The following is a 55394-nucleotide window of genomic DNA, read 5'->3' on the forward strand; positions in this document are numbered from 1 at the left end:
CGAGATCGATCCGATGATCACCCACACCATGCCGCTCGACGACATCAACAAGGGCTTCGAACTGATGCATTCCGGCGAAAGCATCCGCAGCGTCGTCCTTTATTGAGCGCGAAGATGGAACTTGTAACGCAAAACCAATGTTTCGGCGGGACGCAGTCGGTCTACCGCCACATGTCCGATGTCTGCGGCGTCGAGATGACATTCGGCCTTTATATGCCGCCGCAGGCGCGGACGCGGTCCGTGCCGCTGCTCTGGTATCTCTCGGGACTGACCTGCACGCATGAGAACGCCATGATCAAGGCCGGCCTGCAGCGGCACGCGGCGCAGCATGGGCTGGGACTGGTTTTCCCCGACACGTCGCCGCGCGGCGAAGGCGTCGCCGACGATGAGGCCTACGATCTCGGCCAGGGCGCGGGGTTCTACGTCAATGCGACCCAGAAGCCCTGGGCACGACACTACCGGATGTACGATTACATCGTCACGGAATTGCCCGTCCTGCTGCAGGACCAATTGCCGATCAACGGTGTCAACGGCATTACCGGGCACTCGATGGGCGGCCATGGCGCGCTGACGATCGCCTTTCGCAATCCGGGAATGTACCGCTCGGTTTCGGCCTTTGCGCCGATTGTCAACCCGACCCGGTCCGACTGGGGCCGCAAGCAGTTTTCGGCTTATCTCGGCGACGACGAGGCCCATTGGGGCAACTACGACGCCTGCCTGCTGCTCAGCGAACACGGCTGGCAGGGCGATATCCTGATCGATCAAGGTGCGGCGGATCAGTTTCTGGAACAGCTACAGCCCGAGGCGATGGCTCGGCTGCTGGCGGAGCGGCGGCAGCCCGGCGTCCTCAGGATGCAGGCGGGATACGATCATAGCTATTTTTTCGTGGCGAGCTTTGGCGAAGACCACGTGCGCTGGCATGCAGAGCGGCTGAACGCCGCGTAAGGGAGAGGAAGGCATGGCTTCAAGACTTGGCATTATACTGGCGGCAACAGTCCTGTTCGGCGGCGTCATTGGAGGCACTGTTGCGCCGGCATTTGCCCTGGATCCCACAGCCGGTGATCCAGCGGCGGGCGAGAAAGTCTTTCGCAAGTGTCAGGCCTGTCACGCGGTCGGTGCAGATGCCAAATCGAAAACCGGCCCTGCGCTGACGGGCGTAATCGGCCGGCCAGCCGGCAATGTCGAAGGCTTCAGCTATTCCCCCGCGCTGACCAAAGAGGCCGAGGCCGGGTTGGTGTGGACGCCGGACAAGATCGGTGAGTTCTTGACCAACCCGAAAGGGTTCCTACCCGGCACCAAGATGAGCTTTGCGGGATTGCGCAAGGATCAGGAGCGCGCCGATCTGATCGCATACTTGGCGACCTTTCCTTGATGCATGGAGGAAGGGGCGAACACCAGCAGGAGGAATGTAGCCCCGGCAACGGGGATTAGTATCGCAAGCCGATCCCGGGAAAGAGGAGACCGCAAGGTTTTCCCGGGGCGAGCGGGGTGAATTGCCCTGATCGGCAGCACTCAAGAGGAGGATGAAATGAAACGACTTCTTACAATGCTTGCCTTGATGTCGATAGGCGGCGCGCAAGTCGCCCTCGCCAATCCGGAGCTGCAGAAACAGATCGACGATCCCAACCAATGGGCGATCCAAACCGGCGACTATGCCAACCAGCGTTACTCCAAGCTCGATCAGATCAACAAGGATAACGTTGGCAAACTGCAGGTGGCGTGGACTTTCTCGACCGGCGTTCTGCGCGGTCATGAAGGCTCGCCCCTGGTTATCGGCGACATGATGTATGTCCATACGCCGTTCCCAAACACGGTCTATGCGCTGGATCTCAGCAAAGAAGGCCAGATCGTCTGGAAATACGAGCCGAAACAGGATCCGGAAGTCATTCCCGTGATGTGTTGCGACACGGTCAACCGTGGCGTCGCCTATGCCGATAACAAGATCTTCCTGCATCAGGCCGATACGACCGTCGTGGCGCTCGACGCCAAGACCGGCAAGGTGATCTGGAGCGTCAAGAACGGCGATCCTTCGAAGGGCGAGACCAATACCGCCACCGTTTTGCCGGTGAAGGACAAGGTCATCGTCGGCATCTCCGGCGGGGAGTTCGGTGTTCGGGGTTCGGTGACGGCCTATTCGATGGCAGATGGGAAGCTGCTGTGGCGCGGTTATTCCATGGGCCCGGACAGCGATACGCTGATGGATCCCGAAAAAACCACCCACTTGGGCAAGCCCGTCGGCAAGGACTCCGGCACGGCCACCTGGGAAGGCGATCAGTGGAAGATCGGCGGCGGCACGACCTGGGGCTGGTATTCCTATGATCCCGAAGAGAACCTGATGTATTACGGATCGGGTAACCCTTCGACATGGAACCCGACCCAACGGCCCGGCGACAACCGCTGGTCGATGACCATCTGGGCCCGTGATGTCGATACTGGCATGGCCAAATGGGTCTACCAGATGACGCCCCATGACGAATGGGACTATGACGGCATCAATGAGATGATCCTGACGGAGCAGCAGGTTGACGGCAAGGACCGCAAGTTGCTGACCCATTTCGATCGTAACGGCTTCGGCTATACGCTGGATCGCGTTACCGGCGAACTGCTGGTCGCGGAGAAATACGATCCGACGGTCAACTGGGCGACCGAAGTGGTCATGGATCCGAACTCCGACCAGTACGGCCGGCCGCAGGTCGTGGCGCAGTACTCGACCGAAAAGAACGGCGAGGACACCAACTCCACAGGCATCTGCCCGGCCGCCCTCGGCACGAAGGACCAGCAACCCGCCGCCTTCTCGCCGAAGACCGAGCTTTTCTACGTTCCCACCAACCACGTCTGCATGGACTACGAGCCGTTCCGGGTAACCTACACCGCGGGCCAGCCCTATGTCGGCGCCACTCTGTCGATGTATCCGCCGAAGGACAGCCACGGAGGCATGGGTAACTTCATTGCCTGGGACAACAAGGAAGGCAAGATAAAGTGGTCCCTGCCGGAAGCGTTCTCCGTTTGGTCGGGTGCGCTGGCAACAGCGGGTGATGTGGTCTTCTACGGAACGCTCGAGGGCTATCTGAAGGCGGTCGATGCCGCGACAGGCAAGGAGCTCTATCGCTTCAAGACGCCTTCCGGGGTGATCGGCAACGTGATGACCTATTCCCATGGCGGCAAGCAGTACGTGGCCGTGCTCTCGGGTGTCGGGGGCTGGGCGGGTATCGGCCTGGCAGCCGGGCTCACCAACCCGAATGACGGTCTCGGAGCGGTCGGCGGCTATTCCGCCCTCAGCAACTACACCGCGCTGGGCGGCACGCTCACCGTGTTCTCGCTGCCGAACTAAAGGCAATCGTCGCCCACGGAATTGGCGCGGGTGGTGGAAGCCCGCGCCGGTTCGCTCTCTGCCTAAAAGGACGCAAGATGACTAGAACAAGACCAGCCCTGCCGATGATCCTCGCCGCGTGGACGCTTATGGCCGGCGCCGCAGGCGCACAGGACGCCCCGGCGGCAAAGGACAATATCACGGCTGCCCGCCACGAAAATGGACGCTACTACACTGCCGACGACGTTCCCACCTTCAATATCGCCAAGGATGGTACGGTCGACTGGATGACCTATTCGGGCTTCCGCCGCTATCACTCGGAATGCCATGTCTGCCATGGTCCGGAAGGCGAAGGTTCGAGCTATGCGCCTGCCTTGAAGAAGTCCGCCATAACGATGGACTACTACGATTTCGTCGAAGTCGTCACGAACGGGCGCAAGAAGGTGAACGTTGCCGAAAACTCGGTAATGCCCGCCTTTGGTCAGAACGCCAATGTCATGTGCTATCTCGACGACATCTACACTTATCTGAAGGCGCGCGGAGCCGATGCGCTGCCGCGGGGTCGCCCGGGCAAGAAGGAGCCGAAATCGGATGCGATCCGGGATACTGAAAGCGACTGTCTTGGCCACTAGCCGCTTTGCGGCAGCCGGCGTTCTGCTGGTAGGGGTTGCCGCCGCCGCACCGGCGGCGGCTCAGACTTCGGACCTGGTGTCGAAGAAGGCGTTTCGGGTCTGCGCCGATCCGGCCAATCTGCCCATGTCGGATCGCTCGGGTGCGGGGTTCGAGAACCAGATCGCCGAGCTGATGGCGGCGAAGCTCGGACTGCCGCTGGAATACACCTGGTTTCCCATGGCGACCGGCTTTATTCGCAAGACCCTGCAAGCCAACGCCTGCGATGTGGTCATTGGCTTCGCCCAGGGCGACGAAATGGTGTTGAACACGAACCATTACTATACCTCGGCCTATGTGCTGATCGTTGCGTCGAGCGGTCCGCTGGCCGCAGTCAAGACGCTGACTGACCCGCTTCTCAAGGACAAGCGGATCGGCATCATAGCGGGAACTCCGCCGGCGACGCATATGGCAAGAAACGGGCTCCTGCCAAAAGCGAAGGGTTACCATCTGATGGTCGATCGGCGCTATGAGGATCCAGCCGACGACATGCTTGCCGACCTGAAATCCGGTGCCATCGACGCAGCCATCCTCTGGGGCCCGATCGGGGCACCACTGGTCAAGGCAAGCCATCCGGACCTGAGGGCAACGCCGCTTTTGTCGGAGCCGACGCCGCCGAAGCTCTTCTACCGCATCACCATGGGCGTGCGGCAAGGCGAGAAGGTCTGGGAGCGCAAGTTGAATTCCCTGATCCGCCGAAACCAGTCCGAGATCAACGCCATTCTCGCAAAGACGGGTGTGCCGCTCCTGAACGATATGGGGACAGGTCCGCTCAAGCTGCCAAAATGACCCGCCTGCGGCTTCTTTCCCTGTTTCTGCTTATCGCGTTTCCAGTCGGGGCCGCCGAGGAGCCGACCGGCTATCGCGAGAGCGAATACCGCGCCGAGGTGCCGGCAACGCTTTCCGGTGCGACCGTGGTCTCGACCGAAACCGCCTATGCGTTGTGGAAGACTGGCAGGGTTGCCTTCATCGACGTCCTGCCGCGGGCGCCGAAGCCGGAGAAACTGCCGGCGGGAACGGTCTGGAACGAAAAGCCGCGACTGTCCGTTCCTGCCGCCCTGTGGCTGCCGAACGTCGGCTATGGCCGTCTGGCGGACATCATGCAGAGCTATTTTCGCGTCGGGCTGGAAAAGGCGACGGGCGGGGAAAAGGATCGGCCGGTGCTGTTCTTCTGCCTCGACGGCTGCTGGATGTCCTGGAACGCCGCCAAGCGTGCCCTGGAATATGGCTATACCCATGTCTTCTGGTATCCGCAGGGCACTGACGGCTGGACATCGGCCGGTTATCCGACTGAACGCCTCACACCGGAGCCGGGTGGGCAATGATGATCACTGCCCGGTAGGCTCCCGGAGCTGACCGGGCGCCGGTGCCGCGGACAGGAACCGTCCGAAAGCGCGCGGGCCGTCACCGGTTGCGATCTCGCCGATGATCTCCAGGCTTTCGGCGTCAATGACGGTGAGGCTGTTTGAAAACCAGTTCGCCACGACGACCCGTCGGCCATCCGTCGTTGTGTCGATGCCCTCCGGATATTCGCCGGTATCGATGACGGCGACCGCGGCCAGGCTTTGCGCGTCGAAGACGCTGACACTGTCATCATACTGGTTGGTGACGAAACCTCGACCTGAGGCAAAGGTCACCGCGTAGGGCCGTTCGCGGGTTGCCGCATGGCCGAGAACCCGACCGCTGAGCGGATCGACGGCCGTCACCGTATTGCTGCCGACATCTGCGGAGAACAGCCGGCCGTCCGGAGAAAACGTGACGCCGAACGGACGCAAGCCGACGGTCACGCGATGGCGCAGCGTCAGCGTCTCGGCGTCAAAAATGGAGACCTGGTTGGCGTCCCGGTCGGCGGTAGCGAGCCACTGTCCGTCGGGGGAAACGGCAAGGCCGGCTGGTGCGCTGCCGGTTGAAAGCATATTCAATGTCGCAAGGTCGTCAGCAGCGACGACCCAGATCCGCGCATTGTACCAGTCCGACACAAAAAGCCGACCACGCCGCTCATCGACGGCGATCCCAATCGGCCCGCCGTCAAGGCTGCGCTCCGCTTCCGGCGTAGAAGCCGGCATGCCGTAGCGGCGCAGCATCTTGCTTTCCGGGCTGACGGTGAAAACCGCACCAAACTCAGGGGCGACCGCGATGCCTGCCGGCTGGCCCGGCACTGCAATCCGTTCGACCTCGGCCATTCGGTCGAGATCGATCACGCTCAGATCGCTGGATGACTGATTGGTGACATAGGCATAGTCCGCGAAAGCGCTTCCTGGGTGCATCAGGCCGACGAGCACCGCGGCGAGGAGGAGGCGCCTATTTACCAAACTTCTTTTCGAGCGCATCGAGGCCGGCCTTGTATACCGCGCCGACCGCGGCAAGGGCTGCCTCGTCGTTCAGGTTGGCGGGGGGATCATTGTTCGGATAGCCGCGATAGAAGGCGCCCTTCCATTCGATATGCGAGCCGCCGCCAGCGTTCGGGGTCACCGTCAGGTGTCCGGAATAATTAGTAACGGGCAGCACCTCCACGTCGACTTTGGTGATGCGGTAGGAGTAGGACATTTTCGCTGCATCATACTTATAAAGGACTTCGGAGATTGTGGGCCCACTGGCCGCTTTCAGCGTCAGCACGCGCGTCGCCTCGAGGGCATTGCCACCCTCGCCAGTGGTCGAAGAAACGGCCGGGTGCCAGCTCATGTCCTGGAAATTGCCGATCACTGCCCAAACTGCTTCCGGTGCCGCTGCGACATCGACCGAGAGTGCCAGCTTCTGCCGTGTCGGGCCGTGTGCCAGGGCCAGGCTTGGCAACATCACCAGGAATGTCAGCAGGAAGTGACCGAGATATCGCATGATAGGCCTCACGATTTGAAGAAGTGGTTTCTCAGGATGTAACGGATGCCGCGCAGCCAGCTTTCGTCAGTGTTCGACCGGATATCGACCGCAAGGCCGCGCAGCGTCTCGCCAGAGCGCACGTCGCGCAGCACGAGGTTCACCGACAGGATGAGGTTGGATATCTTCTGTACCTCACCGACCAGCACATAGTCGGCGCCGAGCCGGGCGGCCATGCGCACGTCGCAGCCGTAGCAGTCGGCCGGGTTGACCGTACTGGCGAGCTCGGTCGCCACGAGATCATTCGAGAGGATGACGAAGCCTTCCTCGATGAAGCGGTCGCGTGTGGCGCCCTCCAGCAGTTTAAGCCGCGCTGTTTCGTCGGGACGCACACCGTTGTAGGCGCCCTCCGTCGACCAATCTGTGAAGGTCATGCCGAGGAACGCCACCTTGGCGCTCGGCATAAGCGGCTTGTCCAGCGCTGCCAAAGCAACCGTGGTCGAAAGGGCCAGTATAAGCGCGATCAAAATGCGTTGCATGGGCCGAGCGTAGCACACACATTTTGCTAAACCACGCTCCTTAAGTATCGGTTTTGCAACACAAACTGCGCTGTTAATCTTCCGAAGGCAGGAAGATTGGGAGGTCGTTCCGGCAATGTCTAGCCTTTCGCTTACGCTTGCCGTTTTTTGCGCCACGGTGCTCGTCGCGCTCCCTTTGCGGGCAATGGAGGTGAAGACGGCCGTGCTGCGGGTTGATCGTGTGGCCGGCCCGCCGATCTCTCGGCTCGATGCGCCGCCTGCCGACCTGGGTTTTGCCGGAGGGATGTTGGGGAATGAGGACAATCGGACGACCGGCCAATTCACGGGCATGGACTATACGCTGAAAACGCAGGCAGTTGCGCCGGAGCAGGCGGCGGCCGCGCTCGATGCGTTGAAAGCCGAAGGCATCGGCCTCATCGCGGTGATCGCCGAAGGTGACATCCTCAAGACTCTGTCCGACAAGGCCGGGCCCGAGGTGCTGCTTCTGAACGCCGGCGCTCGCGACGAGATGCTGCGCGACGGCGACTGCCGGGCCAATGTGCTGCACGTCTCTCCAAGCCGCTCCATGCTCAGCGACAGTGTCGTCCAGTTCCTTATGTGGAAGAGATGGTCGCGTATCCTGCTGATTCACGGCTCGCACCCCGAAGACAAGCTGCTCGCCGACAGCTATCGCAAATCGGCCGCCAAATTCGGTGCGGAGATCGTCGAAGAGCGCGAGTTCGTCGACACCGGCGGCGCTCGGCGGACAGATACCGGCCATGTCATGGTGCAAAGGCAGATCCCGGTATTTACCCAGGATGCCGAGGATTACGACGTGATCATCGCGGCCGACGAAGCCGGCGTCTTCGCGCCCTACCTGCCTTATCATACCTGGGACCCGAAGCCTGTTGCAGGCTCTGCGGGCCTGCGTGCGGCGTCCTGGCATGCCGCGCATGAAGCCTGGGGCGCGACACAGTTCCAGCGCCGCTTCGAGAAGCTGACCCGCCGAAACATGCGCGAGGAGGACTACCAAGCCTGGCTGGCGATGCGCGTGATCGGAGAGGCCGTGACGCAGTCCGGAAAGGCCGATCCGGCGTCCGTGCGGGCCTATGCCCTTTCGGAGGATTTCGAACTGGCGGCGTTCAAGGGGCAGAAGCTGACTTTCCGACCCTGGAACGGCCAAATGCGCCAGCCGATCCTTTTGACCGACGGCCGGGTGACGGTGTCCGTTTCGCCGCAGGACGGCTACCTGCATCAGCATTCGCCGCTCGACACGCTGGGCATCGATGCACCCGAAACCGCTTGCCATGCTTTTGGAGGATAGAATGCTGAGATCCGTACTGGTGCTTCTGCCAGCCGTTCTGATGTTTGCCGGTCCTGCCGAGGCCAACAAGGTGTTCGTCACCAATGAACGCAGCAACAACGTGACGGTGCTCGACAGCCAAAGCTGGGAGGTGATCGCCACTTTTCCGGCCGGCAACAGGCCGCGCGGCATCACGATCAGCCCGGATGGCAAGGAACTCTATGTCTGCGCGTCGGACGACGACACCGTCCGGGTATTCGATCCGGAGACCTACAAGGAATTGCACACGCTGCCGTCCGGCCCGGATCCGGAACTGTTTGCTCTCGATCCTTCAGGCAATCCGCTCTACGTCGCCAACGAGGATGACAATCTGGTGACGGTCGTGGACGTCAAGACGCGCCAGGTGCTGGCCGAGGTGCCCGTCGGCGTCGAACCGGAAGGTGTTGCCGTCAGTCCGGACGCCAAGACGATCATCAACACCTCCGAAACCACCAATATGGCGCATTTCATCAACGCCTCCACCTACGAGATCGTGCACAACGTGCGGGTGGACCAGCGCCCGCGCTATGCCGAATTCACGGCCGACGGCAAGAAGCTTTACGTCAGTTCTGAAATCGGCGGCACGGTTTCGGTGATCGATCTGAGCGCGGGCGAGCCGGCGATCGCCAAGAAGATCAGCTTTGCCGTGCCGGGCATTCAACCGGAATGGTTGCAGCCGGTTGGTATCAAGGCGACCAAGGACGGCTCGCGGATTTTCGTGGCGCTCGGCCCCGCCAACCGGGTCGCGGTGATCGACGCCGCGCGAGATGAAGTTATCGACTACCTGCTCGTCGGGCAGCGTGTCTGGCAGATGGCATTCACCCCGGGCGAGGAGTTCCTGATCACCACGAATGGAAACTCTAACGACGTTAGTATCATTGACGTCAAGGAGGAAACGGTGATCCGCTCGGTTCAGGTCGGCGAGCAGCCTTGGGGGGTTGTGGTAGCCCCGAATTAAGCGAGAGCATTAAGAGATATTGGGAGGATTTTCATCGTGCATAGATTGATTTTCGCGGCGCTTGCGGCGCTCTTTCTGGCAGGTCCGGCCGGTGCCGCACCGCTTTGCGGCGAGCTCGGCTTTTCCGGATTGCTTGCTAAATGCAACCGGGGCGAGCCGATCGAGATCACGCTCAGTTCCGGCAAGCCGCTGGGCAAGGGTGCCATTGCGCTGCAGTCCGGCGCCTATTACGAAATGCGCATCACGGCGGACGGGTCGGCGGAACTGGCACTCACCGGTGCGCCGTTCTTTCGCGCGATCTGGATGAACGAGATCGTCATCAACGGCATAGAAGTACGTCCCATGGCGATTGACAGCCTCGAATTCGACGAGGCGGGCACGGCGACGCTGTCGTTCATTGCGATAAAGCCGGGCAGCTACGAAGTGAAGATTCCGGACACCTCAAGCGACAGTCAGAAGGTGCAGATTTCTATTCAGTGAGCCGGCTGCACGAGGCGGCTGCTCGACGGCGAGTTCAAAGGCTTGGGGGGAAAGCAATGAACCTTTTCAAACGATTTCTGGCCGGATGTCTGTTCGCGTTCGGAGCGACGGCTGCCATGGCCGAGGATCTCCCGCAGTTACGGGCAGCGATGCTGGCGTCGGGTACCGTCAACTGGGAAATCTCGACCATCAAGGGCCATGAGCTCGACCGAAAGAACGGCTTCGAACTCAAGGTCCAGGATTATGCGGACAATGGTGCGACGCGCGTGGCCTTCGAGGGCGGCGAGGCCGACACCATGGTGGCCGACTGGATATGGGTGGCTAACCAGCGTGCCGCTGGCAAGGATTACGTCTTCATTCCCTATTCGCTGGCCGTCGGCGGGCTGGTGGTCAAGGATGACAGCGGCATCAAGGCGCTGCCCGATCTTGCCGGCAAGAAGATCGGCATCGCCGGCGGGCCGCTCGACAAGAGCTGGTTGATCCTGCGCGCCTATGCCAAGCAGCAATACGGCATGGACCTGGCCGCCGAGACCGAGCAGGTGTTCGGAGCGCCGCCGCTGATCTTCAAGTCGGCCCTTTCCGGCGAGACGGAGGGAGCGATCAATTTCTGGCACTTCCTTGCGAAGATGAAGGCCAAGGGCATGCACGAGCTGATCTCCGTCTCCGATGCCGCAGCGGCGCTCAAGCTCGATCCCGACACGCCGCTGCTCGGCTATGTGTTGAAGGGCGAGTATGCGGCGGCCCATCCAGACATCGTAAAGGGTCTCTATGCGGCGTCGCGCGCGGCCAAGGATCTGCTCAGCAGCGACGAGGAGGTATGGGAGGGCTTGCGCGACAAGATGAATGCCGGAGACGACGCTGAATTCGTTGCGCTGCGCGACGGCTACCGCGCCGGCATTCCCAGCGGCAGACCGATCGACGAGGCGGCCGCCGACCGGTTCTTGCGGCTGATGGTGGACCTCGGCGGCGCGGAGCTCGTCGGCAAGGCAACAAGCCTGCCTAACGGATTGTTCCTGCGCCTTGAATAAGACGCTGCAACACCCTGCGCTGGTGCGTGCATTGTCGTTCGGGCTTCTGCTCATGTTGTGGATAGCGGCGGCCGAACTGACGGCCGATGCGTCCGTCCTGCCTCCGCCGTGGGCGCTATGGGCGCCCTTTGCCAAGGCCGCGGCTTCCGGCGCTTTGCCCTATCACCTCGGAATGACGTTGTGGCGCGTGGTCTGCGCCTTCGTGCCGGCGATGGCCATCGGCGTGGCGCTCGGATTTCTGATGGGGCGCGTTCCCTCCGTTGACCAATGGCTCGATCCTTGGCTTGTCGTCTTTCTCAACCTCCCGGCTCTCGTGCTCATCGTGCTCTGCTATCTCTGGATCGGGCTCAACGAGACCGCGGCGATCATCGCCGTGGTGCTCAACAAGATTCCGAATGTCGCGACGATCCTGCGCGAGGGTGCGCGTGCGCTCGATCCGAACGTTGGCGCCATGGTCCAGGTCTATCGCATGCGGCCGCTGGCGCGGCTGCGCCACGTCGTCATGCCGCAGCTTGCACCTTTCATTGCCGCTGCCGCCCGCTCGGGCATCGCGGTCATATGGAAGATCGTGCTGGTGGTGGAGTTTCTTGGCCGCTCCAGCGGTATCGGCTTCCAGATCCATTTCTATTTTCAGCTTTTCGACGTTGCCATGGTGCTCGTCTACGCGCTTTCTTTCATCGGCGTAATGCTGCTGGTCGAGGCGCTAATCCTGCAGCCGTCCGAACGCCGCGTACGGCGCTGGAGGACGGCATGATCAAGGTTGACGTCAGGCGAAAGGCGTTCCGGGAGGAGGAGATCCTGCGGGATATCCGTTTCGAGATGGAGATTGGCGAGACCGTCGCCATCCTCGGGACGTCAGGGATTGGCAAATCGACGCTGCTGAGGCTCATCGCCGGCATCGATCCGGCTTTCGAGGGCGAGATCACCCGCCCCGACAAGATCGCCATGGTGTTTCAGGAACCCGTTCTCCTTCCGTGGCGGAGCGTCCTTGAGAATCTGACGCTGGTGCACCCGGAACTCGGGGCGGAAGCGGCGCATTCGGCGCTGGAGCGGGTCGGCATGGTCGACAAGGTCCAGCTCTTTCCCGGCCAGCTATCGCTCGGCCAGCAGCGGCGGCTGGCGCTGGCGCGCGCTTTTGCCGGACGCCCCCAACTTCTCGTAATGGACGAGCCCTATGTGTCGCTCGATCCGGCCACCGCCGAGGAGATGTTGGCGTTGACCGAGGCGCTGATCGCGGAAACCGGCCCTGCCGTCATGCTGGTGACCCACTCGGAGGTCGAGGCGCACCGGCTGGCCCGGCGCTGCCTGCGCCTTATCGGGAGACCGGCGACGATTGCGAGCGACTTGGCGACGAGATCGGCGTTGCTCTCCAGGGAGGTGCATCATGACCGGGCTTGAGATCAGCCACATCAGCTACAGCGACGGATCGCGCAAGGCGCGCGATGATGTCAGGCGGCCGACGCCGAAAACCGACACTTTCCGCTATATTGCCGACGACGGCATTTGCCTTGATCCTGCTTTCTCAGGAAGGACCTGAAGACGTTCAAGAGAGAGGAGGAACAAAATGCTCAAGCTACATCCGTCCATCGACAACGGTTTTCCGCCTGCGAGTCCGGACTTTCAGGGTGGCACGCTGAAATGCAAATGCGCTACCAACCCGGTGACCGTCGGGATCGGCGCACAGACGGCACACAACCATGCCTGCGGCTGCACCAAATGTTGGAAGCCGGACGGCGCCACCTTCGCGCAGATCGCGGTTGTCAGCCGCGACAAGGTGAATGTCGCCTCAGGTTCAGAAAAGCTGCAGATCGTCGATCCAAGCGCGACAATCCAGCGCTACGCCTGCAAGGATTGCGGCACGCATATGTATGGCCGGATCGAGAACACCAAGCATCCCTTCTATGGCCTCGATTTCGTGCATACAGAGCTCAGCGACGAGACGGGCTGGTCGCCGCCGGCCTTCGCAGCCTTTGTTTCTTCGGTGATCGAAAGCGGGGTCAATCCCGATAGGATGTCGGATATACGCGCTCGCCTGACAGAACTCGGGCTGCCGCCCTATGATTGCTTGTCGCCGGCGCTGATGGATGCAATCGCCACGCACATCGCCAAACAGTCCGGCGCGCTGCCGGCCTGACATGCCGCGCTCACCTTGGTGCCCTGCAACATCAGCGGGGCCGAACGCCTCCTCCCTCGGACCCCGCCCGTTGCCTCCTGTCGGGAGGCGCCAAACGGGCGGGGGCTGAGGCGTTTATGGCCAAGCCGGTTGAGCGGAACCCTTGATGCTCCCCTCTGCTCTGCCGGGCATATCCCCGACAAGGGGCAAGATCGGCAAGCAGTGATGCCCGCTCAACCACGGACCCTTGCGCAACTTCGGCATTTTGCGCGTTTGCTGTCGGATAGGGCTTTGCTTCTGGCCAATCTCCCTCCTTGTGGGGGAGATGCCCGGCAGGGCAGAGGGGGTAACTTGCGGGCGGAAAAAACGGGAACTGGACCCAGACTCAGGCCTGATAGGCAGATGCTTTCCACTTAATGGCACAGCCCATCGAAGGCTGTTGTTCCGACGGACCTTTGCCAAACAGTGTGACCATGACCATCGCCTCGTAGAGGTCGCGCCTCAGATCGCTAGGGCCGATCTCCTTGCGCGAAGCATCCAGTCGCCCGCGATATTGCAGCTTCATGTCCTTGTTAAAGCCGAAGAAGTCTGGCGTGCAGACGGCGCCATAGGCGTTGGCGACGGATTGGTCCTCGTCGTAGAGATAGGGAAAGGGCAGGGCGTTTTGCGAAGCGAAGCGCTTCATGTTTTCGAACGAATCCTGTGGATAGGCCTCGGCGTCATTGGCGCTGATCGCCACGAAACCGACGCCGTGATCTTTGAGGTCGATCGCGTCTCGCACGATGCGGGCGATGACCGCTTTCACATAGGGGCAGTGATTGCAGATGAAGGTAACGACCAGCCCCTTCGGGCCGGCCTGATCGAATATGGAGTGGGTGAGACCGTCTACGCCGCGAAGTCTCGCGTCGACCGCCGGCCAGCCGAACTCACAGACAGGAGGGGTAGCGGCCATGGTTCATGCTGCTTTCTTGATGGCGCCATCGGACGCCGCACGGATGGCCGCAATGTTTTTCGCATAGGCCTCCTCGTTGCCGCCTTTGAACACTGCGGAGCCGGCAACCAGCACATCCGCTCCGGCCGCGGCAACGAGCGGCGCCGTTTCCAGCGTCACGCCGCCGTCGATCTCGATGTGGATCGGTCGGCTGCCAATCATGGACTTCACGCGGCGCACCTTCTCGACGACGGACGGAATAAAGGCCTGGCCGCCGAAGCCGGGATTGACAGTCATCAGCAGGATGAGGTCAAGCCGGTCCAGCACATATTCGATGACGCTCTCCGGCGTCGACGGATTGAGCGAGACGCCGGCCTTGCAGCCGAGGTCGCGGATCGCCTGCAGCGATCGGTCGAGGTGGGTGGTGGCTTCGGCATGCACCGTGATGATGCCGCAGCCGGCATCAGCGAAGGCAGCGAGGAAGGGGTCGGCCGGCGCGATCATCAAGTGGCAGTCGAACATTTTGTCCGTTCGGTTCCGGATCGCTTTGATGACCGGTGGACCGAAGGTGATGTTCGGCACGAAATGGCCATCCATCACGTCAAGGTGGATCCAGTCGGCACCGGCCTGGCAGACGGCCTCGACCTCTTCGCCGAGCCGCGAGAAATCTGCCGACAGAACCGAGGGGGCTATGATGGTCTTTTGGCTCATGACGAGATCTCCAAAGGATTGGGCTGGTCCATGGCAAAAACGCGACTCGCGGAAATATCTCGAGCCGTGATGGTCGACAGTTGCTCCGCATTGACGGGGCCGACGCTTTCCTCGAACAGGCGGTTCGCCTGCCGCAACCGGGCGCGATCGAGCGCGTTGCGGATCGAGCGCGCATTGGCGAAATGCGGCTGGCGCCGACGACGGGCGATGTAGTCGCTCATCACGGCTGCCGCCTTGGCATCGAAGTGATAGCCCTGGCGGCTCAGCATGCTCTCGGCGATCGACAGGAGTTCCCCGTCGTCGTAGTCGGGGAAATCGATGTGGTGAGCAATGCGCGAGCGAAAGCCTGGATTGCTCTCGAAAAATCGATCCATGCGGGCGGCATAACCGGCGAGAATGACCACCAGGTCGTCGCGGTTGTTCTCCATCACTTGGAGCAGGATCTCGATAGCTTCCTGGCCGTAGTCGCGCTCGTTGTCCGGTCGGTAGAGATAATAGGCCTCGTCGATGAAGAGCACGCCGCCCATTGCCTTCTTCAGGATATCCTTGGTTTTGGGCGCGGTGTGGCCGATATATTGGCCGACCAGATCGTCACGCGTCACCGACACCAGATGCCCCTTGCGGATATAGCCGAGCCTGTGCAGCAGATTGGCCATGCGCAAGGCTACCGTTGTCTTGCCGGTACCGGGATTGCCGGTGAAGCTCATGTGCAGCGACGGCGCCTCGTGGGTGAGGCCCATGGCACGGCGGGCTCGCTCCACGAGCAACAGGGCTGCCGTCTCGCGGATCCGCTGCTTCACGGGCTTCAGCCCGACGAGTTCCCGGTCCAGTTCGTCGAGGATTTCGGCGACGCCGGAGGCGTGGTATTCCTCAGCGAGGTCGACCGACGTCGGCGGGCCGTCGACGCTTGATTGAGCTTCCGGCATTGCCATTTGTCTGCTCCTCTAGCGCCGCGTTTCCCAGGCATAATGCTGGCTGCGACCGCGGCTTTCCGTCCGGGTCATCCGCAGCTTCGGTTCAATGTCGGGACGGTTGACGATGAAGGACATCGTAACCGTCTCCAGGCCGCGGCTGGAATCGAAGGCATTCAGGCGGATGTAATCTTGCGGATGGGCTTTGCGGCAATCGTCCAGCTCCATCATCACGCCCTTGGCGTCCTTCAGGTCGAACATCGGATTGCCCCACATTTCCCAGTAGGTGTTGCGGGGGTGCGGGTCGTCGGTATGCTCGACGCCAATCGCCCATCCCTTGCCGAGGCAATACTCGACCTGTGCCGTTATCTGCTCGTCAGTCAGGTCCGGCAGGAACGAGAAGCATCCTTGGGTGATACGCATATCGTCTCTCCTTCTGTTACGCTCTCAGGCGACGCTTGCAGTGGGTACGAAATCCGAAGAGTCCGTCGGAGTGTAGTTGAAGCTGATATTGCCCCAGGTATCGAGGGCCGCTTCGAGCGGCTTGCACCACTTGGCCGCCGCTCGCAGGATTTCCGGACCTTCATGGGCGACGTCGCGGCCTTCGTTGCGGGCAAGCACCATGGCTTCCAGCGCGACGCGATTTGCGGTGGCTCCGGCCTGTATGCCCATGGGATGGCCGATCGTACCGCCACCGAACTGCAGCACGACGTCGTCGCCGAAAAGATCGAGCAACTGGTGCATCTGCCCGGCATGGATGCCGCCTGACGCCACCGGCATAACCTTCTTGATGTCGGCCCAGTCCTGCTCAAAGAAGAGCCCGCGCTGAAGGTCCACCTCGTTCTTCATTTCGCGGCAGACGTTGTAGTATCCCTGCACGGTCATGGGGTCGCCCTCGAGCTTGCCGACGGCAGTACCCGCATGCAGGTGGTCGACGCCGGCAAGCCGCAGCCATTTGGCAATGACGCGGAAGGAGATGCCGTGGTTCTTCTGCCGCGTGTAGGTGCCGTGACCGGCGCGGTGCATGTGGAGGATCATGTCGTTCTGGCGGCACCATTCGGAGATGGACTGGATTGCCGTCCAGCCGATGATGAGATCCACCATGACAATGACCGAGCCGAGTTCCTTGGCGAATTCCGCCCGGCGGTACATCTCCTCCATGGTTCCGGCGGTGATGTTGAGATAATGCCCCTTGACCTCGCCGGTGACCGCCGAGGCGTGGTTGACGGCTTCCATGCAGTAGAGGTAGCGGTCGCGCCAGTGCATGAAGGGCTGCGAGTTGATGTTCTCGTCGTCCTTCATGAAGTCAAGGCCGCCCTTCAGGCCCTCATAGACGACCCGGCCATAATTCTTGCCCGAGAGTCCGAGCTTCGGCTTGGTGGTGGCGCCAAGCAGCGGCTTGCCGAATTTGTCGAGCCGTTCGCGCTCGACGACAACCCCGGTCGGCGGACCCTTGAAGGTCTTCACGTAGGCGACGGGCAAGCGCATGTCCTCGAGCCTTGCCGCCTTCAGCGGCTTGAACGAGAAAACGTTGCCGATGATCGACGCCGTCAGGTTGGCGATCGATCCTTCCTCGAAGAGGATCAAGTCGTAGGCGACATAGCAGAAATACTGCCCGGGCGTTCCGGGCACCGGGTCGACCCGGTAGGCCTTGGCTCGGTATTGGTCACAGGCCGTCAGGCGGTCGGTCCAGACGACCGTCCAGGTCGCTGTCGAGCTTTCGCCCGCAACGGCCGCGGCCGCCTCGATCGGGTCGACCCCTTCCTGCGGCGTGATCCGGAAGAGCGCAATCAGATCAGTGTCCTTCGGCTCGTAGTCGCCGTTCCAATAGCCCATCTGCGCGTATTTGAGCACGCCGGCCTTATAGCGTTCCTTGCCCTTGATCTCTGTCTTTGCATCGGCGTTCATGACACAGTCCCTTTCTCTGGATGGATGGGTCAGGCGGCTTCAGACCGCGCCGTCTGGGGTTTGAGCGAGCCGCTTGCGTAGCGTCGAGCCATCTCCGACATCGGCGTGACCTTGATGCGGGATGCGTTGCCGGCGGTGCCGAAGGCCTCGAACCGGGCCTTGCCGACCGCCGACATGGCGTCCATGGCGGGTTTCAAGAACTTGCGCGGGTCGAATTCGGTGCGGCTCGTGTCGGCGACGCGGCGAAAGGCGGCGGCTGCCGCCAGGCGCAGATCGGTATCGATATTGATCTTGCGTACGCCGAAGCGGATGCCCCGGACGATCTCCTCAACGGGTACGCCGTAAGTTTCCCGCATTTCGCCGCCATGGGCGTTGAAGACATCCTGCCACTCCTGCGGCACCGAGGAGGAGCCGTGCATGACAATGTGTGTGTCCGGCAGCCGGTGATGGATCTTCTCGATCACGTCCATGGCGAGCACCTCGCCGGTGGGCTTGCGGGTGAACTTGTAGGCGCCATGCGAGGTGCCGATCGCCACAGCCAGCGCATCGACTTCGGTCTCGGCTACGAAGCGGGCGGCTTCGTCCGGATCGGTCAAAAGCTGCGAACGATCGAGCGCGCCTTCGAAACCGTGCCCGTCCTCGGCTTCACCATGGCCGGTCTCGAGCGATCCGAGGCAGCCGAGTTCCCCCTCGACCGAAGCGCCGACCATATGGGCGAGGCGGCTCACTTCCGCAGTGATCGCGACGTTATAGGCGTAGTCGGCGGGGATCTTTGCATCCTCCTTCAACGAGCCGTCCATCATCACCGAGGTGAAGCCGTGCTGTATCGCAGTAAGGCAGGTCGCGACATTGTTGCCGTGATCCTGGTGGATGCAGAGCGGAATGTCGGGATACATCTGCTCGAGCGCTTCCATCATCTTGGCGAGCATGATGTCGTTGGCATAGGAGCGGGCGCCGCGTGAAACCTGCAGGATCACAGGAGCGTCGCAGGCGCGCGCCGCCTCCATTATCGCCAGCCCCTGTTCCATGTTGTTGATGTTGAATGCCGGCACGCCGTAAGTGTGCTCGGCGGCATGATCGAGCAGCTGGCGGAGCGTGATACGGGCCATGGTGTCAAGCCTCCTTCGATGAACTGATGACGTCTTTGCTCGCCAGCGGACCGGTGCTCATGAGCGGCGCCTCGCGGAAGTCGCGGCGGACAAGCTCCAAGGCTTCGGTGACGACATGATCGGCGGTGATGCCGAAATGGCGGTAGAGGTCTCCGGCCGGTGCCGAGGCCCCGAAGCCGATCATACCGACGAAGGCACCGTCCGGTCCCATCCAGCGATCCCAACCGAGGCGGCCGGCGGCTTCGACGGCAATCCGCGGGGCATCTCCGAGAACCTGCTTCCGGTACGATGCATCCTGGATCTCGAACTTCTCCCAGCAAGGCATGGACACCACCGCCGCTTCCAAGCCCTCCTCGGCCTGCAGGCGTTCCGCTGCAGCAAGGGCGATCTCGACTTCGGACCCAGTGGCAAGGAGCGTGATGTCGCGGGGCCCGCGTGCTTCCTTCAGGACGTATGCTCCGCGCGCCGACAAATTCTCGTCCCGGTCCGTCTGGCGCAGCATCGGCAAAGCCTGTCGCGAAAGGGCAAGGACGCTCGGCCGGTTCTTCTCGCCAAGCGCGATCTCCCAGCATTCGGCCGTCTCGATGATGTCGGCCGGGCGGAAGACATTGAGGTTGGGAGTGGCACGCAGCATCGCCAGATGCTCGATCGGCTGGTGGGTTGGTCCATCCTCGCCGAGCCCGATGGAATCATGGGTCAGCACATAGACGACGGGCAGGCCCATCAGCGCCGAGAGACGCATCGCACCGCGAGCATAGTCGGAAAATACCAGGAAGGTGCCGCCGTAGGGAATGAAGCCGCCATGCAATGCGATGCCGTTCATGGCGGCCGCCATGCCGTGCTCGCGGATACCGTAATGCAGATAGCGCCCTTTGAAATTTCCCGGCGAAATGGGTTGGGTCTGCGACGTCATCGTCAGATTCGAGCCGGTCAGGTCGGCGGAGCCGCCAATAGTCAGCGCTGTCGCCCCATTGATGACCTCCAGCGCCATCTGCGAGGCCTGCCGTGTCGCGACCTTGGATGCTCTTTTGCGATGTGCGGCTCGGAATTTTGCCAGGAGATGAGCGACATCATCGTCCAGCTGTCGGCCGACAGTCTGTTGGTAGCGCTTCTTCGAGCGCGAGGCGTCGAGTCGGATTCCCCATGCCTCGCGGGCCAAGCGGCCCCGCACTGCCACGCGTTCCCAGGCGGATTTGATCTGAGGCGGCACGAAGAATGGCGGATGCGTCCAGGCGAGCTTTTCGCGTGTCGCGGCAATTTCCTTGTCGCCGAGTGCCGCCCCATGGGTCTTGTGCGAGCCCTCCATGCTAGCCGCCCCCCTGCCGATCTGGGTGCGGCAGGCAATCAGCGACGGTTTGCGGCTCCGGCGCGCCCGCTCGATCGCCTTCGCCACGGCCTCGGGGTCGTGGCCATCGACGCGTTGCGCATCCCAGCCGGCTGCACGAAAACGAGCAAGCTGGTTCATCGAGGTGGAGAGGTCGGTCGATCCGTCGATCGATATCCGGTTGTCGTCCCAGAGCACGACCAGCTTGCGCAGCTTCAGATGTCCGGCAAGATCGATCGCCTCGTGGCTGATGCCCTCCTGCAGGCAGCCGTCGCCGGCTACCACATAGGTGAAATGATTGCAGAGCGAACTCGAGAAGCGGGCAGCCATCATCTGTTCGGCAATCGCCATCCCGACGGCAGTGGCTATGCCCTGGCCGAGCGGGCCGGTGGTGGTCTCGATACCCAGGGCATGGCCGTATTCGGGATGGCCGGCCGTTTTTGAGCCAAGCTGGCGGAAGGCTGAGAGTTCGGCCATCGGCATGTCGGCAAAGCCCATCAGGTGGTGGATGGCATAGAGCAGCATCGAACCGTGGCCAGCCGAAAGTACGAAGCGATCGCGATCCGGCCAGTCGGGCAGGGAAGGGTCGATCTTGATGAAGCGCTTGAAGAGGACCGTGACTGCGTCGGCCATGCCCATCGGCATGCCGGGGTGGCCGGAATTTGCCTTCTGCACGGCATCCATGGCGAGAAACCGAATGGCGTCGGCCATGTTGCGTTCCGATGCGGCGGCACGGGGTTCGATCTGCTGCGAAACATTCATGGTGGTCTCCTCACGACATGCGGTGTTTGCGCTCGAGCAGTTTGTGGATGAGCGGCGTGAAAATCAGCTGCATGGCGAGGTCGAGCTTGTCGCCCGGTACCACAATGGAATTGGCACGCGACATGTAGCTGTTGTGCAGCATCGACAGCAGGTAGGGAAAATCAATGCTGCGCGGGTTGGCAAAGCGGATGACCAGGATCGATTCGGCCGGCGTCGGTATCCAGCGCGCGATAAACGGATTGGACGTATCGACGATCGGCACGCGCTGGAAATTGATGTCGGTCAGGGAAAACTGCGGGCAGATGTAGTGCACGTAGTCGGGCATGCGCCGCAGGATGGTGTCCGTCACCGCCTCGGCGGAGTAACCGCGCGTCGCCTTGTCTCGATGGATCTTCTGGATCCATTCGAGGTTGACCACCGGAACGACGCCGATCTTCAGGTCGCAATGCTGCGCAAGATTGACCGTGTCGGTGACGGCGCAGCCATGCAATCCCTCGTAAAACAGCAGATCGCTGTCGCCAAACTCCTCCCAGTTCGTGAATGTGCCGGGTTCCGCGCCGTATTTCGCAGCCTCGGCGTCGTCATGCACGTAGTGACGGGTGCGCCCGACGCCGCGCCTGCCATATTCGGCAAAGACGCTCTCGAGAATCTCCAGTTCGTTCGCCTCGGCGGAGAAATGGGTGAAGTCGACGCCTCTGGCCTTCTCGTCGGCGATCTTGCGGCGCATGGCTTCGCGGTCGTAGCGGTGGAAGGCATCGCCTTCGATGAACGATGCCGAAACGTTCTCGCGCTTGAAGATCTTCTCGAACGTGTCCTTGACGGTGGTCGTGCCGGCGCCGGACGAGCCGGTGATCGATATGATTGGGTGCCTCGCTGACATGCGGCTCTCCTCAGGCCCGAAACAGACCGCGCTTGCCGAAGAGCGGTGCGCGTTCGCCGATCATGTTGGGATCGACGTGGTAGCGAGCGATGCGCTCCACCTCGCGACGCGAACCGAAAATCAGCGGTACGCGCTGGTGCAGGTTTTCCGGGACGAGATCGAGAATGCGCGTGACCGACGTCGTGGCTGCGCCGCCGGCGTTCTCGACGATGAAGGCGATGGGGTTGGCCTCGTAGACCTGCCGCAACCGGCCCTGGCTGTAGCCTTTTCGGCCGTCGGCCGGATATAGGAAGATCCCGCCCCGAACGAGAATCCGATAGGTATCGGCGACCAGCGAGGCGATCCATCGCATGTTGAAGTCCCGTTCGCGCGGCCCCTCTGAACCGGCGAGGCAATCGTCGACATAGAGCCGGACCGCTTCTTCCCAGTGTCGGTAGTTCGACATGTTGATGGCGAATTCGCTGGTACGCTCGGCGATGTTGACCGACTTGTATCCCTGTACGAAGCAGCCCAGCCGACTGGAGAAGATGAAGATCTCCGTGCCCTTTCCGAGCGACAGCACCAGCGCGGGTTGCGGTCCGTAGAGGAAGAAGCCTGCCGCCAATTGTCGGTTTCCGGCTTGCAGAAAGGACTGCATGACGTCCGATTCCGGTCCCTTGACGGCGGGCAGCACGGAGAAGATCGTACCGAGGGAGACGTTGGTGTCGATGTTGGAAGAGCCGTCGAGCGGATCGATGGCAACCGCAAGGCGCGCATTCGGATCAAGCAGTACGGGGTTCTCCAGTTCTTCCGAGGCGTAGCATGCGACCGGCGCGCCCTGCAGGCACGACAAGAAGAGGCCGTCGCACACGACGTCGAGATCCTTCTGCAGGTCGCCGTCGCTATTGCTTCCGCCACGGGTGCCGTTGAACACCGTTCCGAGCGCGCCCTGGTTGACGAGTTTGCGGACGTCGAGGGCGGCCGTCGCCAGCCGTTGGACGACTGCGGCCACTTCCCGGGCGATATCGTCGCCAGTGGCCACGCGTGAGGCAAGATAGGCCTCGAGAGTTGCGCCGGACATGATGTCTCCTCCCAGATGTCCAGTGCAGGATGGCGCAATTCGGGAGTTTGTAAAATTTATTAGATTGACTTTAGAAGTTAGAATTTCTTACTTTTCGCCATGCGCAACGTGACGCTTCGCCAACTTCGCACCGTCCAGACCGTTTGCCGGCTTGGGAAGATCAATCTTGCTGCCGAGGCTTTGGGCCTGACAGGCCCGGCGCTCACGCTGCAGATCCAGCAACTGGAACGGGATGCCAATGCCCCGTTGTTCGACAGGACGCGCGGCGGCATGGTTCCGACGGCGTTCGGTCTTGCTTTCCTTGAGGCGGCGCGGGCGGTTGAGGAGAGCCTGGTCAGCCTCGAGGATTCGATCAGTGCCATCAAGGGGCTCAGAACCGGGCGATTGCGCCTCGGCGTGGTATCGACCGGAAAATATTTCGCGCCACAACTCATTGCCGCCTTCCGCGATCAGCTTCCCGCCATCGAGATCAATCTCTTTATCGGCAACCGAGCCGAAGTCATCGCCAAATTGAGGGACCATGAGATCGATGTCGCGCTGATGGGAAGGCCGCCGCGCGACTTCGAGGTGCGCGCAGAGGTGTTCGGCGACCATCCGCTGGTATTCATCGCCCCCGCCGGACACCCGCTCGCAGGTTTGCTGGAAATTTCGCGGGAGCGGATTGCGCAGGAACAGTTTCTCGTGCGGGAAAAGGGTTCGGGGACGCGTATCTCACTTGAGATCTTTCTGAGCGGCACGCCGCACAAGCTGGAGGAACTCGGCACCGAGATCGCTTCGAACGAGACGATCAAGCAGGCGGTCATCGCCGGTCTTGGGATTGCCTTCATCTCGGCCCATACCATCGAGCAGGAGGTGAAGCTCGGCCGCCTCGTCATTCTCGACGTCGTCGATACGCCGATCCGCCGGCAATGGTTCAGCGTGTCGCGCCTGGACCGCGCCACGACTCCGGCGATGCAGGCTTTCGAGCGGTTCCTGCTGGCAACCGGCGCGCGATATCTGCCGGTGGTCAGCAAGCCCTATCCCGCCAACGCGTTCGGTTAGGGCGAAGAAGCAATCTGCTACCGGGTTCGCCAAGAAGTTGCGGTTATTTGGCCCCGTGTCCGCATCCGCTCGGGTCGTTTCGAGCGGAAAGTGCGATGTCGATAGCCACCTAGGTCTTAATTGCGGGGCCTGAAGCGGTTTGCTACCCTTCAAGGGAGGCTGCGTAATGCCGTAGTCACGCGAACTCGATTTGCCACCCCCGGCGACGGCGCCGCCGGGTCTTGCCGGAGCGGGAGAAAGCCGTTCCGGCCTTTCACCCAAGCAGCGCTCTTTGCGAGCAAAGCTTGTTTCGTGTTCGATCCAGATGCAAGGGCGCCTGCAAACGCGGGAGCGAGCACATCAATCGGACGAATGGAGGAAACATGTCCTGGCATAAACCAAAATTCATTGAAGTCAGCTGCGCGATGGAAATCACCCGCTACGCTCCTGCGGACGGAGATGAGCCCATCCTCTTCTGACGCTCCGCCGCACGATGGTCGGCTCACAACGCGTCTCGGGATAGACCAGTGAATGAAGCGTCCGATCTTCGTATTATCGTTTTGGGGGCCGCCGCCGGCGGCGGTCTCCCGCAATGGAATTGCGGCTGCTTGAATTGCACGATGGCGCGCGATCCTGCCTCCGTCGTCAGGCCGCAGACCCAATCGTCACTGGCCGTCAGCCTCGATGGCGAGGCATGGGCCGTCTTCAACGCCTCTCCCGACATCCGCCAGCAGATTCAGAACAATCGATCACTGCAGCCGCGCCGCCTGCGCCACACGCCGATTAAAAGCGTGGTGCTGACCAATGGCGACATCGATCATCTGGCGGGATTGCTCGTCCTCAGGGAAAAACAGGCCTTCGCTGTTTTCGCAACCGGCGCAGTCAGCCGGATCATCGCCGACAATCCGGTCTTCGGCGTTCTCGATCCGGACCTGGTTTCGAGGAAGAACATCGCCATCGAGGAACCATTCTCTCCACTGCCCGGCCTTGAGGCGCGGCTCTTCGCGGTGCCTGGCAAGGTTCCGCTTTTCCTCGAAAGCGGCGAACCGGATCTGAACGTCGAGGGCGAAAGCACGGTCGGAATCGAGCTCAGAGCCGGCAGCAGGCGCGTCTACTATATTCCTGGCTGCGGCATGCTGACCGACGTCCTTGCAGCGCGCCTGAGAGATGCCGACGCATTGTTCTTCGACGGCACGCTTTTCGACGACGACGAGATGATCGCCGCCGGTACGGGTCGCAAGACGGGCCGCCGCATGGGCCACATGCCGATTGCCGGCGAAGGGGGCAGCCTCGACGCACTCGCTGCCTTGAATATTCACAGAAAGGTCTATGTCCACATCAACAACACGAATCCGATCTGGCGGCCCGGCTCGGAGCGCGCCTACGTGGAAAGCCGCGGCTTTGACGTCGGGTTCGACGGCATGGAGGTTCACCTTTGACGACGGCAACCGACAAGCAAGCGTTTCACGCCCGCCTACTGGAAATCGGGAAGGAACGCTATCACGACAAGCACCCCTTCCACGTCATGCTCCATGGTGGCCACGCAACGATGACGCAGGTGCGGGCCTGGGTCATCAATCGCTACTATTATCAGAGCCGAATTCCGATGAAGGACGCCGCGTTTCTGTCGCGTTGCGAGGACCCGCAAATGCGTCGGGCCTGGCGCTCCCGCATCGAAGATCATGACGGCGGCGTGGACGAGGGCGGTGGAATCCGCCGTTGGCTGCGTCTCGCCGAAGCGGTCGGACTCGATCCTGCCTATGTCGCCTCGACCAGCGGTGTACTGCCTGCGACTCGGTTTGCCGTCGACGCCTATGTCTCGTTCGTGCGCGAGAAGCCGCTCCTCGAGGCGGTGGCCTCTTCGCTGACTGAGCTTTTCGCGCCCAAGATCCATTCGGAGCGCATCGCCGGGCTTCTGCAGCACTATGCATTCGCCGACGACGCGGCGCTCGCCTATTTCCGCCAACGGCTTAACGAGGCGCCGCAGGACGTGGCATTCGGGCTTGCCTATGTCCTCGACCACGCCGACACGCAGGAAAAACAGGATGCCGCCGCTGCGGCGCTCACATTCAAAACGGATGTGCTGTGGTCGCAGCTCGATGCGCTCTATTCGGCCTATGTCGCGCCCGGCCGCATTCCGCCGGGAGGCTGGGACGGGCGGGAAGGCGTCGTCGGGCAGGCTGTTTCCACGGAGGCCGCCGAATGACCGCCGATGCGCCGGTGATTTCGGGCACAAGCGTCGTCAAGCTGGCGCGGGGGGTACGGCTGCGCGAGGATCAGGTGCGCGGCCAAATGGTCCTGTTGGCACCGGAGCGTGCCATGGCTTTGGACGAGATCGCCGTTGCCATCGTGCAAGCCCTTGATGGCAAGCGGAGCCTCGATCGGATCGCTGACGACTTTGCCGCCCAGTTCGAGGCCCCGGTCGCGCAGATTGCAAGCGACGTGAAGGCTTTCGTCCACGAGCTTGCCGTCCGCCGCATGCTGGAGATCGTCGAATGAAGAGTGGCGCCGCCCTTGCAAATAGTATCGTGCGCGAGGTTTCGCGCGTGCCTCCTCCGATGGCGATGCTCGCGGAGCTGACGCATCGATGTCCGCTCGCCTGCCCCTATTGCTCCAACCCGGTGGCGTTGACGCCGGCAAACGATGAACTCTCGACCGGGGAATGGATAAACGTCTTCGAGCAGGCGGCCGATCTCGGTGTGCTGCATCTGCATTTGTCGGGCGGCGAGCCGGCGGCACGCCGGGACCTCGTCGAGCTGACGCGGGCGGCGGTTTCGCTCGGGCTTTATACCAATCTGATCACGTCGGGCGTGGGTTTGACCGAAGCCAGAATCAGCAATCTGGCCGATGTCGGGCTCGACCATGTCCAGCTTTCGATCCAGGGCGTTTCGCCCGAAAGCGCGGACCGGATCGGCGGCTACAGCGGCGGATATGAAAGGAAGATCGCGGTCGCGGGCTGGGTGGCGGATGCCGGGATCCCGCTGACGATCAATGCCGTCTGCCATAAGCAGAACATGGGCGAGATCGAGGCCATGATCGAACTGGCGATACGGCTGAAGGCGCGCCGTATCGAAGTCGCAACGGTGCAGTTTCACGGCTGGGCCGAACGCAACAAGGCGGCGCTCATGCCGACGCGCGAACAGGTCGAACAGGCGACGCAAACGGTCGCCGAGGCGCGCGAAAAATATCAAGGCGTGCTCGTGATCGACTATGTGCCTGCTGACTATTACTCCAGCTATCCAAAGGCGTGCATGGGCGGTTGGGGCCGCGTGGGCCTGAACGTCACACCTTCGGGGCGCGTGCTTCCGTGCCATGCCGCGGAAACGATCCCGAGCCTGTCTTTCGAGAATGTGCGCGAACGGTCGCTGTCGCGGATCTGGTACGAAAGTGACGCGTTCAATGCCTATCGCGGCGAGGACTGGATGCCGGAACTGTGCCGGAGCTGCGAGCGAAAGAAGGTGGACTTCGGCGGCTGCCGTTGCCAGGCCATGGCGCTTGCCGGCGACGCCAGCGCAACCGATCCGGTTTGCATCCGGTCGCCGCTTCGTGATCGCCTGACGCGGGACACGGATAGGCTTTCGACTACGCAAGCGGCGACGTTGACCTATCGCGGTCGGTAAATGCTTCTTGGGTCTCCGGCGCCTTTTGGGCGATTGATCCGGTCCGGCAAGCCATACAAAGAGCACAGCTCCACCAAGCAACGTGCCACCGTCCTTTGCGCGTCTGATAAGACGCGCGGCGCTGTAGGAGATCACTTCGCCGTGAGGCTTCGGCTCCGGCTTGAAACAACAATGAGCCGCACCAATTCCCCGGCAAATTCAGCTTGTCTTCGGAGGGTGCCGATGGACGTCTTTTCCCCTAAAGCCGGATGTCTCGCGCTCGCCTCGGTCGCCACGCTCGCCTCCGGCATGGCCATTGGCCAGGCGCGAGCCGAACTGCTCGCCCGCGTTCCCGCCGCGCGCGAAATGGCGGTTTGCGGCGACGTGTTGTTTGTCGGAACCAAAGGCTCCTCGGTCTATGCCGTGCCGTTGTCCGGCGGCCGCGCCCGGCGGGTTGCCTCCGGGTTCTCCGCTGCGAACGGAGTCGCATGCTCCGGCGGTCGCTTGTTCGTCGCTTCGCGGGACAGCATAACGGCGTTCGATATCGGGCGCGGGGGTGCTCTTTCCGGCAGGCGCGATATTCGGCGAGACTTGCCGAACTCGGGAGCCCATAGCTTTCGCTATATCGCCGTCGGTCCCGATTCCCGGCTCTATGTCTCGTTCGGATCGCCTTGCAACATTTGCTCGCCGCGCGGGCTGCAGGGCACGATCGTCAGCATGAAGCAGGATGGGTCCGACCTTCGAAGAGTCGCCTGGGGTGTGCGCAATTCCGTTGGCTTCGACTGGCGCGGCGGCACCATGTTCTTTACCGACAACGGCGCCGACGGAATGGGCGACGATGTTCCACCCGACGAGCTGAACGCGCTTCGGCCGGGCGGTTTTTACGGCTTTCCCTATTTCGGGGGCCAGGTTCGGCTCGAAGGGTTTGAGGACGCCCGGCCGCCCGCGCGGCAGATTGCCCCTGCGTTCAACTTCCAGGCGCATGTCGCCGCCCTGGGGATCCATTTCTTCCGCAGCCTCGGCGGTGACGCTCTGGTCGCCCAGCACGGCAGTTGGGACAGGTCGGTTCCGGTCGGGTATCAGGTCGTGCGGGTGCGCTTCCAGGGCGGTCGCCCGGTCTCGGCGGCGACCTTCGTCAGAGATGTCGGGCGTCCCGTGGACGTCAAGGAAGCGCCGGACGGTTCCGTCCTCGTATCCGACGACGCCGGAGGTGCAATTCACATATTCAGGCGATGACGCCTGATGATTCCTTCAGGACTCGTTAGCAGCTTGGGTGGTCGGATGAGCGCTTCGAGATAGCAGGATCCAGGTGCGCGGACCGCGGGCTGGCCCTATCGCCACATGCCACGCATGCGGGCGCCAACATCGACCCGGACCTTTCGTGTTTCTCGCTCGCCGGGAGCCGACGGTTTGGCGACCGGCCAGGCTGTGCATTCGAAGAACTGCAAAAGCGTTGCCGGAATAAAGCGGCTTCTCGACGCATAGACGTGGCGATCGCCCTGGGCATTCTGCCCATGCGTGAAAAACCGCTGGGGCGTGACAAGATGCAGGCTGTCCTTGGCGCGGGTCATCGCGACATAAAGGAGGCGCCGCTCCTCCTCGATCTCGGCCGTCGAGCCCACGCCGAGATCGGAGGGAATGCAGCCGTCGACGCAGTTCAAGACGAAGACGGACTTCCATTCCTGGCCCTTGGCCGAATGGATCGTCGACAGGATAAGATAATCCTCGTCGAGAAGCGGCACGCCGGATTGATCACTGGTGGCGTCCGGTGGATCGAGGGTGAGTTCGGTCAGGAACCGTTCCCGCGATGGATAACCGGCTGCAATCTGCTCAAGCTGCAGGAGATCGGCCATACGCACCTCCGCGTCCTCATGAACGCGATTGAGATGCGGTTCGTACCAGCTACGCGCTTCAGCGATTTCGGCCGGCCATGCGGTCTTTCTGGTGCGCATGCTCTGGAGCATGTCGACAAAGGTAACCCAGTCATCTCCCGAGCGCGGCGGAGCGGGAATTTCGGCGAGCGCCGTCAAGGGTTCCGGATCGGCGGCTATCGCATCGAGCACCCGGCCCGCCGTCTGTGGACCGACGCCGGGCAAGAGTTGCATCAGCCGGAAGCCGGCCACGCGATCGCGGGGGTTCTGGGCAAAGCGCAGGACCGCCAGCAAGTCCTTCACATGCGCGCTGTCGAGGAACTTGAGGCCGCCGAACTTGACGAAAGGGATGTTGCGCCGGGTAAGCTCCACCTCCAGGGCGCCGCTGTGATGCGAAGTGCGGAACAGAACCGCCTGCTGTTTCAGGAGCGTGCCACTTTCGCGATTTTCCAGCACCTGCTCGACGATATAGTTGGCCTGCCCCGCTTCATCGCGAACCGTGACGAGCCGTGGCCGCTCGGCGGACTGGCGCTCGGTCCAGAGATTTTTCGTAAAGCGCTCGCCGGCGAGCTCGATGACCCCGTTGGCGGCGGTCAGGATCGGCTGCGTCGAGCGGTAGTTTCGGTCAAGCGTGATGATGTCGGCCGCCGGAGAGAAGGTTTGTGGAAAATCGAGAATATTGCGCACGGTCGCGGCACGGAAGGAGTAGATCGATTGTGCATCGTCGCCGACGACGGTCAGGCCGTGGCCGGTAGGTTTGAGTGCGGTCAGGATCGTCGCCTGCAAGCGGTTCGTGTCCTGATACTCGTCGACGAACACATGGTCGAAGCGGTTACCGATTTCTTCGGCAATTACAGGCTCGCTTACCATCTGCGCCCAGTAGAGGAGGAGGTCGTCATAATCGAGGACGTTCTGCGCCTGCTTGGCTTCGACATAGGAAGCGAAAAGTTCGCGCAACTGTTTTTCCCATGCCGTGCACCAGGGAAAGGAGCCGCGCAGCACCGCATCGAGCGTCTGCTCCGAGTTCACCGTGCGCGAATAGATTGCAAGGCAGGTGCCTTTCGTCGGAAAGCGGCTTTCCGTCTTGGAAAACCCAAGCTCGTGCCGGACGAGATTCATCAGGTCGGCCGAATCTTCCCTGTCATGGATGGTGAAGTCCGCATCGATGCCGATCTCCGGGGCATGATCGCGCAGCAATCTCGCCCCGATCCCGTGGAACGTGCCTGCCCAGGCGAGTGCGTCCGCAACGATCGCGGCCTTCTCGCCAAGTACCTGCCGGCAGATGCGCTCCACCCGCCGGCTCATCTCGGCGGCCGCGCGTCGCGAAAATGTCATCAATAGAATCCGGCGCGGATCGGCGCCATTGACGATCAGATGGGCGACGCGATGCGCCAGCGTGTTGGTTTTGCCGGAACCGGCACCGGCGATGATCAGGAGCGGTCCACCGATTTTTCCGTCTGGCAGGCCAACGCCATGCTCGACCGCATTACGCTGCTGATCGTTCAGCTTCTCAAGATACGCCGCGCTCATCGGCCCCCGCTTTTATCGCTCCGATTTTCACAGGCGAATCCCACCATCCCTTCAATAGCGCATTCGACCGTTCCTCCTGAAGGAGCCTCCCTCCGGTTGACCGATCCGCGACGCAAATGGGAACGAATAATGAACTTAACAGCCGATTCGGCCGTTGCAAAGCCAAGCAGGCGCCGTTTCGGCGGACAAAATCATACGCCGCCTTTCGCGATTGCAGGGCATGTTCCACATGGCGGGGTGGCCGATCGCGCCGGGATGGTCTATGGAAGGTCACGCGAGCCCGCGGCCAGGACCGGTCTTGCCGCGACGCTTGGCACAGAATGCAATCCCTGTAGTTTGGATAACGGAATGCACTCACGTGGCGTGGTCGAGAGGATGCGATTCGGGCAGTCGCTGATCAGGTGGCGGGTCGATGGCCTCTCGGCCTATGTTCTCGCAGCTGCGCTCGTCATCGGTCTTTTTGCGATGAGAGTGGCGCTACGGGAATTCATCGGCGACACCGTTGCTCTCTTTTCGTTCATTCCCGCACTCCTGCTCGTCGCAATGATCGGCAGCCTGAAACCGATAGCCTTCGCAGTCGGGCTGTCGCTTCTTGCTGCAATATCGCTTCAGTGGATCGAGAATGCGCCCGGACCGACGATCGGCGAGATGGTTGTCTTCGCATCGACGGTGCTCCTGATCGTGGCTCTCGGGGAATTGGTCCAGGCTGCAAGACGCGCCATCGACCGGATGGAAGCCGCCGTGCGGGCCCGCGATGCGCACCTGAGATCGATACTGGATACGGTTCCGGACGCCACCGTGGTCAGTTCCACGAATGGCACGATTGTATCCTTCAACGCCGCCGCCGTTCGGCAGTTCGGATATGTCGAAGAAGAGGTCATTGGTCAGAACCTGCGCATATTGATGCCGGAACCCTACCGTCACGAGCACGACGGATATCTGCAGCGGTACTTGAGTACCGGCGAGAAGCGTATCATCGGAATTGATCGGGTCGTCGTCGGGCGGCGGAAGGACGGATCGACATTTCCGATGAAGCTTGCAGTCGGGGAGATGAAATCAGGCGGCGAACGGTTCTTCACCGGCTTCATCAGGGACTTGACGGAGCGGGAAGAGTCGGCCGCGCGGCTTGAACAGATCCAAGCTGAACTGGCGAGACTGGCCCGTCTTAACGAGATGGGTGAAATGGCATCGACGCTTGCTCACGAGCTGAACCAGCCGCTGTCGGCGATCGCAAACTACGCCCATGGCTGCACAAGGCTCTTGCGTGACATGGATGCCAATGTGGCAACGAGGATGCACGGCGCGCTGGAAGAGATCGCTGGTCAATCCCTGCGCGCTGGTCAGATCATCAAACACCTCCGGGAATTCGTCACGAAAGGCGAAACGGAAAAGGCACCCGAAGACATCCGCAAACTGGTGGAGGAAGCCGGTGCGCTGGCTCTGGTCGGCTCCCGCGAGAGTGGCGTCAGAACGGTATTCGAATATGTGCCCGGTGCCGAAATGGTGATGGTCGATCGCATCCAGGTACAACAGGTGCTCATCAATCTGATGCGCAACGCGATCGAGGCGATGCGCCACGTCGAGCACCGTCAACTCACAGTCCGAACGACGCCGGCAGATCCGGGCGAGATTGCCGTCGTCGTGGAAGACACGGGCGGAGGCATTCCTGAGGAAATTGCCGGCCAGCTCTTCAAGCCGTTCGTGACGACAAAGGCAAGTGGAATGGGCATAGGTCTTTCGATTTCGAAACGTATCGTCGAAGCGCATGGCGGCGAAATGACCGTTTCGAAAAATGCCGCGGGAGGGGCTACTTTCCGCTTCACGCTTCCCGCCTATGTGGAAGAACGGATCAATGGAAATGACTGATTACACCGTTCACATTGTCGACGATGAAGAGCCGGTCAGGAAGTCGCTCGCGTTCATGCTGACGATGAACGGCTATGCTGTAAAAATTCATCAATCTGCTGCTTCCTTTCTTTCATTCGCACCGAATGTCCGCAACGGAATTCTCGTAACCGACCTCAGAATGCCGGAGATGTCCGGCGTTGATCTCATCCGCCGTCTCGGAGATCTGAAAATAAGGATACCGTCCATCGTGATCACCGGACACGGCGATGTTCCGATGGCGGTCGAGGCGATGAAAGCGGGAGCATTGGACTTTATCGAAAAACCCTTCGAAGACTTCGTGATCATCGAGGCGATCGAAAGGGCATCCGAACAGCTGAGCGTTCCGGAAGCTGACGTCGATGAAATCCGCGATATTCAGGAACGCCTTCACACGCTTAGCGAGAGGGAGCGCCAGGTGCTCTCCGCGGTGGTGGCAGGCTTGCCGAACAAATCGATCGCCTATGACCTGGACATCAGTCCCCGCACGGTCGAGGTGCACCGGGCCAATGTTATGGGCAAGATGAAGGCAAAGAGCCTTCCGCACCTCGTTCGTATGGCGCTCGCGGCGGGGTTCGGGCCCTCTTGATCTTCCAGTGTTGATCTCGCGCAATGCGCCGCCTGCTTGCAGGGCTTTAGATGGCGCCTCATCGGCGGGCATGTGCACGCCAGTTTGCGCAGGACTGTAAGTTGTTGGCTGACAGAAGCATTGTCGTCGTTGCACCGGACCACGGACTCCGGCGGTCCTTGGCGTTCGCGCTCGAGGTCGAAGGATATTCGACCGAGTCATACGACGCCTTGTGGAAAGCCGAGGGTTCGTCGAGGGCCTCGCTTTGCACCATCGTCGATGACGAAATATTGAAATCCGAGGCGCGGGCCGCGCAGTCCCTGCAGCGTCTGGAAGGACGCGTCATCCTGCTCGTCGATGGAATGTCGCCACTTCAAGAGCATGACGGTACCATTATTTTGACGAAGCCGATTAGCGGCGCTGATCTTCTGGGCGTCGTGAACAGCCTGGCCGCGATGGCGAAATAGTCGGGCAGGCAGAAGCGGCGTACTCCGTCCCATCCCGCTCTAGGCACTCGGCCTAAGTAATTTCCCTTAGTGATCTAACCGAATTTATCGCCGGTGCCCGAATTGGCAATCTCTCTCCGAAACGATCAGGGGATAAGAGATGTATGCCGCTTCCCAACCTATAGAACAGAGCTTTCCGCAGTCTGACGGCATCGCAACCGCCGGGATTCCTGGACCCCATCTTGTTGCGACTTACAGGTCGGGCCAAGAGATCTACGCCGACGGGGACGGCGTTGAAAAATGCTACCATGTCGCCACCGGAGCGGTGCGGGTATACCGCCTGCTCTCGGACGGTCGGCGACAGGTCGTATCCTTTCATCTCGCAGGGGAAATGTTCGGCTTTGAGGCGGGCGCCACGCATCGCTTTTTTGCCGAGGCGATCACAGAAACAAGACTGGCGGTCTTCGGCGGGCGTCCGATGCAGGAGCATTCGCGGGAGCTTCTCGCTCTTGCCTTGGCCGGCATGGCGCGCGCCCAGGAGCACCTTCTGGTGATCGGAAGGCAATGTGCGGTGGAACGCATCGCCGCATTCCTACTGGACCTGTCAAACCGTCAGGGGGGCATCCGGCAACTGAGATTGCCGATGTCGCGGCAAGACATTGCCGATTATCTCGGCCTCACGATCGAAACGGTATCGCGGGTCATGACGAAACTGAAAGACCGGAGTGTCATAGCGCTGCGGGATGCAAGAACGGTCGATATCATGAGGCCGGATGCGCTTCGTTCGCTCTGCAACTGACCATGCGATCCCCGGTTATCGTTCGAGCCACTCGATCGTCGATCGTGAAAAGCTTCCAGCTGTTTGCGTGAGGACAAAGACGGGCAGGCTCAACTTCTGCACAAGCGGATTAGATGCCGCGATCATGGACGCAAGAACCGGCTCCATCGCCTTGGAAACTTTGAAGTGATTCCGGCAAGCAACACCTGCCAAGGAACAGATCATGACCGGAATAAGCCTCGACGACACAGTCGCGACGATCGCAGCAGAGCTGCCTGGAGCGGCGGAACTCTTCCGCCGCCATGACATCAGCTTCTGTTGCGGCGGCAACGTGCGGCTCTCGGAAGCCGCCGTAAAAGCCGGCCTCGCTCCGTCGGAGCTTCTTTCGAAATTGGAGGCTCTCGTAAAGGCGGCAGGGCGAGATGCGCCAGAAGACACATCGGACCTCATCGGCCATATCCTCGACAGATATCACCAAACGCACCGTGCGGAGCTCACCTGGCTCATCCCGCTCGCCCAGAAGGTGGAGCGGGTGCACGGAGGGCACCCGTCGGCACCGATCGGCCTTTCCCAGGCCCTGGAGCGTCTGCGCGACGAACTCGAGAGCCACATGATGAAGGAAGAGCAGATCCTTTTCCCGACCATGCAGAGTGGCGGCAGCGTGGGGATCGCGCATCCGATCGCGCAGATGCGACGTGAGCATGAGGAGGAGGTAGAGCACCTACGGACCATCGAGCACGTAACCCATGGGCTTTCGCTGCCGCCAGGTGCCTGCGGCTCGTGGACTGCGCTTTATACGGGTTTGCGCAAGTTCACCGACGATCTGGTGACGCACATGCATCTCGAGAACGCCGTGCTGTTTCCGCGCTTCGAAGCTCAATCGCGGGCGACCGGTTGACACAAGCCGTTTCGGGTTTGCGATCTATCTGGCAGGCGCCATACCGGCCCCTGTTTCTGCTCGCCGGGCTGTGGGCGCTTGTCGCTCCCATCGTCTGGATTCTCCCGGAAGACATCGCGCCGGACAGGGTGGCGTGGCACAGCCGCGAGCTTTTGTTCGGCATGGCCGGCGCTGCGGCTGGCGGCTATCTCCTGACAGCACTGCCAGCCTGGACGAAGAAGGGCTCGCTTCCGCCCGGCGTCACCATCGTAGCCTCCTGTCTTTGGTGTGTCGCCCGTTTGACGGCGGCGCTCCCGGAGCAGTTGCCGTTCATCGCAGAAGCAATCGGGGCATCCGCCTATTTCGCGTTCCTGACTGCGATATTGGCCCACGGAGTCGTTTCCTCAGGAGCCTGGCATCGCCTCTGGGCGCCGCTCGGCACGGCCGCGCTTTGCCTGAATGCCGTGCTCTTCCTCGGTGACGGTCTGAGTCCTGCGAGCCGTGCACCGCTGCTTTATATCGTCCTGATCACCTTGATCGGTGGCCGCGCCACGTCTGCTTTCACGCGCCGGTGGCTAGGCGCCCGGCATCTCCACCATCGCGATCGGCCGACGCTTTCGTATTTGGCGATCGCGGCTATTCTCGTCGCCGCTAACTTCAGCGGTACCCGTCAACAGATATCATCGGGTCTCCTGATGACGTTTTCGGGCACTTTGCTGCTAATGCAAATGATGGAGTGGCAAAGCCTAAGGACCCGGCGCTATCCGGCCTTGTTCATACTGCACATCGCCTTCGCCTGGACTCCGGCGGCGCTCATTCTAAGCGGCGTTGCAGCCGTTTTTCCCGGCTGGATCCCGCCCACCGCAGCCCTGCATGCAGTGACCATGGGCGCGATGGGGACGATGATGGCCGCCTTCATGATGCGGTCGGCCATGGTTCGCGATGGAGAGACCCTTATCCTCAATCGGACCATGGCTTGCGCCTTCTCGCTCGTATCTCTCTCAGCGCTGCTGCGTATTCTCGGGGGCTGGATGAGCGGGACGTATCTCGATCCTGTTGTCGCTGCCGCGATCTGCTGGATGACAGCCTGGGCGCTTTTCTTGGCGAGCTATTTGCCGGCGATGAGCGGACCTGTTCCCAAGCCGGTGTTCAGTGCCGCAATCGGCAGTGAGGTTGTGCGCGACAGCGGGATCACGACCTCTGGAGGTGAGGCGATGATAGCGGTAAACCAAGCTCGCCAGGAAGGAAGCCATGTACGTAGAGCGATATCAAAATGGGGACTTCATCTTGGACTCCGCCGAACTCGCTGATCGTTTCGGTCTGTCCAAGGACGACTTGCGCCGGAACTTCAGGAAGGGTCTGGTAACGAGCATGGTGGAGCGCGGTGAGGGCGAGGATGCAGGCACCTGCCGTCTGAGCGTGAAGCTTGGAAACCGCATATGGCGCGCAATCCTGAACAGCGAAGATCGGGTTGTAAGCGAGGAAATGACCTTTCGACGCCCAGATCGATAAGGTCGGATTTGCGTGGGGGCCTCAGACGAAATGCTTCCTTTCGCAGGGCGTGAAACCAGGTTCCACGACACGGAATTGATCACACTTCTGCGTGCCTTCAGCGGGCCTCGCCTTCATCGATGACCTGAGGCGTGTAAACGGCCGTCTGTGTTCCTTGGTCGAGGAACGCACCGCCGATCGCCAAGTAGGTGAAGATGGCGCATATCGCGAGGAGCAAGACGCCGATCAGGAAGGTGGGTGCCGCACGTCCTTCGGGAGCATTGTAGTCGTCTCCGTCGAACATTTTTTCTCTCCCATTATCTTTAAAGGAGAACGTATTCGTCCTTGACGAGTTCCCTTGCGGCAGGGACGGCCCTCCGATCGAAGGCCGTCAGGTTGCGGGACCAAGCCCCGCCGTGCGAGCGGCCGCGGTTCAACATGCGCTTAAGGCCGATCGGGAAGGCGTGGGACCTATAGTTCAAGGGATTCGAGAGCAGGCGGACGAAATGGTGGCCGTTGAAGCTCGCTCCTGACGTATCGCTTAACAGAAAAAGCCCCGCTCGGTGGCGGGGCAAGTGACGCATCCAGTTGGCTCATGGATGCGGGGAAGATGTAGCCCCGATGGGAAGCTACGGCGCGACGCTAACCCTGCGTCGCGCTGCACGGAAGGTCTGATTCCGCGATTCCGGTACGCCTTTGCAAATATACTGAGGCGTCGTGGTCTGAGCGAATTACCCGGATGCGTGCTCTGGCGCTGCGCCGCTGCAGCCGTGCGGAACCGGGCGTATGCTCGCGGGTTTGATCGAAGCGTAGGACGGAAAGCGAACGAGGAACTCGTGGCCGGCAGGAAAAGCTGGAGCCGCGACATTCGCGAACGGCATCCGGGAATCCGAACAGTGATGGCGTGACCGATCCGACGAGGACAGGACGTCAACCTTCGCGTCCGGTGCCGAAGGCTTCGCCGGGCCGGAACGCCGGGCAGGCTGACCGCCGCTCGACCCAACGTTAGAAGGAGTTTTTGGAAATGGGAATTAGCGATCGTAACGACGCCAGGATAGAGACGAAGGCCCTCATCACCGCCGCCATCGATGAAGTCGAAAGACAGGCAGGCGAAAATCCCTCCAGGTTGCGTGTTCAGCGAACGGGCGACAAGCTCGCCATCAACGGCGAAATCGATATGGCCGCTCTCGTGATGGTGGTCGTCGGATCGATGGTGGGCACCCCCTAGATCATTTCAACAGTGAACGCGAAAATTGCGCCCGCCCGGCTCGTCGCTGCGTCAAAGAGGCTCGCGAGGTCGTCGAGAGAATGCTGTGCGGTTCAGCTAACGGCGGGGTGATGGATTGCACCTTAAAGGTCGTCGTTATCCGCGACCCGCCCGATCACGCGCTCACGCGCGGCAGAACCGATGCGCCGAAGGCTTCGATGAACTCGAGTTGATTGCGGCCGACGTTGTGAAGATAGATCTCGTCGAAGCCAGCCGCTATGTCCTCTTCGATCCAGGCGACGTGCCGCGCAAGATCCGAGGATATTCTGACATAGGCGTCGAGATCTTCGGGCCGGACGCTCCTCGTCGCGGTCTCGATGTCGCCGGGGGTCCGCAGCGTTTCCGACTGGAACGTGCTGATCGCATTGCTCCTCCATTGGTCGAACGCATTCTGTCTCGCCTCGTCGTCGCTGGGCGCGTACGAAATGTGCACCTGGAGATAGAGCGGCTTGCCGGCGCCGCCGCCGCGCCTGAAGGCCTCTATGATTGCGGCGAGCTTGTCTGGCGCCTGGTTGACGGTGATCAGGCCGTCCGCCCATTCTCCCGCCCATTCCGCAGTTTCGTTCGTCAGGGCTGCAGCAATCAGCGACGGTGCGTGATCGGGCAGGGTGTAAAGCCGCGCCTCGGATACGGCGATGGGTGCGTCTCGCGTGACCGTGCGCCCGGCCCAGAGCTCTCGAATGACGTCGACGGCCTCGCGGAGCCTCGCTTTTCGCTCCTCCTTGTCCGGCCAAGCCCCGCCAACGACATGCTCGTTCAGGGCTTCGCCGCTGCCGAGCGCGAGCCAGGCGAGGCGTCGCGGAAACATCTGCGCGAGCGTCGCCCCGGCCTGGGCCGTTATCGCCGGGTGATACCGCCAGCCGCAAGGAACGGTAACGAGACCGAGGGATCGCTGCGTCGCCTGAAGGGCTGCTCCAAGCCACGCCCAGGCGAAACCGCTTTGGCCCTGGCGCTCGCTCCAGGGCGCCAGATGGTCGGAGGACATGAGACAATCGAAGCCCGCCTCTTCTGCCGCCTGCGCCCAGCTCAACAGGTCGCGGGGGGTGAATTGCTCATGGGACGCATGATAGCCGATCTTCGCCATCTCAATCCTTCCTTCCCGAATGTAGCCATGTGTAGCCGAAGCGATCGAGGTCGATCGTCAGATGCTGCCCGGCAAGCTCGACCTCACGATCGCTGAGGATATCGGTCAGCTTGGCGTCGATGGCACCAGGCAGTTCGAGTTCTGCCCGCCGCCGCTTGTCCGACAGATTGTGCAGCGCCACGAGCAGTTCAGTGCCATCGGAATAAGCCAAAGCGAACAGCGCGGCATCTCCCGCGGGCAGCAGAACCGGCCGGCCCTCGTGAAAGAGATCGTGGCGGCGGCGCGCGAGGACCATCGTCCTGAGACGGTTCAGAAGCGAATGCGGGTCGCTGCGCTGACGTTCGACATTGATCCGCTTGTAAGAGAATGGCCCCTGGGAGACAGTCGGCTGAACGAGGTTTGCATGCGCTGACTTGGAAAACCCGGCGTTTGCCTCGTCGCTCCACTGCATCGGAACGCGCACGGTCTCGCGGCCAGGCCGGGAAAGGTCGTCGCCAAGGCCGATTTCATCGCCATAGACAAAAACCGGGACGCCCGGTGACGACAGAAGCAGGCTGAAGGCGAGTTCGATTCGGGCCTGCTCTCCCTTGAACATCGGTGCAAGGCGCCGCCTTATGCCTCGACCATAGATCCGCATATCCTCGTCGGGGGCAAACGCAGCGTAGGTTTCCTGCCGAACGTCCTCCGACTGGCGCGCCACATTGAGTTCATCGAGGTTGCGGAGGAAGTTTGCCCAGCCGCAGTGGGGCGGCGGTTCCGGCGCAACCGAGAGCGCCTGACAGATGACATCGGAACTCTGCCGCGCAAGCCCCGCGAAAAAGGCGCCACTCAGGATGAAGTTGAACAGGAGGTCGAGCTTTCCCTCGCCAAAATATTCGCGAAGCTTTTCCGGCGCCAGGTCCGCTTCGCCTAACAGGAGTCCGCCAGGACGCCTGGCGTCGACCAGCGCGCGCATTTCCCGCAGAAACCCATGGGGGTCCCGCGGGTCTGCGTGTTCGATACCCGTTTCGCCGATCACGAAAGGCGCGGCATCCACCCGAAATCCATCGACGCCCATCGAAAGCCAATAGTCGACGACCCGGAGCATTTCGTCGCGCACCGCGGTATTGGCAATGTTCAGATCCGGCTGGAAGTGTCTGAATTTATGGAAGTAGTAGGCTTGGGCGAGTTCATCATAGGTCCAGACGCTGTCTTCCTCGCCGGGGAAAGCGGTTTTGTTGTCCGGATCGACTGGGGGCGGATTCTCGGACCAGACGTAGTAGTTGCGGTAGCGGGATCTGGGATCACGGCGTGCCGCCTGGAACCACGGATGCTCATTGGACGTATGATTGGCGACGAGATCGATGATGACACGAATGCCCTGTTCGCCGGCCGTGTGCTGAAAGTCGAGGAAATCGTCGAGGGTGCCAAGAGGCGTGTCGATGGACAAATAGTCGCTGACATCATAGCCGTTGTCGGCGAAGGGGGACTTGAAAAACGGTAGGAGCCAGACGCAGTTGATGCCGAGCTCGTTTAAATAGGGTACCCGCTCTCTCAGGCCGACAAAGTCGCCAATCCCGTCGCCGTTGCCGTCGGCGAATCTGCGAACGTCGATGCCGTAGATGACGGCGCTCGCGAACCATGGTGCGTCTTTCATCCGTGTCTCCTTCGCGAAGAAGTCCGCGCCGCATAGGCCGCGGTCGCTACGGCGCTGCGCGTTCGTGTGCCGCCGTCGAGGCGGGTGAACTGGACCACGACGGGCACATCCGCATCGATGACGGCGCCGAAGTCCTCGTCCAGCGGGAGTGCCTCGGGAAAGATCAGATCGTTGAATCGGATGTGGCGAACCCGTCTTGGCGCAATCTCCAGTTCATAGGGCCCGACCGCCGGACGGTCCGCATAATGGATGTGCATGCGTATCCTCGCCACGCTGTCGGAGCAGTTGAGCACGGCGAGCTCGTCGCGGCTGGTGAATTCGGGCTCGGGGCCGTTGCTTTCGAGAGGAATGTGTCCTCCGGCTACCGCCCATCGCTTTTTGCCGAATGCTTGCATGCACCCTCCTAACAGCCCAGAAGCCCGCGCAGGTAAGGCGTCAGAAAGCGCCCCTCGGGGTCCATTTCCTGTCGAAGGGCGAGGAAACGATCCCACATCGGGTAAAGAGCCCTGAGCTCGGGTGCTCGCAGGCTGTGCTTCTTCGCCCAATGTGGCCGGCCGCCGTGGTCACGCAGGATCGGTTCAAGATCGAGAAAGAAGTCCCAGTAGGGCAGGGACGCGTTCTGGTGAAGCGATATGCTTACGGAATCCCGCCCCTGCGCTTCGCTGAGCCATGTGTCGTCGCCCTTGATGTAGCGGTAGAGCAGACGCCAGCCGACCGAACGGCGCCATCTTTCCTTGATCCGCGAGCGCAAGGTCCTGAGGCAAGTCGGTCCCGCCTCGGCAGGGACGGAATACTCCATCTCCTCGAAACGGTAGGGCAGATCACTGTGCTGCGGGATGACCTCGTGTGGCGGGCCGATTTCATCCTTCGCTAGCCGGGCGAAGGCGCTGTAATCCTTCTCCTTGCCGGGCGGGTTGATGCAACGGAGCTTCACCTCGTCGGAACGGGGATACCAGTAGAAATCGAAGTTCCTGTTCTCTCGGGCAAGCCGCTCGAGTGCCTCCACGCAGGGCTCGAAGGCGAGACACCATTCCTGGCGGTGCAGGTCGTGCATTGGGTCGAGCTGGAGCGTGGCCCAGGAAAGAATGCCGAGCGTCCCGAAGGAAACCCGAAATGCCCGCAGAAAATCCGGGTCCTCTCCAGCCCCGAAAGTTCTGATCTCTCCCTTCGCCGTGACGAGGCGGCCGCCAACCAGCATCATCGACAGATTATAGAGTTCCCGGCCGGACCCATGCGTACCGGTTCCGATCGCGCCGCCGACGGTCTGGGTGGCCACGTCGCCGAAATTCGAGAGCGTTAAGCCGGCGGCCTGCAGTTCCTTGCTCAATTGCGTGAGCTCAGAACCGCTGCCGACCGTGGCCAGATGACGTCGCGCATCATGCTCGCGCAGACCACGGATATGGTCGAGGGAAACGAGGATATCGTCGGTAACGAAAAGCTCGCTCGACGAATGGGCGGACCCGATCGGCCTTATGGTGCGGCCCTGCCTTGCGGCCGCACGCACGAGTGCCGCGACATCCTCCTCGCTGCCCGGCACCTCCACACGCGATGGCCGAAACCGCAGGCCGCCCGACCAGTTGTGAAAATCCTGATCGAGGTTTTCCGAAGTGGCACTCCACGGTGTGTTCGGCATACTATTCCTGGCAATAGGCGATGGTGCTCAAGAGAGCGTGATCGGGCCGTCGGGAGTCGAGCCGCGTCTGCTGCACGATGACCGGCGCGTCGGACTCGATCACGCAAGCATAGGGCGTGTCTCGCGGCACACGTTCCGGATCATCGAGATCGTTGAAGCGTAGATGCACGGTTCGACGGGGCGCAATGGCAAGGCGATAGGGACCGGCAGGTTCCCTGTCGGAAAAAAATAGTGTGATCTCGATATTGGCCGGGATTTCGCCGACGTTCAGAATGCAGGCGCTTTCATGGGAGACGAGCGCGGGGTCGTCGCTAGCGCTGGAGGAAGGAATATACCCGTCGGCGATTGCCCATCGCCTGCTGCCCATTGCCTGCATCGTCCTCAATCCTTAATACAAACTCGTGTCAAAGCTCGCTTGAGGCCAGGCGGCTTCTATGGAATGCCCGGCAAGTCCGCCGTGTTCTCGTCCGGCGCCTGCTGCTCCCCCTGCGGGTTTTGATCGGCTGCGGCATTGCCCAGCGGAGACTGCTTGAGATTTTGTTCGATCTTCTCGTGACCCGGGGTTTCGGGCAGGGCGGCACGGAAGTTGCGGGCGTAATCTTCCGGCATCTTCGGCGGCATCAGCGGCTCGTAGCGATCGACCAGCGCCTGAATGACCACCGGGCCCTCGACGGCGAACGCCTGGTCCATGATCTCGTCCAACCCGTCGAAGGACTGGATCGTGAAGCCACGGGCACCCATGGCTTCAGCGGCGGCGGCGAAATCGATCGGCGGCAATTCGCAGGCGAATTGCGGATTGCCCAGAAACATCATCTGTTCCCAGGCGATCTGGTTCAACATGTCATTTCGGATTACCAATAGTTTCAGTGGGATCCGGTGATGAATTGCCGTTGAGAGTTCACCGAGCTGCATGGCGAAGCCGCCGTCGCCGACCACCCCATAGACCGGGCGGCCCGGCAGCGCGATGCCCGCGGCGATCGCATAGGGCAGGGCCGATGCCATCGAAGCGAGAGCGCCCGATACCGAGAACATGTGGTCCGCGCCGAGATCGATATGACGGGCGGTGAGTTCGGTGTTTTGCCCGGAGTCGCACACGAGAATGCCGTTTGCGGCGATACGCTTGCCGAAGGCACCGACCGCCGGCTGCGGCTTCAGGGGAGAGCTCTTGTCTTCTTCCATAGACCTCAGTTCCCGCCGCCAAACCTGGGTGGCCTCCTGGGCTCGCTCGAGGAACGATCGGTCCGCCTTCCGTTTGAGCCTCTTGTTGAGCATCCGCAGCGTCTCGTTTGCCTTGCCGACGAGGCCGACTTCGACCGGGTAACGCAGCCCGATGCGCTGCGGGTCGTGATCGATCTGGATACCGGCAGCCGCATTCGGCGCCGGATAGTATTCGATATAAGGGAAGGTCGAACCCACGATCAGCAGCGTGTCGCATTGCTGCATGACGTCCTGCGATGGCGCCGTGCCGAGTATCCCGATGCCACCGGTCGTGAGCGGGTCGTCGTCGGGCAGCACGGCCTTGCCCAGCAAAGCCTTCGCTACGGGCGCGCCAAGCAGGTCCGCCGTCTCGCGCAGTGCGTCTCTCGCCTCCAGGGCGCCGCGGCCTGCGAGGATTGCGACCTTCTTGCCTGCGTTCAGAAGATCCGCCGCTCGTGAAAGATCGCTTTCGAGCGGGACGAGCCTACCGGCGAAATTGCGGCTCGGCATGTGTCCCGGGCGATTGCGGCGCGAGCGCCCGCCGTCGGCCATTCGCTCCTGCACATCGTTGGCGATCGAAAGATGCGCCACCCCACGTTTCGAGAGCGCCGACCGGCAGGCAAGGTTGGCGAGATTTTCCATGTGCGCTGCGTCGCTGACCTGCGCATTGTAGACCGCGACGTTGTCGAAGACGCGGGTCAGATCGACGTCCTGCTGCGAAAAAGTCTCGATCAGGTCGTGATACTGCATGCCGGTGATTGCCAAAACCGGCATCTGGTCCAGCTTGGCGTCGTAGAGCCCGGTCAAGAGGTTTGTGCCGCCGGGGCCCGACGTGGCGAGGCAAACACCGAGCCTGCCGGTGAATTTGGCATAGGCGCATGCCATGAAGGCGGCGGATTGCTCATGGCGGACAGAAACGAAGCGGATGCGATCCTGCCGCCTTCTGAGCGCCTCCATGATGCCGTTGATGCCGTCTCCGGGCAGGCCGAACACGACGTCGACTTTCCACTCAATCAGGGTGTCGATGAGAATGTCGGCAGCATTCGGCATTGTTTGCCCCTCCTCCGCTAACAGCAAGAACGTGATTTTGCGGGTGTTCGGTTGAAAGGTTCGGACCCTTCTAATCTCGCCCCCAGGGAAATGTTCCACCGGCAAGGTCTTGTCCCGCGGCAGTGCCGGGGGAACAAATCGCGCTTGAAAAGTATTCATTTTCAGTCGCCACGCACCGGGATGGAAAGCTTGGTCTGGAAAAGCGTGTTTACCGGAAGCCCCGCCGGCAGATGGCGTGGGGCACGCCGACCGATCATCAAGGAAGACGAGAATGTCTGGCGCAGTGCGCCGGCGCGGCGGCTGGCCTTCCTCATCGATGCAGCCGCCTATTATGCGTGTCTCGAGCGCACGCTCGGCCAGGCGGAAGAGCAGATCTGGATCACTGGATGGGACTTTGATCCGCGCATCAAATTGCGCCCCGCCGATCCGCATGCCGAGGCGCTCGGTACCATGCTTGAACGCGTCGCCGCTGAAAGACCAAACCTCAAGATCCGCATTCTCGTATGGGCGATGGGGCCGATCTATTCGGGAAAGTCGCTGCGGCTATTTCGCAATCAGAAATGGGCTTCGCATCAGCAGATCGAGCTTCGGTTTGCGAGCCATCGCGCGCTGCGCGGATCGCATCACCAGAAGCTCGTCTGCATCGACGACAGCATCGCCTTCGTTGGCGGCATCGACCTTACTGCCCGGCGTTGGGATCAGCCGGAGCACGCAGCCGAGAACAAGTTGCGTCGTGATCCGGACGGGCAGCCCTACGACCCGGTGCACGATATCCAGGTCGTGTTCGAGGGTGAGGCAAGCCACGCGATAGGGGACCTTTGCCGCGCCCGCTGGAACTCGTCCGTAGGCGAAGAAGTAGAGGCTCCCCGTTCGAAGGCTGTGGTGTGGCCGACCCGCACGACGCCAGTCCTGAAGGATTGCCCGGTTGCGATCGCCCGCACCGAGCCTGCCTCCGACGAACGACGGGGGCGCCAAGACGCGCTACGGCTTACACTTGATGCCTTGCGCAGCGCACGTCGCCACATCTACATCGAAAGCCAATATTTCGCCTCGCGAAAAATAGGCCAGCTGCTTTGCGAGCGGCTGCGGGAGCCGGACGGACCGGAACTAGTGGTCATCACCACGCGCAGCTCGCACGGTTTCCTGGAACGCATTTTCATGGGTGGAAATCGCGACCGCCTCACTCGATTGCTGAAGCAGGCCGACCGTTACGGCAGGATGCGGGTCGGCTACCCTGTGGTGCCTACGGCCGACGGATCCGAGCAGGAGGTAATGATCCATTCCAAGGTGGTGGCGATCGACGACCGATTTCTTCGCGTCGGTTCGTCCAACCTCAATCATCGTTCGGAAAGTCTCGACACGGAGTGCGACGTTGCCGTCGAAGCAGCCAGCGAGCAACACCGAGCCGCACTCGCCAGGATCCGCAACAGACTTCTGGCAGAACATCTCGACGTCGAGGCAAGCGAGGTCGAAGATACATTACGAGAGACAAGCTCCCTTGTGGCCGTCTTCGACAGGCTGAACGCGCGCCGGCGCGGCATACGTCCCTTCGACGGTGTCGACGACGGCGGTGCGACCAGTCTTGTTTGGGGCACCGGGCTCGTCGATCCGCACAGACCGATCAGGCCGTTCTATCGCCTGCATGTACTGCTGAGACGCTGGGGTGGTCAGGTCTTCGCCTTGTTCGCAAGGCTTCTTCCGTCATCCTGGCGGCCAAACTCCGCGATCGACAGCGAAATCAAGCCAAGCGGCAGCGGCAGGAAGAAATAGATCGCCCGGAAGGCGATCAGCGCGCCGACATTCGCCGACTGGCCGAGCAGAAACGCAATCGTTGCTTCGAGCACGCCGATTCCCCCGGGAACATGGCTGAAGAGAGCAGCCACGTTGGCGCCGACATAGGCCGTCGCGGTGTCGAGGAAACTCGGGTCTCCGAAGGTCAGCAGCAACTGATGCAGGCATGCGCTGACGCAAAGGAAATTTGCCGTGCCGACAATTACCTGGCAGGCCGCGATCCGAGACGAGGGCAACTCGAAGGTCCAGCGAAAGACGCGAACCGAAGAGCGGAGGAAGTGCGCGAGCATCACGTAACCGATAGTGGCTGCAATGCAGGTCGTGCCGAGAAGGAGTGCGGCGGTTCTGGAGAGTCCGGTGATGCGCGCGGCACCGCCCGGCATGATCAGACAGCAGAGGCCGGCCAATGTGACGAGGCCGAGACTGACGGTGATGCCGCAGAAGAGAATGACCTTTGCTACCTCCTCCGCACTCAGGCCCCAGCGCGAATAGAACCGGTACCGGATGGCACCGCTGCTCAAGGCGGCCCCGCCGACATTGTGGCCGATCGAAAGACTGGTGAACGAGGCGATGGCAACCTGTGGATAGGCAAGCTCGCGCCCGACATAGCGAATGGCAAGCGCGTCGAAGAGCGTCAGGCAGAAATAGGAGAGAAAGACGAAACCGATGCCCGCCAGCAGATGTCCGGCCGGAATCTGCATGATCGAGCTGACGATCGCATCAAAGCTCTGTTGGCTGAGAGTGCGGTAGATCAGCCAGCTCGCCAGGCCAATGGCGGCGGTTATCAATAGTCTCACTAGGAGTTTCCTGAACATCTGTCCTGATCCTGTGCGTAACCACCGGAACGAAAAGCACGTGCCGCGTGTTCCCGAATGCGGGATCACTCTCGAAATCGGATCATGCGACGGCGGATACGTTTCCTCACCTATAACGTCCACAGTTGCTTCGGCATCGACCGGAAGCTTGACCCTGCTCGCATCTCCGCCGTGATCAACGAATGCCGGCCCGACATCATCGCCTTGCAGGAAGTCGATGTTGGTCGCGCGCGCAGCGGCGGAATAGATCAGGCGCACATGATCGCCACGCATCTGCAGATGGAGGCGCAGTTTCATCCGGCTCTTCATTTGGAGGACGAAAAATATGGCGATGCCGTGCTCACGGCGCTACCGATGCGCCTGGTCAAGGCGGCCGCCCTACCTTCCTCCGGGGAACCGAGAGGAGCGCTCTGGGTGGAAATCGACCTCGCCGACGTCAAGCTTCAGGTCATCGTAACCCATCTCGGGCTTCGCGGTTCTGAGCGCCTGCGCCAGGCGACGACCCTGTTGGGGCCTGGGTGGCTCGGAGCAGTGGAGGAAGGCTCCCGCGTTCTTCTGGCGGGCGACCTCAACGCGACTGCGCGTTCCACCACCTACAGGCTGCTGGCCCGACAGCTCAGGGACGTGCAACTCCTGACCAAGACAAAGCCGCGGCCGACCTTTCCCTCGCGGTTACCGTTCCTGCGGATAGACCACGTCCTTATCGGCGAAGGAATAGGCGTGGCTGCGTGCAACGTGCACAACAGCGCCTTGGCGCGCGTCGCTTCCGACCATCTTCCGCTCCTCGCAGAGCTGGATGTCGACCTTCAAACCGACGAACGGAAACGCTGCGAGACGATTGAAGACAATGCGCCATGAAATTGCGCCGCGGTAACTTGAACCATTGCCGCGGAGTTCGGCGATCAAATGTCAAATGGCAGGCGCTGTGTCCGCTCGTTTGCGACCAGAGACCGCGCTCACATGACCAATTGCCCGGCCATGTCCTTGGTCAGCAATTTCTGCTCCTCGCGAACCTGTCTTGCCGTTTCGGCGGCAACATCCGAGCCGATCTCGGCAATGCGCGCCGCTTCGTCGGAATAGTCGAGAAACGCGTTCTGCCAGAAACTGCAATAAAGGTCGAAGGCTTCGTTCACATGGTCCGGCGAGGACAGGTCATCAATGAGTTTCAGATCCTGTTCGCTTCGGTTCTTCAGGAAAGCCAGCAACTCGACCTGGTAACGCAGCGTCATCCTCAGTGCCTCCGCCTGGAGGCGTCCCATCGAGAGAAGGTATTTTGCACCGTCGGCCATCGTCGGCCAGCTTGGCGATGGAAAGGTCGTCGTAGGGCTTGCGATCATATTGGGCATCGACACGACTCCTCGTTCACAGGCTCGTCATCCGTCCGGTCGGCAAGACGGCCTCTCAATCGGTCAGCCGCATTGCCAAAAGTGCAGAAGGATTTTCATCGAGCCATGAGTTTAAGGTGAAACGCTCGGCATTTCGAAAGAAAATTAGGCCGGCCGGTTCGTTCGATCGTTGATCCGCATCAACCTACGTCGATGGTGCAGGGCCGCATGACGCCCGGTGTATACGCGTCGCGGCCCGGTTTAGCTGGACCGTGCGGCAACCCAGCCATGCCATTCATCCTCGCTGCCATGGAACACGTTGAGGTCGATCCTGCCGTCGACGCCGTGCGAGAGGCCGGAGCCGGAATATTGCCAGAAGAGCCATTTCCGTCCCGGGTAGACCTTGGAGGGGTGGGCGGCCACCGAACGCAGCCAGAAAGGATGGTTCGGGAACGCGCCCTTCAGATTGTCGCGATAGAAATCCGGGGCGGTGTAGATGATCGGGCGCTGGCCATAATGCCTTTCCAGCTTGTCCATGAAGACCTGCATCTTTTCGAGTACCCGCTCGCGCGAGGGGCGTCTTTTGCAGCTCGATTCACCGTTCCACTCGACGTCGATGACCGGTGGCAGGGCGCCTGCTTCTCGCGGCACGTTGCGGATGAACCAATCGGCCTGTTCGCCGGCGGTCCGGCACCAGTAGAAGAAGTGGTAGGCGCCGCGTTTCAGCCCGGCTTCCTTGGCCCTGCGCCAATTCTTCTTGAACATCGGATCGAGATGATCGCCGCCGTCGGTCGCCTTGATATAGGCGAAGTTCGCCCCCTGTGTCCGCAACTTCGCCCAGTTTATGTCGCCCTGCCAGCGGGAAACGTCGACGCCGTGCACCGCAAGTTTCCTCGGCGAGCGGGTGCCGAAATTGACGGGCTTGGCATCGCGGAAGCGGTGGCCGTAGATCTGCGCGCGTGTCCGTGGTGCCGCGCCGGCTGCGGGGTTTTGCGGGGTGAGCAGGGCGATCGGTCGTTCCGAAGGAACGGGCATGCCGGCTGTTCTGGCCACCGGCACGAACGCCTGCGGCCCCGGAGCGGGACCAGCCCACGCGAGCATTTCCTGTGGCGGAGTCGCTTGCGAAGCGGCTGTGCCGACATTCGCGGCAGGCATGGGGGCGGCAGGCAAGGGACTGGGTGACCGGGCGACGGAGCTTGTCGTCTCCTGCGTCGGTTGCTGAGCGGCAACCCTATCCCGATTGGAACTGAACCCGCAGCCCGACAAAACGAGGCCGGCAAGGAGAACAACTGGCACAGCTGAAAGACGCATAGGGACCCGTACGCAAGACAATCGCCGACGGCGGAAAAGCGCCGTCGAACCCACTGACGGGAATTGCTAACGGAAAATTACCAAAAAAGACTGAATCCGATCTTTGCCAACGTTGGATTTTGTTCTTCACGAGCGAGGGAATGGACCGCCGCCATCTGGTGAAGGCTGCGCAACGGGCCGTCTTGCTCAATGGTCGCGTGGAAGCCGTTGCGAGCATAAGTTGTTTGCTCCAGCGCAATGATCTTCGAACATTGGGTGCATAAAAGGTGAGGAAAGCATTCATAAATAAGGGCCGACTGGCTCGTTCCCCGGAAGGAAAACAGCTGATGCACTGCCTCAAATTGTTTCCGCTTACATCGATCGGCCTCCTGCTTGCGGGCGTCTCGTTGTCGTCTGCGGCGGAATATCGGATCGGCGAACCGTTGCTTCGCCACGGAATGGAGATCGCTGCCGTCTACCTGCAGCCGATCGAAATGGAGCCTCCCGGCATGATGATGCCGCCGGTGGAGGCCGATATCCATCTTGAGGCCGATATTCACGCCGCGGCGGACAACAGGAATGGTTTTGCGGAAGGGGACTGGTTGCCCAACCTGCACGTCGAGTACCGGTTGACCAAAGTCGACGGTGGCGAGGAAACGGCGGGTTCATTCATGCCGATGGTGGCGAGCGACGGACCCCATTACGGCGACAACGTCAAGCTCATGGGGCCGGGCAAATACAGACTTGAACTGACCATCCACTCGGAATCGCACGACGAGACAGCCCATTTCGGACGCCACGTCGACAAGGAGACCGGGGTCGCTCCATGGCCCGAGGGGTTTTCCGTCGACTATGAATTCACCTATGCCGGCGTGGGGAAAAAAGGCGGTTACTGAGCCTGCCTGCGGTGTGAACGGGGCGGCCGATCTTGACGGTAGCCGCTGCCCCGATCGCGGGGAAGGCCGCGCGCAAACGCATCGCCGCGCGGCCTTTCCGCATCCCGCCGTAACGACACCAGGAGGACCCATGGCGCCTTTTCTGCGCGCCTACTCGGCCTACAGCCCCTTTACCGCCGGAGAAACACTTGGCTTGGTTTGCCGCCGAGCGCGACTATCGGTTGTGCTCTATCGAGCCTGTCGCTCGGGCGTCAGACCACTGCTGCGTACAAACCGGACGAATCCGTGGAACGTCGCATGACCAAGACCATCTTCCTGTCGCGGCCGCAGCGCGATGTCTGGCAGCGGATCGGTGACTGGCTGGCAGGACACCAACGGCAAATCCGCTGGGTTCAATGGAGCGTCGTTCTTGTCTATGCGGTGCTGGTCGTCGTGCCGGTACTCCTGCCTGTGCCTGGCAACGCGGCGCATATCTGGGACGACTTCACCCGTTTCGCGCAGTTTGTGTTCTGGGGCATATGGTGGCCGACGGTGCTGCTTGCGACAGCCCTCGTCGGTCGCGTGTGGTGCGGACTCCTTTGCCCCGAAGGGGCGATTTCCGAATTCAGCAGCCGATATGGACGCGGAGGCGGCATGCCGCGCTGGGTCAAGTGGAACGGATGGCCGACCATCGCCTTTGCCGGCACGACGCTCTACGGCCAGATGGTCAGCGTTTACCAATATCCGAAACCGGCGCTGCTGGTACTCGGCGGCTCGACACTGGCGGCGGCTGTGGTGGGTTATCTTTATGGCAAGGAAAAGCGCGTGTGGTGCCGCTATCTCTGCCCCGTCGGCGGAGTCTTCGGCCTGCTCGCCAAACTCGCACCGCTGCATTTCCGCGTCGATCAGGAGATCTGGCAGCAGAGCCAACGTGTCGGGCTGAAACCAGGCGTGGTGAACTGTGCGCCGCTGGTGCCGCTGAAGACGATGCGCGGCGCGAGCGACTGCCATATGTGCGGTCGATGCAGCGGATTCCGCGGGGCGATCCGGCTCGCCCGCCGTTCGCCCTCTCATGAAATAGTGCATGTGGCGGGCGAATATCCGAAGCCGTGGGAAACGGTGCTGATCGTCTTCGGACTGATGGGGGTCGCCGTCGGCGCCTTTCATTGGACCGCGAGCCCATGGTTCAACGCGACAAAACAGTGGGCTGCCGAAAGGCTTGTCGAAGGCAGCGTGCCGTGGGCGCTGGAGATTTCCCCGCCCTGGTGGGTGCTCACGAATTATCCCGAAAGAAACGACGTGCTGACGCTCCTCGACGGGGCGATCCTCGTTCTCTACGTGCTCGCGACGGCGCTCGCTGCCGGGCTCGCGATCACATTGCTGCTCTCCATCGCCACGCTGTGCCTCGGCCCCTGGAACCCCGGGCGATTTCATCATCTGGCGCAGACGCTCATTCCGATTGCAGCCGCCGGCGTGTTTCTCGGGCTATCCGCATTCTCGGTCACGCAGCTTCGCATGGACGGGGTCGACCTGCCTTGGGTCGACTACGCGCGCGTGGCCATGCTCGTTCTCGCAAGCGGCTGGTCCGGCGTCCTGTCCTGGCGCGTCGCCGGCCTCTATTGCAGAGGTAAAGGTCGACGCCTGATGACGCTCGCCAGCATAGGTCTCGCCATCGCGACCGCCATCACGGGCTGGTTCCTGCTCTTCTGGGGTTGGTAGCCGGCAGCCATCGGCAACCTTTCTGTCCGCGACACGCACGGCTGGCGAAAGGTTGATCAAAAAGTCGAGAAGACCACCATGAGCACTGCGGCCCAAAATAGGGCCGATAGTTCAGCCGCGACGAGAAACCCAATAGTGGTGTCACTCATATGATCCTCCTTCGGCAACCTCCATCGCCAGGGGGAACTATAGGGGACGGCTGAAGGTTCCGCTAGCCAATATCTTGCAGACTGCCCAGGGGGCCTTTCTCCATTGGATCACGTGAGCAGCGAATAGATCAGAGCGCCGACGGAACCCCAGAAACCAATCATTACCAGCGACATCGCGAGAACGAAGATCTTAGTCACGGCAAAACTCCACAACCTTTACGCAGGTTGAAACAACTACCGCAGTGCGGAAGGCTTGGTATCGGCACTAAGTCTGAGAAGCGTGGGACTATGGTCCGATATGGGCTCGAAGGGGCTGGAATTTGGTCTAGGCGCGCTCCGCCCAGATTTTCGCCAGCTCGACGAGCGTCCTCACGCTTTTCTCCATGTCCTGGCGGCTGATCCATTCGAGCGGCGAATGAAAGGCATGTCCGCCAGCGAAGATGTTGGCACAGGGCAGGCCCATATACGACAGCCTTGAACCATCCGTGCCGCCGCGGATGCTGCCGCGCACCGGCGCCATGCCGGCGCGTCGGATCGCCTCCATGGCATTCTCGACGATCTCCGGATGGCGATCGAGGATCGCCTTCATGTTGCGGTACTGCTGCTTGACCTCGAACGTGTAGCTCGAACCAGGGAAATTCGCCATTACGGTCTTCACGATGTCTTCGAGCATCGCTTCCTTGACGGCAAGGCCGCCTTCTTCGAAGTCGCGCACGATGAAACCGAGCGTGGCCTTTTCCATCGAGCCGGTCACGCCGATCGGGTGAACGAAGCCGTCTCGGTCCGCCGTGGTCTCCGGGGCAATGTCCTTCGGCAAGCGATCGATGATCGCACCGGCGATCTTGATGGCGTTCTTCATTTTTCCCTTGGCGAAGCCGGGATGGATCGCGACGCCCTGGATGGTGATTTCGACGCCGTCGGCCGAGAAGGTCTCGTCCTCGATATGGCCGGCCGTTTCGCCGTCCACCGTATAGCCGAACTCTGCTCCGAGCTTCTTCAGATCGACCTTGTCGACGCCACGGCCGATTTCCTCGTCCGGGGTGAAGAGAAGCTTGATCGTACCGTGCCGGACGTCCGGATTGTCGACGAGGAATTTTGCGGCCGTCATGATCTCGGCGAGACCGGCCTTATCGTCGGCGCCGAGCAGCGTCGTTCCGTCTGTTGTGATGATATCGTTGCCGATCTGGTTGCCAAGCTCCGGATTGTCGCTGACGCGGATGACTTGCCGCGGATCGCCTGAAAGCCGGATGTCGCCACCGCCGTAGTTTCGCACAATTTGGGGCTTGACGCCGGTGCCGGTGAAGTCGGGTGCCGTGTCCATGTGCGAGCAGAAGCAGATCACCGGCACCGGCTTCTCGACATTCGACGGAATCGTCGCATAGACATAGCCGTGCTCATCGAGATGCGCATCGGTGAGACCGATCGCCAGCAATTCCTCGACCAATAGCCGCGCGAGATTCTTCTGCTTTTCGGTGGAGGGTTGCATCGATGACTGTGGATCCGACTGCGTGTCGATGGCGACGTAGCGGAGGAAGCGATCGGTAACGGTATCGGTCATGGCGGGTCCAATCTGTTCTCAACGTGGGACCGCTATAGCCTTCGCCGGCGTTCCCGTGAATGCATTTTTGCCGAGCGGCGAGTGCTCTACCTAAGCGAATTGGACATCATGCGCCCCAGATGACGGACTGCTCATGCCGCTTGATGAGATGCTTGAGGTTGTCGAACCCGGTGCGAACATGCCGGGCGAATTGGTCCACGGCAGGCGTGCGTGGGGCGTCCGAGCGTTTGAGCAATCCGAGTGCCCGCTCCGGATGGGGAATAGAGACCGGCAGTGCCGTGATGGATTTCTGGTTCCGGAGCGCGAATACGACACTGTGGGGCAGGATCGTCAGGGCGTCCGCCGCCTTCATGTAGTTGACGACGCTCATCAATGATCCGCCGGAATAGCGGATTTTGATCTCGGTCGCGCCGAAGGAGAGAAGCATGCTGCGCAGGTCGGCAAGCAGCGGACTGCCCGCCGGCGGCGCGATCCACGGAAACTCGAGCAGATGAGCGGGTTGCGGCCGTCGCTTCATCAGCAGCGGATGCGTTACCCGGCATGCAATCACATTGCGGCCCGGCAGTATCTTCTGAAATTCGAGCCCCGATCCTTCGTCCAGGATATCGATCGGACAGATAGCGAGGTCAATCTGGTCGGCTTTGAGTGCCGCGCGAAGGTCGGGAAAGTAGCCGTAGCTCTGGTCGACGCGGACATCGGGATAAAGGTTCTGAAATTCCGCGATCATGCCGGCGATGAGCCCGTCCATGAAAAAAGGCGTGCCGCCGAGGCGCACGATGCCGCTGTGGCCGACCCGGAAGCTTTCGACGGTATCGGAGGCCTTGCGCGATGCTGACAGCATGATTTGGCCATGGTCGGCCAAGGCGCGCCCGAGCGGTGTCGGCTGCAATGGCCTGCGGCCCTTGATGAAAAGCGGCTCGCCAATCCGCTTTTCCAAAAGGGCAAGCGTGCGCGAGACCGCCGGCTGCGACAGCCCGAGCAGGGCAGCACCCTCGGTAACGCCGCCGGCCTTCACGACAGCGGCGAGCTGGATCAGATGGCGTTCATCGAACTTCATAGCAATTAGTTATATTAAATCGGAATAAAATCATCAACGCCCTTGCCGTCCTGGTT

57 protein-coding genes and 1 pseudogene are annotated in these 55394 nt (G+C 61.5%); 33 read left to right on the forward strand and 25 right to left on the reverse strand.

Features of this window, described 5'->3' with window-relative positions:
• The first annotated feature begins 114 nt into the window (after positions 1-114).
• The 6 genes from fghA (at position 115) to QN219_RS21025 (ending at position 5304) form a co-directional block, all read left to right on the forward strand.
• Positions 115-945, forward strand: coding sequence for an S-formylglutathione hydrolase (fghA, locus tag QN219_RS21000; protein ID WP_284001860.1), 831 nt, complete (start codon positions 115-117; stop codon positions 943-945).
• Between the two features lie 13 nt (positions 946-958).
• Entirely contained in the window at positions 959-1372 is a 414-nt protein-coding gene (locus QN219_RS21005) for a cytochrome c family protein (protein ID WP_284001862.1), read from the forward strand.
• 156 nt (positions 1373-1528) lie between these two features.
• Positions 1529-3331, forward strand: a complete 1803-nt coding sequence (xoxF5, locus tag QN219_RS21010; RefSeq protein ID WP_284001864.1) for a lanthanide-dependent methanol dehydrogenase XoxF5 — start codon at positions 1529-1531, stop codon at positions 3329-3331.
• A 77-nt stretch (positions 3332-3408) separates the two neighbouring features.
• The gene (locus QN219_RS21015) at positions 3409-3942 is read left to right on the forward strand and encodes a c-type cytochrome, methanol metabolism-related (protein ID WP_284001865.1); all 534 of its coding nucleotides are present in this window, start codon (positions 3409-3411) and stop codon (positions 3940-3942) included.
• Complete coding sequence (locus QN219_RS21020; RefSeq protein ID WP_284001867.1) at positions 3902-4768, forward strand: substrate-binding domain-containing protein; 867 nt, start codon at positions 3902-3904, stop codon at positions 4766-4768. Before QN219_RS21015 ends, QN219_RS21020 begins: the two co-directional genes overlap by 41 nt.
• A complete protein-coding gene (locus tag QN219_RS21025; protein WP_284001868.1) occupies positions 4765-5304 on the forward strand; it encodes a PQQ-dependent catabolism-associated CXXCW motif protein in 540 nt (179 codons plus the stop codon). The genes QN219_RS21020 and QN219_RS21025 overlap by 4 nt, the downstream gene beginning before the upstream one ends.
• A gap of 3 nt (positions 5305-5307) precedes the next feature.
• Here QN219_RS21025 and QN219_RS21030 read toward each other — a convergent pair whose 3' ends face one another.
• Genes QN219_RS21030 through QN219_RS21040 form a run of 3 tightly spaced genes read right to left on the reverse strand, consistent with a single transcriptional unit; the run spans position 5308 to position 7332 of the window.
• Positions 5308-6291: a beta-propeller fold lactonase family protein gene (locus QN219_RS21030; RefSeq protein WP_284001870.1), complete on the reverse strand. Its 984-nt coding sequence runs from the start codon at positions 6289-6291 to the stop codon at positions 5308-5310.
• On the reverse strand, positions 6281-6814 hold the full coding sequence (locus tag QN219_RS21035; protein WP_284001871.1) for an SRPBCC family protein: 534 nt from the start codon (positions 6812-6814) through the stop codon (positions 6281-6283). The genes QN219_RS21030 and QN219_RS21035 overlap by 11 nt, the downstream gene beginning before the upstream one ends.
• Positions 6815-6822: 8 nt before the next feature.
• Positions 6823-7332, reverse strand: coding sequence for a DUF3280 domain-containing protein (locus tag QN219_RS21040; protein WP_284001873.1), 510 nt, complete (start codon positions 7330-7332; stop codon positions 6823-6825).
• A 115-nt stretch (positions 7333-7447) separates the two neighbouring features.
• On the opposite strand from QN219_RS21040, the gene QN219_RS21045 reads away from it, so the two are divergent.
• Genes QN219_RS21045 through gfa form a run of 8 tightly spaced genes read left to right on the forward strand, consistent with a single transcriptional unit; the run spans position 7448 to position 13253 of the window.
• On the forward strand, positions 7448-8635 hold the full coding sequence (locus QN219_RS21045) for an ABC transporter substrate-binding protein (protein WP_284001874.1): 1188 nt from the start codon (positions 7448-7450) through the stop codon (positions 8633-8635).
• A gap of 1 nt (position 8636) precedes the next feature.
• The gene (locus QN219_RS21050) at positions 8637-9611 is read left to right on the forward strand and encodes a YVTN family beta-propeller repeat protein (protein ID WP_284001876.1); all 975 of its coding nucleotides are present in this window, start codon (positions 8637-8639) and stop codon (positions 9609-9611) included.
• Between the two features lie 27 nt (positions 9612-9638).
• Positions 9639-10091: a hypothetical protein gene (locus tag QN219_RS21055; protein WP_405052184.1), complete on the forward strand. Its 453-nt coding sequence runs from the start codon at positions 9639-9641 to the stop codon at positions 10089-10091.
• Positions 10092-10147: 56 nt separating this feature from the next.
• Complete coding sequence (locus QN219_RS21060; RefSeq protein WP_284001879.1) at positions 10148-11119, forward strand: ABC transporter substrate-binding protein; 972 nt, start codon at positions 10148-10150, stop codon at positions 11117-11119.
• Positions 11112-11873: an ABC transporter permease gene (locus QN219_RS21065; RefSeq protein WP_284001881.1), complete on the forward strand. Its 762-nt coding sequence runs from the start codon at positions 11112-11114 to the stop codon at positions 11871-11873. The genes QN219_RS21060 and QN219_RS21065 overlap by 8 nt, the downstream gene beginning before the upstream one ends.
• Entirely contained in the window at positions 11870-12517 is a 648-nt protein-coding gene (locus tag QN219_RS21070; RefSeq protein ID WP_284001883.1) for an ABC transporter ATP-binding protein, read from the forward strand. Before QN219_RS21065 ends, QN219_RS21070 begins: the two co-directional genes overlap by 4 nt.
• A complete protein-coding gene (locus QN219_RS21075; protein ID WP_284001884.1) occupies positions 12504-12656 on the forward strand; it encodes a hypothetical protein in 153 nt (50 codons plus the stop codon). Before QN219_RS21070 ends, QN219_RS21075 begins: the two co-directional genes overlap by 14 nt.
• A 27-nt stretch (positions 12657-12683) precedes the next feature.
• On the forward strand, positions 12684-13253 hold the full coding sequence (gene gfa / locus QN219_RS21080) for an S-(hydroxymethyl)glutathione synthase (RefSeq protein WP_284001886.1): 570 nt from the start codon (positions 12684-12686) through the stop codon (positions 13251-13253).
• Between the two features lie 364 nt (positions 13254-13617).
• Here gfa and QN219_RS21085 read toward each other — a convergent pair whose 3' ends face one another.
• The 9 genes from QN219_RS21085 to QN219_RS21125 are packed head-to-tail and all read right to left on the reverse strand — an operon-like array spanning position 13618 to position 22828.
• Positions 13618-14184 (reverse strand): thioredoxin family protein, encoded by a 567-nt coding sequence (locus tag QN219_RS21085; RefSeq protein ID WP_284001887.1) that lies wholly within the window; start codon positions 14182-14184, stop codon positions 13618-13620.
• Between the two features lie 3 nt (positions 14185-14187).
• A complete protein-coding gene (gene rpe / locus QN219_RS21090) occupies positions 14188-14874 on the reverse strand; it encodes a ribulose-phosphate 3-epimerase (protein ID WP_284001889.1) in 687 nt (228 codons plus the stop codon).
• The gene (gene cbbX / locus QN219_RS21095) at positions 14871-15806 is read right to left on the reverse strand and encodes a CbbX protein (RefSeq protein WP_284001890.1); all 936 of its coding nucleotides are present in this window, start codon (positions 15804-15806) and stop codon (positions 14871-14873) included. Before cbbX ends, rpe begins: the two co-directional genes overlap by 4 nt.
• A gap of 12 nt (positions 15807-15818) precedes the next feature.
• Positions 15819-16208, reverse strand: coding sequence for a ribulose bisphosphate carboxylase small subunit (locus tag QN219_RS21100; RefSeq protein WP_284001891.1), 390 nt, complete (start codon positions 16206-16208; stop codon positions 15819-15821).
• Between the two features lie 24 nt (positions 16209-16232).
• Positions 16233-17693 (reverse strand): form I ribulose bisphosphate carboxylase large subunit, encoded by a 1461-nt coding sequence (locus QN219_RS21105; RefSeq protein WP_284001892.1) that lies wholly within the window; start codon positions 17691-17693, stop codon positions 16233-16235.
• 29 nt (positions 17694-17722) lie between these two features.
• Positions 17723-18802, reverse strand: a complete 1080-nt coding sequence (gene fba, locus QN219_RS21110) for a class II fructose-bisphosphate aldolase (RefSeq protein WP_284001893.1) — start codon at positions 18800-18802, stop codon at positions 17723-17725.
• Positions 18803-18806: 4 nt separating this feature from the next.
• On the reverse strand, positions 18807-20888 hold the full coding sequence (gene tkt, locus QN219_RS21115; protein WP_284001895.1) for a transketolase: 2082 nt from the start codon (positions 20886-20888) through the stop codon (positions 18807-18809).
• A gap of 10 nt (positions 20889-20898) precedes the next feature.
• Complete coding sequence (locus QN219_RS21120; protein ID WP_284001897.1) at positions 20899-21768, reverse strand: phosphoribulokinase; 870 nt, start codon at positions 21766-21768, stop codon at positions 20899-20901.
• Between the two features lie 10 nt (positions 21769-21778).
• Positions 21779-22828 carry a class 1 fructose-bisphosphatase gene (locus QN219_RS21125; protein WP_284001898.1) on the reverse strand — a complete coding sequence of 350 codons (1050 nt, stop codon included), beginning with the start codon at positions 22826-22828 and terminating at the stop codon, positions 21779-21781.
• Between the two features lie 99 nt (positions 22829-22927).
• Here QN219_RS21125 and QN219_RS21130 point away from each other — a divergent pair, with 99 nt between their 5' ends.
• From QN219_RS21130 to QN219_RS21160, 7 genes are all read left to right on the forward strand, one after another.
• Positions 22928-23869 carry a LysR family transcriptional regulator gene (locus tag QN219_RS21130; protein WP_284001899.1) on the forward strand — a complete coding sequence of 314 codons (942 nt, stop codon included), beginning with the start codon at positions 22928-22930 and terminating at the stop codon, positions 23867-23869.
• A gap of 362 nt (positions 23870-24231) precedes the next feature.
• The gene (gene pqqA, locus QN219_RS21135; RefSeq protein ID WP_026187092.1) at positions 24232-24327 is read left to right on the forward strand and encodes a pyrroloquinoline quinone precursor peptide PqqA; all 96 of its coding nucleotides are present in this window, start codon (positions 24232-24234) and stop codon (positions 24325-24327) included.
• 48 nt (positions 24328-24375) lie between these two features.
• A complete protein-coding gene (gene pqqB, locus QN219_RS21140; RefSeq protein WP_284001900.1) occupies positions 24376-25287 on the forward strand; it encodes a pyrroloquinoline quinone biosynthesis protein PqqB in 912 nt (303 codons plus the stop codon).
• Complete coding sequence (gene pqqC / locus QN219_RS21145; RefSeq protein WP_284001901.1) at positions 25284-26054, forward strand: pyrroloquinoline-quinone synthase PqqC; 771 nt, start codon at positions 25284-25286, stop codon at positions 26052-26054. Before pqqB ends, pqqC begins: the two co-directional genes overlap by 4 nt.
• Positions 26051-26347, forward strand: a complete 297-nt coding sequence (pqqD, locus tag QN219_RS21150; protein ID WP_284001903.1) for a pyrroloquinoline quinone biosynthesis peptide chaperone PqqD — start codon at positions 26051-26053, stop codon at positions 26345-26347. The genes pqqC and pqqD overlap by 4 nt, the downstream gene beginning before the upstream one ends.
• Positions 26344-27468: a pyrroloquinoline quinone biosynthesis protein PqqE gene (gene pqqE, locus QN219_RS21155; protein ID WP_284001905.1), complete on the forward strand. Its 1125-nt coding sequence runs from the start codon at positions 26344-26346 to the stop codon at positions 27466-27468. The genes pqqD and pqqE overlap by 4 nt, the downstream gene beginning before the upstream one ends.
• Positions 27469-27690: 222 nt before the next feature.
• The gene (locus QN219_RS21160) at positions 27691-28683 is read left to right on the forward strand and encodes a PQQ-dependent sugar dehydrogenase (protein ID WP_284001907.1); all 993 of its coding nucleotides are present in this window, start codon (positions 27691-27693) and stop codon (positions 28681-28683) included.
• Between the two features lie 95 nt (positions 28684-28778).
• Here the strand turns inward: QN219_RS21160 and QN219_RS21165 are convergent, their stop codons facing one another.
• Positions 28779-30848 carry an ATP-dependent helicase gene (locus QN219_RS21165; RefSeq protein ID WP_284001909.1) on the reverse strand — a complete coding sequence of 690 codons (2070 nt, stop codon included), beginning with the start codon at positions 30846-30848 and terminating at the stop codon, positions 28779-28781.
• Between the two features lie 348 nt (positions 30849-31196).
• Here QN219_RS21165 and fixL point away from each other — a divergent pair, with 348 nt between their 5' ends.
• From fixL to QN219_RS21200, 7 genes are all read left to right on the forward strand, one after another.
• Entirely contained in the window at positions 31197-32714 is a 1518-nt protein-coding gene (gene fixL, locus QN219_RS21170; RefSeq protein WP_284001910.1) for an oxygen sensor histidine kinase FixL, read from the forward strand.
• Complete coding sequence (gene fixJ, locus QN219_RS21175) at positions 32707-33321, forward strand: response regulator FixJ (RefSeq protein WP_284001912.1); 615 nt, start codon at positions 32707-32709, stop codon at positions 33319-33321. The genes fixL and fixJ overlap by 8 nt, the downstream gene beginning before the upstream one ends.
• 158 nt (positions 33322-33479) lie before the next feature.
• Entirely contained in the window at positions 33480-33767 is a 288-nt protein-coding gene (locus QN219_RS21180) for a transcriptional regulator (protein WP_284001913.1), read from the forward strand.
• 139 nt (positions 33768-33906) lie between these two features.
• On the forward strand, positions 33907-34545 hold the full coding sequence (locus QN219_RS21185) for a helix-turn-helix domain-containing protein (protein ID WP_284001914.1): 639 nt from the start codon (positions 33907-33909) through the stop codon (positions 34543-34545).
• 202 nt (positions 34546-34747) lie between these two features.
• Positions 34748-35422, forward strand: a complete 675-nt coding sequence (gene ric / locus QN219_RS21190) for an iron-sulfur cluster repair di-iron protein (protein WP_284001915.1) — start codon at positions 34748-34750, stop codon at positions 35420-35422.
• Complete coding sequence (locus QN219_RS21195) at positions 35419-36711, forward strand: NnrS family protein (protein WP_284001916.1); 1293 nt, start codon at positions 35419-35421, stop codon at positions 36709-36711. Before ric ends, QN219_RS21195 begins: the two co-directional genes overlap by 4 nt.
• On the forward strand, positions 36653-36913 hold the full coding sequence (locus QN219_RS21200) for a DUF6522 family protein (RefSeq protein WP_284001917.1): 261 nt from the start codon (positions 36653-36655) through the stop codon (positions 36911-36913). The genes QN219_RS21195 and QN219_RS21200 overlap by 59 nt, the downstream gene beginning before the upstream one ends.
• Positions 36914-37010: 97 nt before the next feature.
• Here the strand turns inward: QN219_RS21200 and QN219_RS21205 are convergent, their stop codons facing one another.
• On the reverse strand, positions 37011-37196 hold the full coding sequence (locus QN219_RS21205; protein WP_284001918.1) for a hypothetical protein: 186 nt from the start codon (positions 37194-37196) through the stop codon (positions 37011-37013).
• 720 nt (positions 37197-37916) lie between these two features.
• Between QN219_RS21205 and QN219_RS21210 the strand changes: the two genes are divergently transcribed.
• The gene (locus QN219_RS21210) at positions 37917-38120 is read left to right on the forward strand and encodes a hypothetical protein (RefSeq protein WP_284001919.1); all 204 of its coding nucleotides are present in this window, start codon (positions 37917-37919) and stop codon (positions 38118-38120) included.
• Between the two features lie 154 nt (positions 38121-38274).
• Here the strand turns inward: QN219_RS21210 and QN219_RS21215 are convergent, their stop codons facing one another.
• The 6 genes from QN219_RS21215 to QN219_RS21240 are packed head-to-tail and all read right to left on the reverse strand — an operon-like array spanning position 38275 to position 44759.
• On the reverse strand, positions 38275-39243 hold the full coding sequence (locus QN219_RS21215; protein ID WP_284001920.1) for a TIGR03885 family FMN-dependent LLM class oxidoreductase: 969 nt from the start codon (positions 39241-39243) through the stop codon (positions 38275-38277).
• 1 nt (position 39244) lies between these two features.
• Entirely contained in the window at positions 39245-40879 is a 1635-nt protein-coding gene (locus QN219_RS21220) for an alpha-amylase family protein (protein ID WP_284001921.1), read from the reverse strand.
• Positions 40876-41274, reverse strand: coding sequence for a sensory rhodopsin transducer (locus tag QN219_RS21225; protein ID WP_284001922.1), 399 nt, complete (start codon positions 41272-41274; stop codon positions 40876-40878). Before QN219_RS21225 ends, QN219_RS21220 begins: the two co-directional genes overlap by 4 nt.
• 8 nt (positions 41275-41282) lie before the next feature.
• On the reverse strand, positions 41283-42512 hold the full coding sequence (locus QN219_RS21230; protein WP_284001923.1) for a D-arabinono-1,4-lactone oxidase: 1230 nt from the start codon (positions 42510-42512) through the stop codon (positions 41283-41285).
• A gap of 1 nt (position 42513) precedes the next feature.
• On the reverse strand, positions 42514-42888 hold the full coding sequence (locus QN219_RS21235) for a sensory rhodopsin transducer (RefSeq protein WP_284001925.1): 375 nt from the start codon (positions 42886-42888) through the stop codon (positions 42514-42516).
• Between the two features lie 56 nt (positions 42889-42944).
• Positions 42945-44759 (reverse strand): thiamine pyrophosphate-binding protein, encoded by a 1815-nt coding sequence (locus QN219_RS21240; protein WP_284001927.1) that lies wholly within the window; start codon positions 44757-44759, stop codon positions 42945-42947.
• A 122-nt stretch (positions 44760-44881) separates the two neighbouring features.
• Between QN219_RS21240 and QN219_RS21245 the strand changes: the two are divergent.
• Positions 44882-46529 (forward strand): annotated as a pseudogene (locus QN219_RS21245) (phospholipase D-like domain-containing protein).
• Here QN219_RS21245 and QN219_RS21250 read toward each other — a convergent pair.
• Positions 46427-47365 carry a lysylphosphatidylglycerol synthase domain-containing protein gene (locus QN219_RS21250; protein ID WP_284001929.1) on the reverse strand — a complete coding sequence of 313 codons (939 nt, stop codon included), beginning with the start codon at positions 47363-47365 and terminating at the stop codon, positions 46427-46429. The pseudogene QN219_RS21245 and the gene QN219_RS21250 overlap by 103 nt on opposite strands.
• Positions 47366-47449: 84 nt before the next feature.
• Here QN219_RS21250 and QN219_RS21255 point away from each other — a divergent pair, with 84 nt between their 5' ends.
• Positions 47450-48223, forward strand: coding sequence for an endonuclease/exonuclease/phosphatase family protein (locus QN219_RS21255; protein ID WP_284001931.1), 774 nt, complete (start codon positions 47450-47452; stop codon positions 48221-48223).
• A 98-nt stretch (positions 48224-48321) separates the two neighbouring features.
• Here the strand turns inward: QN219_RS21255 and QN219_RS21260 are convergent, their stop codons facing one another.
• Both QN219_RS21260 and QN219_RS21265 read right to left on the reverse strand, forming a co-directional pair.
• The gene (locus tag QN219_RS21260) at positions 48322-48711 is read right to left on the reverse strand and encodes a hypothetical protein (protein WP_284001932.1); all 390 of its coding nucleotides are present in this window, start codon (positions 48709-48711) and stop codon (positions 48322-48324) included.
• Positions 48712-48951: 240 nt separating this feature from the next.
• Positions 48952-50001 carry a GH25 family lysozyme gene (locus QN219_RS21265; RefSeq protein ID WP_284001934.1) on the reverse strand — a complete coding sequence of 350 codons (1050 nt, stop codon included), beginning with the start codon at positions 49999-50001 and terminating at the stop codon, positions 48952-48954.
• 326 nt (positions 50002-50327) lie between these two features.
• On the opposite strand from QN219_RS21265, the gene QN219_RS21270 reads away from it, so the two are divergent.
• Together QN219_RS21270 and QN219_RS21275 are read left to right on the forward strand one after the other, a co-directional pair.
• On the forward strand, positions 50328-50876 hold the full coding sequence (locus QN219_RS21270; RefSeq protein WP_284001935.1) for an iron transporter: 549 nt from the start codon (positions 50328-50330) through the stop codon (positions 50874-50876).
• Positions 50877-51173: 297 nt separating this feature from the next.
• Positions 51174-52574 (forward strand): 4Fe-4S binding protein, encoded by a 1401-nt coding sequence (locus tag QN219_RS21275; RefSeq protein WP_284001936.1) that lies wholly within the window; start codon positions 51174-51176, stop codon positions 52572-52574.
• A gap of 474 nt (positions 52575-53048) precedes the next feature.
• On the opposite strand, the gene pepT is transcribed toward QN219_RS21275, so the two are convergent.
• Entirely contained in the window at positions 53049-54281 is a 1233-nt protein-coding gene (gene pepT / locus QN219_RS21280) for a peptidase T (protein WP_284001937.1), read from the reverse strand.
• 106 nt (positions 54282-54387) lie between these two features.
• Positions 54388-55338: a LysR family transcriptional regulator gene (locus tag QN219_RS21285; RefSeq protein WP_284001938.1), complete on the reverse strand. Its 951-nt coding sequence runs from the start codon at positions 55336-55338 to the stop codon at positions 54388-54390.
• Positions 55339-55394 lie beyond the last annotated feature (56 nt).

The organism is Sinorhizobium sp. 8-89, assembly GCF_030124325.1.
Lineage (GTDB): Bacteria > Pseudomonadota > Alphaproteobacteria > Rhizobiales > Rhizobiaceae > Sinorhizobium.

Bases quoted from the DNA above. Each gene is read 5' to 3' on its own strand.
- fghA (WP_284001860.1), top strand. From the start codon at position 115: ATGGAACTTGTAACGCAAAACCAATGTTTCGGCGGGACGCAGTCGGTC.
- QN219_RS21005 (WP_284001862.1), top strand. From the start codon at position 959: ATGGCTTCAAGACTTGGCATTATACTGGCGGCAACAGTCCTGTTCGGC.
- xoxF5 (WP_284001864.1), top strand. From the start codon at position 1,529: ATGAAACGACTTCTTACAATGCTTGCCTTGATGTCGATAGGCGGCGCG.
- QN219_RS21015 (WP_284001865.1), top strand. From the start codon at position 3,409: ATGACTAGAACAAGACCAGCCCTGCCGATGATCCTCGCCGCGTGGACG.
- QN219_RS21020 (WP_284001867.1), top strand. From the start codon at position 3,902: ATGCGATCCGGGATACTGAAAGCGACTGTCTTGGCCACTAGCCGCTTT.
- QN219_RS21025 (WP_284001868.1), top strand. From the start codon at position 4,765: ATGACCCGCCTGCGGCTTCTTTCCCTGTTTCTGCTTATCGCGTTTCCA.
- QN219_RS21035 (WP_284001871.1), bottom strand. From the start codon at position 6,814: ATGCGATATCTCGGTCACTTCCTGCTGACATTCCTGGTGATGTTGCCA.
- QN219_RS21040 (WP_284001873.1), bottom strand. From the start codon at position 7,332: ATGCAACGCATTTTGATCGCGCTTATACTGGCCCTTTCGACCACGGTT.
- QN219_RS21045 (WP_284001874.1), top strand. From the start codon at position 7,448: ATGTCTAGCCTTTCGCTTACGCTTGCCGTTTTTTGCGCCACGGTGCTC.
- QN219_RS21050 (WP_284001876.1), top strand. From the start codon at position 8,637: ATGCTGAGATCCGTACTGGTGCTTCTGCCAGCCGTTCTGATGTTTGCC.
- QN219_RS21060 (WP_284001879.1), top strand. From the start codon at position 10,148: ATGAACCTTTTCAAACGATTTCTGGCCGGATGTCTGTTCGCGTTCGGA.
- QN219_RS21070 (WP_284001883.1), top strand. From the start codon at position 11,870: ATGATCAAGGTTGACGTCAGGCGAAAGGCGTTCCGGGAGGAGGAGATC.
- QN219_RS21075 (WP_284001884.1), top strand. From the start codon at position 12,504: ATGACCGGGCTTGAGATCAGCCACATCAGCTACAGCGACGGATCGCGC.
- gfa (WP_284001886.1), top strand. From the start codon at position 12,684: ATGCTCAAGCTACATCCGTCCATCGACAACGGTTTTCCGCCTGCGAGT.
- QN219_RS21085 (WP_284001887.1), bottom strand. From the start codon at position 14,184: ATGGCCGCTACCCCTCCTGTCTGTGAGTTCGGCTGGCCGGCGGTCGAC.
- rpe (WP_284001889.1), bottom strand. From the start codon at position 14,874: ATGAGCCAAAAGACCATCATAGCCCCCTCGGTTCTGTCGGCAGATTTC.
- cbbX (WP_284001890.1), bottom strand. From the start codon at position 15,806: ATGGCAATGCCGGAAGCTCAATCAAGCGTCGACGGCCCGCCGACGTCG.
- QN219_RS21100 (WP_284001891.1), bottom strand. From the start codon at position 16,208: ATGCGTATCACCCAAGGATGCTTCTCGTTCCTGCCGGACCTGACTGAC.
- QN219_RS21105 (WP_284001892.1), bottom strand. From the start codon at position 17,693: ATGAACGCCGATGCAAAGACAGAGATCAAGGGCAAGGAACGCTATAAG.
- fba (WP_284001893.1), bottom strand. From the start codon at position 18,802: ATGGCCCGTATCACGCTCCGCCAGCTGCTCGATCATGCCGCCGAGCAC.
- tkt (WP_284001895.1), bottom strand. From the start codon at position 20,888: ATGAATGTTTCGCAGCAGATCGAACCCCGTGCCGCCGCATCGGAACGC.
- QN219_RS21120 (WP_284001897.1), bottom strand. From the start codon at position 21,768: ATGTCAGCGAGGCACCCAATCATATCGATCACCGGCTCGTCCGGCGCC.
- QN219_RS21125 (WP_284001898.1), bottom strand. From the start codon at position 22,828: ATGTCCGGCGCAACTCTCGAGGCCTATCTTGCCTCACGCGTGGCCACT.
- QN219_RS21130 (WP_284001899.1), top strand. From the start codon at position 22,928: ATGCGCAACGTGACGCTTCGCCAACTTCGCACCGTCCAGACCGTTTGC.
- pqqA (WP_026187092.1), top strand. From the start codon at position 24,232: ATGTCCTGGCATAAACCAAAATTCATTGAAGTCAGCTGCGCGATGGAA.
- pqqD (WP_284001903.1), top strand. From the start codon at position 26,051: ATGACCGCCGATGCGCCGGTGATTTCGGGCACAAGCGTCGTCAAGCTG.
- pqqE (WP_284001905.1), top strand. From the start codon at position 26,344: ATGAAGAGTGGCGCCGCCCTTGCAAATAGTATCGTGCGCGAGGTTTCG.
- QN219_RS21160 (WP_284001907.1), top strand. From the start codon at position 27,691: ATGGACGTCTTTTCCCCTAAAGCCGGATGTCTCGCGCTCGCCTCGGTC.
- QN219_RS21165 (WP_284001909.1), bottom strand. From the start codon at position 30,848: ATGAGCGCGGCGTATCTTGAGAAGCTGAACGATCAGCAGCGTAATGCG.
- fixL (WP_284001910.1), top strand. From the start codon at position 31,197: ATGCACTCACGTGGCGTGGTCGAGAGGATGCGATTCGGGCAGTCGCTG.
- fixJ (WP_284001912.1), top strand. From the start codon at position 32,707: ATGACTGATTACACCGTTCACATTGTCGACGATGAAGAGCCGGTCAGG.
- QN219_RS21185 (WP_284001914.1), top strand. From the start codon at position 33,907: ATGTATGCCGCTTCCCAACCTATAGAACAGAGCTTTCCGCAGTCTGAC.
- ric (WP_284001915.1), top strand. From the start codon at position 34,748: ATGACCGGAATAAGCCTCGACGACACAGTCGCGACGATCGCAGCAGAG.
- QN219_RS21200 (WP_284001917.1), top strand. From the start codon at position 36,653: ATGTACGTAGAGCGATATCAAAATGGGGACTTCATCTTGGACTCCGCC.
- QN219_RS21205 (WP_284001918.1), bottom strand. From the start codon at position 37,196: ATGTTCGACGGAGACGACTACAATGCTCCCGAAGGACGTGCGGCACCC.
- QN219_RS21210 (WP_284001919.1), top strand. From the start codon at position 37,917: ATGGGAATTAGCGATCGTAACGACGCCAGGATAGAGACGAAGGCCCTC.
- QN219_RS21215 (WP_284001920.1), bottom strand. From the start codon at position 39,243: ATGGCGAAGATCGGCTATCATGCGTCCCATGAGCAATTCACCCCCCGC.
- QN219_RS21220 (WP_284001921.1), bottom strand. From the start codon at position 40,879: ATGAAAGACGCACCATGGTTCGCGAGCGCCGTCATCTACGGCATCGAC.
- QN219_RS21225 (WP_284001922.1), bottom strand. From the start codon at position 41,274: ATGCAAGCATTCGGCAAAAAGCGATGGGCGGTAGCCGGAGGACACATT.
- QN219_RS21230 (WP_284001923.1), bottom strand. From the start codon at position 42,512: ATGCCGAACACACCGTGGAGTGCCACTTCGGAAAACCTCGATCAGGAT.
- QN219_RS21235 (WP_284001925.1), bottom strand. From the start codon at position 42,888: ATGCAGGCAATGGGCAGCAGGCGATGGGCAATCGCCGACGGGTATATT.
- QN219_RS21240 (WP_284001927.1), bottom strand. From the start codon at position 44,759: ATGCCGAATGCTGCCGACATTCTCATCGACACCCTGATTGAGTGGAAA.
- QN219_RS21250 (WP_284001929.1), bottom strand. From the start codon at position 47,365: ATGTTCAGGAAACTCCTAGTGAGACTATTGATAACCGCCGCCATTGGC.
- QN219_RS21255 (WP_284001931.1), top strand. From the start codon at position 47,450: ATGCGACGGCGGATACGTTTCCTCACCTATAACGTCCACAGTTGCTTC.
- QN219_RS21260 (WP_284001932.1), bottom strand. From the start codon at position 48,711: ATGCCCAATATGATCGCAAGCCCTACGACGACCTTTCCATCGCCAAGC.
- QN219_RS21265 (WP_284001934.1), bottom strand. From the start codon at position 50,001: ATGCGTCTTTCAGCTGTGCCAGTTGTTCTCCTTGCCGGCCTCGTTTTG.
- QN219_RS21270 (WP_284001935.1), top strand. From the start codon at position 50,328: ATGCACTGCCTCAAATTGTTTCCGCTTACATCGATCGGCCTCCTGCTT.
- QN219_RS21275 (WP_284001936.1), top strand. From the start codon at position 51,174: ATGACCAAGACCATCTTCCTGTCGCGGCCGCAGCGCGATGTCTGGCAG.
- pepT (WP_284001937.1), bottom strand. From the start codon at position 54,281: ATGACCGATACCGTTACCGATCGCTTCCTCCGCTACGTCGCCATCGAC.
- QN219_RS21285 (WP_284001938.1), bottom strand. From the start codon at position 55,338: ATGAAGTTCGATGAACGCCATCTGATCCAGCTCGCCGCTGTCGTGAAG.